General features: G+C 41.7%; 58 protein-coding genes (2 of these 58 only partly in view). 30 read left to right on the forward strand and 28 right to left on the reverse strand.

Features of this window, described 5'->3' with window-relative positions; all coding sequences use genetic code 11:
* Positions 1-370: the 3' end of a LarC family nickel insertion protein gene (locus SOI83_RS09260; RefSeq protein ID WP_320676406.1), read on the forward strand. 863 nt of this gene lie to the left of the window's left edge; the window shows 370 of its 1,233 coding nt (coding positions 864-1,233); the start codon falls outside the window, past its left edge; it ends in the stop codon at positions 368-370.
* Positions 358-1,326 (forward strand): lysylphosphatidylglycerol synthase domain-containing protein, encoded by a 969-nt coding sequence (locus tag SOI83_RS09265; RefSeq protein WP_320676407.1) that lies wholly within the window; start codon positions 358-360, stop codon positions 1,324-1,326. The genes SOI83_RS09260 and SOI83_RS09265 overlap by 13 nt, the downstream gene beginning before the upstream one ends.
* A 526-nt stretch (positions 1,327-1,852) precedes the next feature.
* On the opposite strand, the gene SOI83_RS09270 is transcribed toward SOI83_RS09265, so the two are convergent.
* From SOI83_RS09270 to SOI83_RS09285, 4 genes are all read right to left on the reverse strand, one after another.
* Positions 1,853-3,394: an iron ABC transporter permease gene (locus tag SOI83_RS09270; protein WP_320676409.1), complete on the reverse strand. Its 1,542-nt coding sequence runs from the start codon at positions 3,392-3,394 to the stop codon at positions 1,853-1,855.
* 456 nt (positions 3,395-3,850) lie between these two features.
* Positions 3,851-4,903 carry a GTP-binding protein gene (locus tag SOI83_RS09275; protein ID WP_320676411.1) on the reverse strand — a complete coding sequence of 351 codons (1,053 nt, stop codon included), beginning with the start codon at positions 4,901-4,903 and terminating at the stop codon, positions 3,851-3,853.
* 44 nt (positions 4,904-4,947) lie between these two features.
* Entirely contained in the window at positions 4,948-5,229 is a 282-nt protein-coding gene (locus tag SOI83_RS09280) for a 4a-hydroxytetrahydrobiopterin dehydratase (protein ID WP_320676413.1), read from the reverse strand.
* A gap of 48 nt (positions 5,230-5,277) precedes the next feature.
* Entirely contained in the window at positions 5,278-5,742 is a 465-nt protein-coding gene (locus SOI83_RS09285) for a secondary thiamine-phosphate synthase enzyme YjbQ (RefSeq protein ID WP_320676415.1), read from the reverse strand.
* A gap of 599 nt (positions 5,743-6,341) precedes the next feature.
* Between SOI83_RS09285 and SOI83_RS09290 the strand changes: the two genes are divergently transcribed.
* Together SOI83_RS09290 and SOI83_RS09295 are read left to right on the forward strand one after the other, a co-directional pair.
* Complete coding sequence (locus tag SOI83_RS09290) at positions 6,342-7,889, forward strand: carboxypeptidase M32 (RefSeq protein ID WP_320676417.1); 1,548 nt, start codon at positions 6,342-6,344, stop codon at positions 7,887-7,889.
* Between the two features lie 36 nt (positions 7,890-7,925).
* Positions 7,926-8,513 (forward strand): inorganic diphosphatase, encoded by a 588-nt coding sequence (locus SOI83_RS09295; protein WP_320676418.1) that lies wholly within the window; start codon positions 7,926-7,928, stop codon positions 8,511-8,513.
* Positions 8,514-8,520: 7 nt separating this feature from the next.
* On the opposite strand, the gene hemC is transcribed toward SOI83_RS09295, so the two are convergent.
* Both hemC and rpoD read right to left on the reverse strand, forming a co-directional pair.
* Positions 8,521-9,474, reverse strand: coding sequence for a hydroxymethylbilane synthase (gene hemC, locus SOI83_RS09300; RefSeq protein ID WP_320676420.1), 954 nt, complete (start codon positions 9,472-9,474; stop codon positions 8,521-8,523).
* A gap of 284 nt (positions 9,475-9,758) precedes the next feature.
* Entirely contained in the window at positions 9,759-10,970 is a 1,212-nt protein-coding gene (rpoD, locus tag SOI83_RS09305) for an RNA polymerase sigma factor RpoD (RefSeq protein WP_414153412.1), read from the reverse strand.
* Positions 10,971-11,472: 502 nt separating this feature from the next.
* Between rpoD and priA the strand changes: the two genes are divergently transcribed.
* Positions 11,473-13,752: a primosomal protein N' gene (gene priA, locus SOI83_RS09310; RefSeq protein WP_320676424.1), complete on the forward strand. Its 2,280-nt coding sequence runs from the start codon at positions 11,473-11,475 to the stop codon at positions 13,750-13,752.
* Between the two features lie 12 nt (positions 13,753-13,764).
* Here priA and SOI83_RS09315 read toward each other — a convergent pair whose 3' ends face one another.
* The 3 genes from SOI83_RS09315 to SOI83_RS09325 are packed head-to-tail and all read right to left on the reverse strand — an operon-like array spanning position 13,765 to position 16,349.
* Complete coding sequence (locus SOI83_RS09315) at positions 13,765-14,862, reverse strand: DUF3153 domain-containing protein (protein WP_320676426.1); 1,098 nt, start codon at positions 14,860-14,862, stop codon at positions 13,765-13,767.
* A gap of 3 nt (positions 14,863-14,865) precedes the next feature.
* Positions 14,866-15,762: an acetylglutamate kinase gene (gene argB, locus SOI83_RS09320; RefSeq protein ID WP_320676428.1), complete on the reverse strand. Its 897-nt coding sequence runs from the start codon at positions 15,760-15,762 to the stop codon at positions 14,866-14,868.
* On the reverse strand, positions 15,759-16,349 hold the full coding sequence (locus SOI83_RS09325) for a DUF2854 domain-containing protein (protein ID WP_320676429.1): 591 nt from the start codon (positions 16,347-16,349) through the stop codon (positions 15,759-15,761). The genes argB and SOI83_RS09325 overlap by 4 nt, the downstream gene beginning before the upstream one ends.
* A 52-nt stretch (positions 16,350-16,401) precedes the next feature.
* Here SOI83_RS09325 and SOI83_RS09330 point away from each other — a divergent pair, with 52 nt between their 5' ends.
* Positions 16,402-16,593, forward strand: coding sequence for a hypothetical protein (locus tag SOI83_RS09330; protein ID WP_320677745.1), 192 nt, complete (start codon positions 16,402-16,404; stop codon positions 16,591-16,593).
* Positions 16,594-16,608: 15 nt separating this feature from the next.
* Here SOI83_RS09330 and SOI83_RS09335 read toward each other — a convergent pair whose 3' ends face one another.
* A complete protein-coding gene (locus SOI83_RS09335; protein ID WP_320676430.1) occupies positions 16,609-17,064 on the reverse strand; it encodes a single-stranded DNA-binding protein in 456 nt (151 codons plus the stop codon).
* Between the two features lie 29 nt (positions 17,065-17,093).
* Between SOI83_RS09335 and SOI83_RS09340 the strand changes: the two genes are divergently transcribed.
* Positions 17,094-17,897, forward strand: coding sequence for a precorrin-6A/cobalt-precorrin-6A reductase (locus tag SOI83_RS09340; RefSeq protein ID WP_320676431.1), 804 nt, complete (start codon positions 17,094-17,096; stop codon positions 17,895-17,897).
* Between the two features lie 36 nt (positions 17,898-17,933).
* Complete coding sequence (cutA, locus tag SOI83_RS09345; protein ID WP_320676432.1) at positions 17,934-18,278, forward strand: divalent-cation tolerance protein CutA; 345 nt, start codon at positions 17,934-17,936, stop codon at positions 18,276-18,278.
* Positions 18,279-18,290: 12 nt separating this feature from the next.
* On the opposite strand, the gene SOI83_RS09350 is transcribed toward cutA, so the two are convergent.
* From SOI83_RS09350 to SOI83_RS09365, 4 genes are all read right to left on the reverse strand, one after another.
* On the reverse strand, positions 18,291-19,304 hold the full coding sequence (locus SOI83_RS09350) for an adenosine kinase (protein WP_414153451.1): 1,014 nt from the start codon (positions 19,302-19,304) through the stop codon (positions 18,291-18,293).
* Positions 19,305-19,344: 40 nt separating this feature from the next.
* Positions 19,345-20,664 carry an adenylosuccinate synthase gene (locus SOI83_RS09355; protein ID WP_320676434.1) on the reverse strand — a complete coding sequence of 440 codons (1,320 nt, stop codon included), beginning with the start codon at positions 20,662-20,664 and terminating at the stop codon, positions 19,345-19,347.
* An 88-nt stretch (positions 20,665-20,752) separates the two neighbouring features.
* Positions 20,753-21,187 (reverse strand): photosystem II protein Psb27, encoded by a 435-nt coding sequence (gene psb27 / locus SOI83_RS09360; protein ID WP_320676435.1) that lies wholly within the window; start codon positions 21,185-21,187, stop codon positions 20,753-20,755.
* A gap of 47 nt (positions 21,188-21,234) precedes the next feature.
* Positions 21,235-23,028 carry a proline--tRNA ligase gene (locus SOI83_RS09365; RefSeq protein ID WP_320676436.1) on the reverse strand — a complete coding sequence of 598 codons (1,794 nt, stop codon included), beginning with the start codon at positions 23,026-23,028 and terminating at the stop codon, positions 21,235-21,237.
* 151 nt (positions 23,029-23,179) lie between these two features.
* Between SOI83_RS09365 and SOI83_RS09370 the strand changes: the two genes are divergently transcribed.
* The 4 genes from SOI83_RS09370 (at position 23,180) to SOI83_RS09385 (ending at position 24,942) form a co-directional block, all read left to right on the forward strand.
* Positions 23,180-23,644: a resolvase gene (locus tag SOI83_RS09370; RefSeq protein ID WP_414153413.1), complete on the forward strand. Its 465-nt coding sequence runs from the start codon at positions 23,180-23,182 to the stop codon at positions 23,642-23,644.
* Between the two features lie 128 nt (positions 23,645-23,772).
* Positions 23,773-24,084, forward strand: coding sequence for a hypothetical protein (locus SOI83_RS09375; protein WP_320676437.1), 312 nt, complete (start codon positions 23,773-23,775; stop codon positions 24,082-24,084).
* Entirely contained in the window at positions 24,002-24,526 is a 525-nt protein-coding gene (locus tag SOI83_RS09380) for an inorganic diphosphatase (RefSeq protein WP_320676438.1), read from the forward strand. Before SOI83_RS09375 ends, SOI83_RS09380 begins: the two co-directional genes overlap by 83 nt.
* A 50-nt stretch (positions 24,527-24,576) precedes the next feature.
* Positions 24,577-24,942: an arsenate reductase family protein gene (locus SOI83_RS09385; RefSeq protein WP_414153452.1), complete on the forward strand. Its 366-nt coding sequence runs from the start codon at positions 24,577-24,579 to the stop codon at positions 24,940-24,942.
* On the opposite strand, the gene SOI83_RS09390 is transcribed toward SOI83_RS09385, so the two are convergent.
* Positions 24,905-26,410, reverse strand: a complete 1,506-nt coding sequence (locus tag SOI83_RS09390) for a hypothetical protein (RefSeq protein WP_320676440.1) — start codon at positions 26,408-26,410, stop codon at positions 24,905-24,907. The genes SOI83_RS09385 and SOI83_RS09390 overlap by 38 nt on opposite strands.
* A 76-nt stretch (positions 26,411-26,486) precedes the next feature.
* Between SOI83_RS09390 and lepB the strand changes: the two genes are divergently transcribed.
* On the forward strand, positions 26,487-27,206 hold the full coding sequence (lepB, locus tag SOI83_RS09395) for a signal peptidase I (protein ID WP_414153414.1): 720 nt from the start codon (positions 26,487-26,489) through the stop codon (positions 27,204-27,206).
* Here the strand turns inward: lepB and SOI83_RS09400 are convergent.
* Together SOI83_RS09400 and SOI83_RS09405 are read right to left on the reverse strand one after the other, a co-directional pair.
* Positions 27,193-28,461, reverse strand: a complete 1,269-nt coding sequence (locus tag SOI83_RS09400; protein ID WP_320676441.1) for a dihydroorotase — start codon at positions 28,459-28,461, stop codon at positions 27,193-27,195. The two genes, lepB and SOI83_RS09400, sit on opposite strands and share 14 nt — an antisense overlap.
* Position 28,462: 1 nt before the next feature.
* Complete coding sequence (locus tag SOI83_RS09405) at positions 28,463-29,794, reverse strand: histidine phosphatase family protein (RefSeq protein ID WP_320676442.1); 1,332 nt, start codon at positions 29,792-29,794, stop codon at positions 28,463-28,465.
* A gap of 94 nt (positions 29,795-29,888) precedes the next feature.
* Here SOI83_RS09405 and SOI83_RS09410 point away from each other — a divergent pair, with 94 nt between their 5' ends.
* The 4 genes from SOI83_RS09410 (at position 29,889) to SOI83_RS09425 (ending at position 34,886) form a co-directional block, all read left to right on the forward strand.
* Complete coding sequence (locus SOI83_RS09410) at positions 29,889-31,268, forward strand: CPBP family intramembrane glutamic endopeptidase (protein ID WP_320676443.1); 1,380 nt, start codon at positions 29,889-29,891, stop codon at positions 31,266-31,268.
* Positions 31,269-31,287: 19 nt separating this feature from the next.
* Positions 31,288-31,815, forward strand: coding sequence for a hypothetical protein (locus SOI83_RS09415; protein WP_320676444.1), 528 nt, complete (start codon positions 31,288-31,290; stop codon positions 31,813-31,815).
* On the forward strand, positions 31,815-33,623 hold the full coding sequence (locus SOI83_RS09420; protein WP_320676446.1) for a penicillin-binding protein 2: 1,809 nt from the start codon (positions 31,815-31,817) through the stop codon (positions 33,621-33,623). Before SOI83_RS09415 ends, SOI83_RS09420 begins: the two co-directional genes overlap by 1 nt.
* A gap of 96 nt (positions 33,624-33,719) precedes the next feature.
* Positions 33,720-34,886, forward strand: a complete 1,167-nt coding sequence (locus tag SOI83_RS09425; RefSeq protein WP_320676447.1) for a transaldolase — start codon at positions 33,720-33,722, stop codon at positions 34,884-34,886.
* Between the two features lie 66 nt (positions 34,887-34,952).
* On the opposite strand, the gene SOI83_RS09430 is transcribed toward SOI83_RS09425, so the two are convergent.
* The 6 genes from SOI83_RS09430 to SOI83_RS09455 form a co-directional block, all read right to left on the reverse strand.
* Positions 34,953-35,180 (reverse strand): hypothetical protein, encoded by a 228-nt coding sequence (locus tag SOI83_RS09430; RefSeq protein ID WP_320676448.1) that lies wholly within the window; start codon positions 35,178-35,180, stop codon positions 34,953-34,955.
* Positions 35,181-35,293: 113 nt separating this feature from the next.
* On the reverse strand, positions 35,294-36,421 hold the full coding sequence (locus SOI83_RS09435; RefSeq protein WP_320676449.1) for a geranylgeranyl reductase family protein: 1,128 nt from the start codon (positions 36,419-36,421) through the stop codon (positions 35,294-35,296).
* Positions 36,418-36,966, reverse strand: a complete 549-nt coding sequence (gene frr / locus SOI83_RS09440) for a ribosome recycling factor (RefSeq protein WP_320676450.1) — start codon at positions 36,964-36,966, stop codon at positions 36,418-36,420. The genes SOI83_RS09435 and frr overlap by 4 nt, the downstream gene beginning before the upstream one ends.
* Positions 36,967-37,024: 58 nt before the next feature.
* Positions 37,025-37,732 (reverse strand): UMP kinase, encoded by a 708-nt coding sequence (gene pyrH / locus SOI83_RS09445; protein ID WP_320676451.1) that lies wholly within the window; start codon positions 37,730-37,732, stop codon positions 37,025-37,027.
* A 305-nt stretch (positions 37,733-38,037) separates the two neighbouring features.
* On the reverse strand, positions 38,038-38,727 hold the full coding sequence (gene cobO, locus SOI83_RS09450; protein ID WP_320676452.1) for a cob(I)yrinic acid a,c-diamide adenosyltransferase: 690 nt from the start codon (positions 38,725-38,727) through the stop codon (positions 38,038-38,040).
* A 49-nt stretch (positions 38,728-38,776) separates the two neighbouring features.
* Entirely contained in the window at positions 38,777-39,940 is a 1,164-nt protein-coding gene (locus SOI83_RS09455) for a site-specific integrase (RefSeq protein ID WP_320676454.1), read from the reverse strand.
* A 74-nt stretch (positions 39,941-40,014) separates the two neighbouring features.
* On the opposite strand from SOI83_RS09455, the gene hemH reads away from it, so the two are divergent.
* From hemH to SOI83_RS09475, 4 genes are all read left to right on the forward strand, one after another.
* Complete coding sequence (gene hemH / locus SOI83_RS09460; protein ID WP_320676456.1) at positions 40,015-41,190, forward strand: ferrochelatase; 1,176 nt, start codon at positions 40,015-40,017, stop codon at positions 41,188-41,190.
* Positions 41,191-41,317: 127 nt separating this feature from the next.
* Positions 41,318-43,105 (forward strand): biosynthetic-type acetolactate synthase large subunit, encoded by a 1,788-nt coding sequence (gene ilvB / locus SOI83_RS09465; protein ID WP_320676458.1) that lies wholly within the window; start codon positions 41,318-41,320, stop codon positions 43,103-43,105.
* Positions 43,102-43,452, forward strand: a complete 351-nt coding sequence (locus tag SOI83_RS09470; RefSeq protein ID WP_320676460.1) for a nuclease — start codon at positions 43,102-43,104, stop codon at positions 43,450-43,452. The genes ilvB and SOI83_RS09470 overlap by 4 nt, the downstream gene beginning before the upstream one ends.
* A gap of 36 nt (positions 43,453-43,488) precedes the next feature.
* The gene (locus SOI83_RS09475) at positions 43,489-45,168 is read left to right on the forward strand and encodes an NAD(P)/FAD-dependent oxidoreductase (protein WP_320676462.1); all 1,680 of its coding nucleotides are present in this window, start codon (positions 43,489-43,491) and stop codon (positions 45,166-45,168) included.
* On the opposite strand, the gene pgeF is transcribed toward SOI83_RS09475, so the two are convergent.
* From pgeF to SOI83_RS09490, 3 genes are read right to left on the reverse strand one after another with little or no spacing between them, the layout of a single operon-like run.
* Positions 45,152-45,982 (reverse strand): peptidoglycan editing factor PgeF, encoded by an 831-nt coding sequence (gene pgeF / locus SOI83_RS09480; protein WP_320676464.1) that lies wholly within the window; start codon positions 45,980-45,982, stop codon positions 45,152-45,154. The two genes, SOI83_RS09475 and pgeF, sit on opposite strands and share 17 nt — an antisense overlap.
* Positions 45,983-45,987: 5 nt before the next feature.
* Positions 45,988-46,884 (reverse strand): Tab2/Atab2 family RNA-binding protein, encoded by an 897-nt coding sequence (locus SOI83_RS09485; protein ID WP_320676466.1) that lies wholly within the window; start codon positions 46,882-46,884, stop codon positions 45,988-45,990.
* The gene (locus tag SOI83_RS09490; protein ID WP_320676468.1) at positions 46,884-48,167 is read right to left on the reverse strand and encodes a S1 RNA-binding domain-containing protein; all 1,284 of its coding nucleotides are present in this window, start codon (positions 48,165-48,167) and stop codon (positions 46,884-46,886) included. The genes SOI83_RS09485 and SOI83_RS09490 overlap by 1 nt, the downstream gene beginning before the upstream one ends.
* A gap of 70 nt (positions 48,168-48,237) precedes the next feature.
* On the opposite strand from SOI83_RS09490, the gene SOI83_RS09495 reads away from it, so the two are divergent.
* From SOI83_RS09495 to SOI83_RS09515, 5 genes are all read left to right on the forward strand, one after another.
* Entirely contained in the window at positions 48,238-49,059 is an 822-nt protein-coding gene (locus SOI83_RS09495) for a creatininase family protein (protein ID WP_320676470.1), read from the forward strand.
* An 83-nt stretch (positions 49,060-49,142) separates the two neighbouring features.
* Positions 49,143-49,871 (forward strand): aldehyde oxygenase (deformylating), encoded by a 729-nt coding sequence (locus tag SOI83_RS09500; protein ID WP_320676472.1) that lies wholly within the window; start codon positions 49,143-49,145, stop codon positions 49,869-49,871.
* A 144-nt stretch (positions 49,872-50,015) separates the two neighbouring features.
* Complete coding sequence (locus SOI83_RS09505; RefSeq protein WP_320676474.1) at positions 50,016-51,056, forward strand: long-chain acyl-[acyl-carrier-protein] reductase; 1,041 nt, start codon at positions 50,016-50,018, stop codon at positions 51,054-51,056.
* Positions 51,057-51,084: 28 nt separating this feature from the next.
* The gene (locus tag SOI83_RS09510) at positions 51,085-52,065 is read left to right on the forward strand and encodes an acetyl-CoA carboxylase carboxyltransferase subunit alpha (RefSeq protein WP_320676476.1); all 981 of its coding nucleotides are present in this window, start codon (positions 51,085-51,087) and stop codon (positions 52,063-52,065) included.
* A gap of 33 nt (positions 52,066-52,098) precedes the next feature.
* Positions 52,099-52,806, forward strand: coding sequence for an SDR family oxidoreductase (locus SOI83_RS09515; RefSeq protein WP_320676477.1), 708 nt, complete (start codon positions 52,099-52,101; stop codon positions 52,804-52,806).
* Positions 52,807-53,154: 348 nt separating this feature from the next.
* Here SOI83_RS09515 and SOI83_RS09520 read toward each other — a convergent pair whose 3' ends face one another.
* Positions 53,155-53,841, reverse strand: a complete 687-nt coding sequence (locus SOI83_RS09520; protein ID WP_320676479.1) for a phosphoribosylanthranilate isomerase — start codon at positions 53,839-53,841, stop codon at positions 53,155-53,157.
* A 98-nt stretch (positions 53,842-53,939) separates the two neighbouring features.
* Between SOI83_RS09520 and SOI83_RS09525 the strand changes: the two genes are divergently transcribed.
* Positions 53,940-55,163 (forward strand): site-2 protease family protein, encoded by a 1,224-nt coding sequence (locus SOI83_RS09525; RefSeq protein ID WP_320677749.1) that lies wholly within the window; start codon positions 53,940-53,942, stop codon positions 55,161-55,163.
* Here SOI83_RS09525 and SOI83_RS09530 read toward each other — a convergent pair.
* Complete coding sequence (locus SOI83_RS09530) at positions 55,160-55,891, reverse strand: lipoyl protein ligase domain-containing protein (protein ID WP_320676480.1); 732 nt, start codon at positions 55,889-55,891, stop codon at positions 55,160-55,162. The genes SOI83_RS09525 and SOI83_RS09530 overlap by 4 nt on opposite strands.
* Before the next feature lie 121 nt (positions 55,892-56,012).
* Here SOI83_RS09530 and psaM point away from each other — a divergent pair, with 121 nt between their 5' ends.
* The 3 genes from psaM to SOI83_RS09545 all read left to right on the forward strand — a co-directional run.
* Positions 56,013-56,219, forward strand: coding sequence for a photosystem I reaction center subunit XII (psaM, locus tag SOI83_RS09535; protein ID WP_320676481.1), 207 nt, complete (start codon positions 56,013-56,015; stop codon positions 56,217-56,219).
* Between the two features lie 66 nt (positions 56,220-56,285).
* Entirely contained in the window at positions 56,286-56,699 is a 414-nt protein-coding gene (locus SOI83_RS09540) for a hypothetical protein (RefSeq protein ID WP_320676482.1), read from the forward strand.
* Positions 56,700-56,783: 84 nt separating this feature from the next.
* Positions 56,784-56,785 carry a 2-nt sliver of a protochlorophyllide reductase gene (locus SOI83_RS09545; RefSeq protein ID WP_320676483.1) on the forward strand. Its footprint extends 1,012 nt past the window's final position, so a 2-nt sliver of its 1,014-nt coding sequence is all that appears in the window; its start codon straddles the right edge of the window (only 2 of its three bases are visible, at positions 56,784-56,785); its stop codon lies off the right edge, out of view.

Genomic DNA, 56,785 nt, shown 5'->3' on the forward strand with positions numbered 1-56,785 from the left:
TATTGATGTGGCATGTCATCCGATTCAAATGAAGAAAAGTCGAATAGGAATAAGTGTCACTGCGTTGGTTAAACCAGAAGATGCCTCTTCTCTGCGACTAATTTGGCTTTCTAGAGGATTAACTATTGGCTTAAGAGAAAGATTTAATGGTCGATGGGCTTTGCCTCGCCGTATAGGATTCTGTCCGACAAGCTTTGGAAATATAAAAGTTAAGCAGACAAGGAGACCAGACGGTCAACTCACTATAAAACCAGAACATTCTGAACTTTTACGTATTAGCAAAGAGTGTAGTTGTTCCATAGATGATATCAAGCTAGAGATTTTTGAGAATGCAAATCACTTTGCAGCTGAGGGCGAATGGGAATTTTGAGATTAGTTAGATCGTTAATTACTTCTTTCGCTAGCCTGTCTATCCCAGGAGGCCTTAGCTTATGGACAACATTATTAAGTATCTTTTTTGTTCTATTCGTCTTATCAAATAATGCCAAGAGTTTTTTTGAATTAAACCTAGATGCCACTGGATTTATTTGGTTATTACTGGCTTTAATTGTTAGTATGCTTAGTCTTCTGGTGAACTCTTTTGCTTGGAGTTTGCTTGTCTTATGGTTGGGGCATAAGCCTAAAAGGCTATCAATTATATCGCTTTTCTTAAGTACTAACTTAATGAAATATTTGCCAGGAGGAATATGGCACTTTCTTGAGAGGGTTAGACTTTTAAAGTTATATATGAGAACTTCAGACGCACTTTCCTCTGTATTATTTGAGCCAATACTTATGGCTGTAGCAGCATTGTTATGGGTGCCTTTTGGTGGTTGGCAAGCTGGTCTCTCTTTAATTTGCTTTCTGCCGGCATTTCTTTTAACGCCAAACTTAAGACAAATGGTTTTAAATAAAGTTCAGAGTTTAAAAGTAAAACAGCTTGAAATTGTCAGTGAGGAAAATCTTGGAGATTTGGTAGTTGGCAGAAGAAATATTGGACCTGCTAATTATCCATTTATTCCTTTAGCTTTTGAGATGATTTTTGTGTTAATCAGGTTTTGTGGCTTTTGGTTTTGTCTTCTTGCCTTTTCCATATCTTCTGAGCTTCCTATTGGTCAATGGTTGGCAGCATTTTCTTTGGCTTGGACTGTTGGATTAATTGTACCTGGAGCTCCTGGAGGGGTAGGGGTATTTGAGGCAACTCTCTTACTTCGTATAGGCTCCTTGGTGTCAGATGCACAACTGATTGGAGTTATGCTTTGCTATAGACTTGTTGTTACTTTTGCTGACTTACTTTCTGCTTCGGCTGTTCTGCTAGGCCGACGACTTTGCAAGAGGCTTGACTAATATATTTATTTAAAACTATCTCAGTAACTTGGATTTACTGTTGCTCTTGCCAGCCTTTTTTCGATCTTTTAAAGAAAGAAATACCTGTTTGTCGCAATGAACATCTAAAATGATTACCATAATGGATAATAGGTTTGTAGTAAAAGCTACCTAAGTTTAACCTTGGGGCTTTCCTTAAGGCGCAGTCCGATCTAGGTAATGGAACGGGGGCATAGGCATTGCTGAGGACTTTGTTATCTCACCTACTCTTGTTTATAGCGGCCAAGGCTACAGCCCTGCTAGTAAGACTGTTTTAAGTATCAATTGAGATTGACCTATAGAAAGCAAACTTATCTCAGAAGAAAGGCTGAAGTGTGTTTGACATCTTTTAGGTACCTTGCGTATATGGAGGTTTGCTATGAAAAGTAAAAGCAAACAAGTTTTTGATTAAAAAGTAAAAGTCCTTTGTCTGATATTTTTCAGATGAATGACTTTTGTATAAGCTTTGGCGAAGGCTACCTATTCAAAATTAACGCTTGTTCTAGTTTTATTTATCTTCGATATTAGAGTTGCTTAGTCCAGGTATTAGGGCCAAGGAGGCTAATAAACCCAGGCTAATTATTAGCAATGCTGGTAAGATAGATTCACCAATTCTTTCTTCTTTTAAATAAACAAATAGTCTGACTGAAAGAGTATCGAAGTCAGGAATTCTCAATACAAAAGTTAGTGGAAGCTCTTTTACAGTGTCCACAAAAACAAGTAGGGCACCAACTAAAAGAGGTCCCTTTAAAAGTGGAAGATGTACCTTTTGCAGAACTTTTGGCCATGAGAAACCTAAAGCTGTGGCTGCCTCATCTAGATTGGGTGATAATCTCTCAAAGGCAGCATCTAAGCCCCCTTTAGTAACTAAAAGGAAACGTACTCCATAACCCCATATTAGGACAATAATGGTAATTAAGTTCCATCTAGAAGCAGTGAATGGCATAAGTGCTATAGCAAGAACAGCGCCTGGTATTGCATAGCCTATACCTGCAATAAATGAAAGTGCATTGATTAATTTGGAGGTGGTCCAGCGCTTGGCTATTGAAAGAATTAGCCCTCCTAAAAGTGTAATTATTGCGGCACTTAAGCCTAGTCCAAAACTTCTAGCAGTTAGTAGGCCTAATTCAGGGTCAATTCCTTGTTTAAGTTGATCAGCATTGAGTACTGCCCAGAGAATTGGAAGGCCAAGAGTAACGATTGGAGGAGTCGCTCCTACTAATTGAGCGCTTAATGCTCTTGCACCATATAGTTGCCAAGCTGGTGATTCTCCTCCTGCAACCCCTTCTGTCCAACGCTTACTTCTATTTCTAAGACTCCTTTCATAGGCCACAAGTGACATAACGATTATTAGTGCAACCATTGATAGCCCAATTGCGCCTGCAGGATTTCCTTCCATTCCCCAGTTTTCACTTATTCCTGCTGAAATGCTTGGGATATTTAGAAGCTCAACTGCTCCTAGTTCATTAACTACTTCCATACCCATCAGTGCTATCCCTGCACCAATTGCAGGAAGCGCAATTGGTAGAGCAATACGTCGAAAACTATTCCAGGGTCCTGTTCCTAAACTTCTACAAGCTTCTAGTTGTCTTCTTCCACAAATAGCAAAGCTTTCTGTGCTGAGAAGAAATACATATGGATAAGTTGTTAATGCCATGATAATTATTCCCCAGACCATCCCATTAATTCGAATGGCATTTCTGCTACCTAGATCTATCAAAATGGCACTTAATAAATATGGTGGAGTTGCTAGTGGTAATAATTGGGCAATGCGAAGGGTTTTCCTACCTGGAAATCTGCAATTAGCGAGTAGCCATCCATTGGCAGTCCCAAGCATCCCTCCTAGTACTGAAGTCCCAATTAAAAGTGTCAGGGTACCTTTAATTTGTTGGGGACCATCTATTCCTAAGTTTGCTGAGCCCTTAATTAGCCCTTGAGCACCTTCTGTAATTAGGCCAACCAGAGGCCAGAGGACTATCCCTGCACAAAAGACCGCTATAAGATTTAGCAAAAACCGACCCGGCTGAAATTGAGGGCCCGTTTGTATCATTGATAACCAAGCCTAGTAAGGATTCCTTGTGTCACTTGAGTATAAAAATCCACTTTCTCTATAAGGAATTGAGGTGTCAAATATAAATTTCTGAATTTATCTGAGGCTAATTGTACAAAATACTCAGATCTGCCTCTCTTTGGTTGGGATAGGGATCAGGGCTGGCTCCATTAAGCCCCCACCATTATTGTCGTCATCTGAATCGGTGAGGAACCAGAAGGCCAGTATCACTAGTGCAAATGTGGCTATTGCAGCAACTGTTTCGACCATATGCTTCTCAAGTTAGAGGTCACCATAGGCACCTTCTACTGAAAAAGTACAAAGACGATGGACTTCGCAAGGTCTTTTCATGTATTGGCTAGACAACAGTATTTTGAATTTTCCTCGGGAGAAAGCTCTTGTCTGTGCTGTTGGAGAATTTGGCTTGTTCTTTATTCGTGATTATTCAGTGTGACGTTAACCAGGGATTTCTGCTACGCAAGCATTTAATTGCTGTTGGATTGCCTTGTGATTCAAGTTACGCCCAATTAGTACAATTTGGTTCTTTCTTTCGCTTTCCCAGTCAGTGTCATCAATAGAAAAACGCTTGCCCGCTAAATGAAAAATATGACGTCTCTCACTTTCATTAAACCAAAGTATTCCTTTGGCTCTAAAAACTTCACTGGGCAATTGATTGTCGAGAAAATTTTGAAACTTTTTCAAGGCAAAGGGACCATCACTTTGATATGAAACTGATGTAAAACCATCAATATCATTGTACTCGGCTTCCTCATGATTATGGGAATGTTTTTCATCTGACTCGTGATCATGCTCACAATTTCCGTGTTCATGATCACAATTGCTGTGGTCATGAACATTTTTAATACCTTTCGAGTTGACTTTATCTGTTTCAAAAAGACCTACACTTAAGAGTAATGATAGTGGTACCTCTCCTTTTGTAGAATGTAGGATTCTCGCTTCTGTTTTTAGCGATCTTAATTGAGATTCAATTTCTAATATTCTCTTTTCGGCTACTAAGTCACATTTATTAAGTAGGAGTATGTCACCATAAATGACCTGAGCTCTGCCTACAGTGGTATCTAGGAATTGTGTTTCAAAGTTTTCGGCATCAACTAAAGTAATAATTGAATCCAGTCTGGTTGTATCACGGAGTTCACTGCCTAGGAAGGACATTGCTACGGGAAGTGGGTCGGCAAGACCAGTTGTTTCTATTACTAGGTAGTCAATTGGCTGAGGTTTATCGATTAGTCTTTCAACTGCTTCAACTAATTCGCCATTAATTGAGCAACATATGCAGCCATTGCTAAGTTCTATCATGTCTTCACTAGTACTAATTATTAAATCATTGTCTATACCTATTTCGCCAAATTCATTTACTAGAACTGCAGTTTTGAGATCTTGCTGGTTGCTTAATATATGGTTTAGAAGAGTTGTTTTCCCAGCTCCAAGAAAACCTGTGATTATTGTTACTGGAATTGATCTTGGTTGACTCTGTAAGTTTTTGTACATAGAACTTGTGATTTGGAATGATTGGCTAGAAATAGAGGATCTTTTTAAAGCTTATTTATTTCTTTGGCAAACATTAAGTCTATATTGCTTAATCCCCCTAGATCATGTGTGGTTAAATCTATTTTAACCAAAGCATAAACATTACTCCATTCTGGGTGATGATTTATTCTCTCCGCAATCATTGCGACTCTAGTCATAAATCCAAAGGCTTCTACAAAATCCTTGAATTTAAATTTTCTTTGTATTTTATTGCCTACAACGGTCCACCCAGGTAGTTCTTGAGAGAGAGTAGAAATCTCTTCTTTTGATAAAAGTGATGCTTTCATTCTTAACCTTATAAAATTTTCATTGATTGGATTTTATTCTATTTCATCTTAGCTTTCGAACTCACCAACTGCATGTAAACTAATTGTTCTCAAATGTTCTGACTCCCTGTGTTCCCAAAGGTATACAGCCTGCCATGTACCAAGTATAAGTTTACCTAAATCTATGCTTAAGCTCATTGAAGTGCAAGTAAGGCTTGTGCGTATATGGGCAGGCATGTCGTCTTTGCCTTCTGAGGAATGTAGAAAGGTGCTTTTGGGACCATGACCACTTAATGGCTTAAAACCCTCTTCGGGCACCAGTGCTTTCATGTAATTAGAAAGATCTTTTAGTACATCTGGGTCTGCATTCTCGTTGATCGTTAAGCTGCAGCTGGTATGAAGTGCAGTCAGGTACAGAACGCCCTTGATTAACTTGGAAGCTGATACCCATTCATTTAAAAAGGGAGTTAAGTCTGTAAAACCTGATCCACTTGTGCGTATTTTGAGTCGGTCTAAGGACTGTTCAAGAGGCATACTTTTTTGTTCTTTATTTTTTGCGCTCTAATCTTATAGCAAGTAACATGTCGTTCAATATAATTTTTAGTAATTGACTGGGCGTCAGTCTAACAGAATCGACTTCTGTTTCTATAGGGTTAATTGATCAATCAGTGTTCGCTAAGATTACTGTTGATTCTAGAGGCTGTAAAACAAAAGAAAGTTTGCTTTGTCTGCTTCTTATAGCAACTCTTGTTTGGTGAATTCATTAAAGTGGAACAGCTTATTTGGAAAGAAATCACATGAAAGTATCGATAGCTTGTATAAAGGTTGGGTTTTACTCTTATTGAATTAGCCAAGCTTTTTCTTTTGCTATGCCGCTACTCTTTGGAGTATAAAGTTTATAGCTATTGGAGAATCACTTTTAATATTATGCACAGTCTTGGGAACTTGTTAAGGCTTTGTAGGTTTTTACAAGCTTTCTTTGTTTAATATATGGATTTGAAGATCTTTTTGAAAGTTGCCTTGGCTTAGCCGTATTAAGAAAACTTTCTATGGTGAGTTGCTAATTTATGATTGCGTTTTGTCCATATAAGCCAACATAATTAGATTGATTAGTTCTTTGCAAGGTCCAGCTTTTGCCTGCGCTCGCTTGGCATCGTCTGGGGGGTTATCTCCGAGAGACTCAGCTTCTGGGTTCAATTCAGAGCACCCTTTATTGGGATCAGAACACTCGCATGCCCTCTGGTGGGGCCGCATGGAGGGGAGAGCAATTGAGTTTGCTTGCAACTCAGATTCATGCTCGTCAAAGTAGCAGTCATTTTGAGTCTCTTTTGGAAGAGGCCGAAAGTGAATTTCAGTTAGAACAAAGAAGTGGGGATATGAGTCTTGAAGAGATTGGAGAGAGAAGTAGGAATTTGGAATTATTGAAGCAGGATTTGATTAGGCAGCAAAGATTAGACCCTTGTCTGGTTGGAAATTTAGCCAAAGCAAAATCTGATGGATACAACCAATGGCAGCAGGCACGTGATGTGGTCGACTTTAATTTTTTTGCGCCTGCATTAAAAAACTTGATTGCTTTGCGTCAAGAACAGGCCAAGCAGTTGTCAGAACCACGTAGTTGCTGGGAAACATTGGCTCAGCCATTTGAGCCCGATCTGTCTTTGACTCGTTTAGAGGAATTGTTTGAACCTTTAAGAGCGAAACTTCCTGTCCTTGTTGAAAAGGTAAGAACTTGGGGAAGCCCATCGCGAGAAAAATGGGACTTAGAGGTTAGTGCTCAAGAGAATCTTTGTAGTGAGCTTCTTAAGGATTGGGGACAGGATCCTGCAATTACTTGTGTAGCGCGTTCCCCTCATCCTTTTTCAATAACTTTGGGGCCTTGTGATTTCCGTTTAACAACGCGAGTTGTCCCTGGTCAGCCTTTTTCATGTTTCTTGGCCACAGCACATGAGTGGGGGCATTCACTTTACGAACAGGGGTTGCCAAATCTTAGTCATCAATGGTTTGCATGGCCTTTGGGACAGGCCACATCTATGGGGGTTCATGAAAGCCAGTCACTTTTTTGGGAGAATAGGGTTGCTAGAAGTCAAGGTTTTTCAGAAAGGTGGTGGACTAAATTCGCTAACTTTCATGCTCCTATAAATTCTGCAGCTGACTTTTGGCGACTAATAAATCCTTTGACTCCAGGTTTAAACAGAGTTGAGGCTGATGAGCTTAGTTATGGGTTGCATATATTGATTCGCACGGATCTAGAAATAGCAATGTTGGAAGGTGGTCTTCCGGTTGAGGATCTCCCTTTGGAATGGAATCGACGTTATACAGAACTTCTGGGAGTTACTCCGAAAAATGATTTAGAGGGATGTTTGCAAGACGTTCATTGGAGTGAGGGACTTTTTGGTTATTTCCCTTCTTATTTGCTAGGCCACTTGATTAGTGCTCAGATTGCAGATGCTATGGCAAAAGACTTAATTGAGGATGGTGCTAATGAGAATGACCCTATTAATTCTTTGATAGCCGAAGGGAGTGAAGCTAAAATTCTTAAGTGGCTGCGTGCAAATGTTCACCCTTTAGGTCGTCAGGTAAACGCTGAGCAACTTGTGAAAAAGGTCAGTTGTGAGGAACTCTCTAGTAGGCCTTTCCTTAGATACCTAGAGGACAAACTAGAACGACTTCATTTTGCTTGACTACTAGGATGCTCAACACAACTCCCTAAGTGCTGTATGGCCAACCTGGATCAAGCTCCTAGTAGAAGCATGCCCAATCTTTTGCATGTTCTGCCTGCATTCGCAGAGGAGTCAGAGCTTCGCCTGAATACGATTGTTGAGCTCAATTCAAATACGATCAACAAATATGAGCTCATTACAGAGACAGGGCACTTAAAACTAGACCGTGTTGGCTATTCATCATTAGCTTATCCATTTGCATATGGATGCATACCTCGTACATGGGATGAAGATGGAGACCCATTAGATATAGAAATAGTAGGAGTGTCGGAACCATTGGTACCAGGCTCAATTGTTGAGGCTCGGATTATTGGAATTATGACTTTTGATGATGGGGGGGAGGTTGATGACAAGGTGATTGCTGTACTTGCTGATGACAAACGTATGGACCATATAAAACATTTTAATGATTTGGGAGAGCAGTGGCAAAAGGAAACTAAGTATTATTGGGAGCACTATAAAGATTTAAAGAAGCCAGGTACATGCAGTGTTAATGGCTTCTTTGGGATTGAAAAAGCTATTGAGATTATTAAATCCTGCGAGGCACGATATCTTAAAGAAATTGACCCTCGCCTGGTTGCCTAAAACTTAATTAAGCTTCAGGCCTAACTGTTTCAAATATTTCTGAAAGGATCTCTCCTGCTCCTTGAGATTTTAGCTTTTCAGCTAGTTCTAGGCCAATGGATTCGCAGTTGGTATTCTTGCCACGACTTTCGTCTCTAATTAATCTTTTTCCATCCAGGCTTGCAACCATTCCTGTGAGCAACAAGTCCTCTCCATCAATTTTTGAGTTGACCCCTATCGGGACTTGGCACCCACCTTCGAGCTCTCTCAGAAAGGCTCGTTCTGCGAGGCATCGCTGACTTGTTGGCGTATGTTCCAAGACACTTATTAGAGATAAGACTTCTGGTCTGGCTTCAACGCATTCAATGCCTAATGCCCCTTGGCCTACGGCGTGGAGGGAAATTTCACTTGGAATTAATTGATGAATTCGGCTCCCAAAACCTAGTCTGGTTAAGCCCGCTGCCGCAAGTATGAGGCAGTCATAGTCGCCCGAGTCGAGTTTTTCTAAGCGTGTAATTACATTCCCTCTAACGTCTTTAAATATGAGATCTGGATAATGATGCCTCAATTGTGCTAATCGGCGGAGTGAGCTCGTACCGACTACAGAACCTTTTGGCAACGTTCCAAGTTGGTATTTCGCATTTTTGGAATTAACGACAAGTGCATCTGCGGGATCTTCTCGTTCAGTAACACACCCAAGTATTAAACCTTCAGGCAAGTTGGTTGGGAGGTCTTTTAGGGAATGAACTGCTATTTCTGCTCGTCCTACGAGCATCTGAGCTTCTAGTTCCTTTGTGAAAAGGCCTTTGTCTCCAATTTTTGCCAAAGCAACGTCAAGGATCTTGTCTCCCTGGGTTGCCATGGCTTCAACTGAGACAGAAAGGTTTGGATGAGCCTTTTCAAGCTCTGCTTTTACCCAGTTGGTCTGGACCATAGCGAGCTGGCTTCTGCGAGAGGCAATGCGCAGTTGGTCGAGGGGCATTAAAAAACAATCCGATCCTTCTAAGCCTAAGCAAGCGTACGCTTCATATTTTCGAAGACTGACAATCTTTTATTTCTTGTTTGTAGGCAGAGGAGCTGGCGTTTTGCTAATGGCCTCCGAGAAAGTTGATGGAGTTTGGTTTGTAATTTGACTAAATAACTCCTATTTGACAGCTAAATTAGTAAAAGATTAATGACACTTTACTGTTAAATTATTACTTTGAACATACTGATAAATTTATGAAGTGATATTAATTAACTATGTAAGCGGTAGAATATTCTAAGTTATTTTATGTATTCTTTTAATACTCCATTCCTGTTTGGATGACGCAACTTCCTTAATGCTTTAGCTTCTATTTGCCTAATTCTCTCACGAGTAACATCAAAGATTTGTCCGATTTCTTCAAGTGTTTTCATTCGTCCATCATCAAGCCCATATCTAAGTCTTAGAACGTCTCTTTCTCGTGGACTAAGAGTTGCAAGAACACCCTCTAAGTCTTCCCTTAAAAGGTTTTTCGCTACATCCTGCTCGGGATTCTCAATGTCAGCCTCTATAAAATCACCGAGTCTTGAATCTTCTTCTTTCCCTATAGGTGTTTCTAGCGAAATAGGTAATTGAGCACTTTTAGCAATAAAGCGAAGTTTCTCAATTGTCATCTCCATGCTTTCCGCAATTTCCTCCTCTGTTGGTTTGCGACCAAACTCCTGGCTAAGGACCTTAGTGGTTTTTTTGATTCGTGAAATGGTTTCATATAGGTGCACTGGAAGTCGAATAGTCCGACTTTGATCGGCGATTGCTCTTGTGATTGCCTGGCGAATCCACCAAGTGGCATAAGTGGAGAATTTATAACCTTTTTCGTGATCGAACTTCTCTGCAGCACGTATTAGGCCCAGGCTTCCTTCTTGGATGAGGTCTTGGAAAGAAAGACCACGGTTCATGTATTTCTTAGCAATTGAGACAACCAAACGTAGATTTGATTGAACCATCTTTTCTTTAGCCCTGCGACCCAACATCAGGCGCCTACGAAATCTGATGTTGGGCATCTCTACAAGAGCTGCCCACTCTTTATTGGTTGGATAATGGCCGTTATCAGTTTCAAATTGATTGGCTAGCTCTTCTAAATGGAGAAGATCTGCAATTTTTCTTGCTAGCTCAATCTCTTCGTCAGGTCGAAGTAGGCGGATACGACCAATTTCTTGAAGGTAGACCCTTATTGAATCCTCTGTATATACGCCTTTAGGCCCTATCTTGATGCTTGCAAGGGCTTTGGCTCTGGCTTCTTTTGCTATCTCAGAGGTTGCATCAACGAGTTTTGTTTCGCTTTGGGCTTGAGTTGTATTTGGTTCGATTGTTGATTTCAGAGAAACTTCAGTTGTTTTTTCTATTGGAGCTAATGTTTTTCCCTCAGACTTCTTGTTAGTATCTTTTGCTGTTGTTTTTTTGCTAGAAGCTTTAGCTGATGGAATAGCCTTCGTTTTTTTTGATGAGGGCTTCACTTTCTTTGCCTTAGATTTGGCAGTTGAAGCCTTTGGTGCATTGCCCGCTTTTTTTGCAGAAGTTGGTTTGGCTTTCGTCTTTGGTGAGGAAACCTTGGTTGCAACAGAAGTCATATTTAGAAGCCTCAAATAAAGTTTACTTGATTAAAAAAGAAGACTCGGTATTTGAAATAACGAACAAAACCTCATCAAATAAAACCTCCTCAAAGTAGGGCTTTGGTAACTTGTTAGATCGTTTGAGCATCTATCAACTTCCTTTTTTGGAAGAGTGATTTTACTCTTTTAATCCCAATTGAAACCCTTTTGCTGGTTTGAGGTAAAACTGATGGGTGGAAATGGGTGGATCATTGCAGGGTTGTCAGGGGCTTTCTCAGACAGGCCAATCTTCGTGGAGAATTCCAACTTGATAGAGCTTCATGTCTTCCCACTGGACGGAACGAACACTGCTTTGTTCCGACAACAGCCTCTTGGCTGTCCAACAAACTTAGTCTAAAAAAAACTTGTGAGCTCTGCAAGTCTTGAAAAACCTTCTCTGCCTATTGAGGTTGATGTTTGGTTAGAAGCAGGAAGGGAAGGGCTTTCTTTTACCTATAAAGACGCAAAGAATCTTGGTGTTGATATTGGAGATCTGGTGCAAGTGCGTTTGCGAGGCCGTTTAATGAACGGCTTGGTTGTTGGGAAACGCCTTTCATCAACCAATAAGTTGAACCCTCAGGTGAGGGGTGGGCGCCCCTTGCAAGCGGTTGAAGCTTTGATTCAGCCTGCAGCGGTTGACACCCTTTGGCGAGAATGGATTGAGGCTTCTGCTTTTAGTTGTCATATCAGTGCTTTCAGAATGTTGAAAGCAGCGTTGCCCCCAGGGTGGTTGGGTCAGAAACCCTCAAGATTGCAAGAGCCGCGTGAAATGTGGTGGTTGCAACTCGAGAAGGATATTGATTCTTCTAAGGGATTTGGGTCAAAGAAACAAGCAGAATTATTTAATGAATTAGTGATTTGCGGCGGAGGCGCATGGCAGAGGGATCTTCTAGCGAGAGGCTTTGGTATATCAACTATGCGAAGCCTGATTAAAAACTGTATTGCTCGCCGAGAAAAAAAAGTATTTTTACAGACTCCCAATAGATTTAATAGTCCAAATTGCGCGATGAATGTTATAGAAAAGCCTAGGGATTTGACTATTGAGCAGCAACAAGCTGTAGAGACTTTCGTTGCTCAACCGGCTGGCTCTGCTTTGTGCCTTTGGGGAGTTACTGGTTCTGGTAAGACAGAGGTTTATTTGAATCTTGTAGCAAAGGAAATCAAGGCTGGTAATAATAGTTTGATTCTTACTCCTGAGATTGGCCTTGTGCCTCAGTTAGTGGATAGGTTTCGGAGAAGATTTGGTGCAGATGTTTTAGAATATCATAGTAATTGCTCTACTAGAGAGCGTATAAATAACTGGAAAAGATGTTTAGAGTCTGATACCCCATTGGTCGTAGTTGGTACGCGATCGGCTGTGTTTTTGCCGATGAAAAAACTTGGCCTAATTGTTTTAGATGAGGAACACGACTCTTCATATAAACAAGATTCTGTCATGCCTTGTTATCACGCTAAAGAACTTGCTTTAGATCGAGCAAGGCGGACAGGTGCAAAAGTTTTGCTGGGGAGTGCAACTCCATCACTTTCCACATGGAAGTCTTTGAAACCACAGGGCTCAATAAACCTTGTGCGCCTAACCCGTCGAATTTCAAGCCAGCCATTACCTTCTGTGACTGTTATAGATATGCGCCAGGAGCTTGAAGAAGGCAATAAGCGATTAGTAAGTCGAGGATTGATGGAATCTCTCTCGGCTCTACCTTCTTCAGGAGAACAAGCTGTTGTTTTAGTGCCAAGGCGTGGATATAGCAGTTTCTTAAGTTGTCGTAGTTGTGGTGAAGTTGTGGAGTGCCCCCATTGTGACGTGGCTCTCACTGTTCACGGCAGTAGGAATGGGAAGCAGTGGTTGCGCTGTCATTGGTGTGACTATCGCGAGACTATTTCGTCTAGATGCAAGGCATGTGGGTCAAATGCTTTTAAGCCATTTGGTGCAGGTACTCAACGAGTGATGGAACATTTATCAGAAGAATTGCCAGAAGTGAGGTTTTTGCAGTTTGACCGGGACACGACTGGAGGCCGAGATGGTCATCGACGGTTGTTGGGACAATTTGCAGCAGGTGAGGCTGATGTTCTTGTTGGTACTCAAATGCTTGCAAAGGGTATGGATCTCCCTAGGGTCACTCTTGCAGCAGTACTCGCTGCCGATGGTTTATTGCATCGCCCGGATTTGCAAGCTGGTGAACAGAGTTTGCAATTGATGATGCAATTGGCGGGTCGTGCAGGCCGTGGAGAGCGCCCTGGAAAAGTAATTGTGCAAACCTATTGCCCAGAACACCCTGTGATTCTCCATTTATTGGACGGTCGCTATGAGGAGTTTCTGAAAAAAGAATCCCAACTCCGTCGCGAAGCGGGCTTGGTTCCATATAGCAGGGCTTGCCTGCTTCGCTTAACTGGGAAATCTTCCTCTATTACTGCAACAGCTGCTGCAGGACTTGCTGAACAATTAAGGTCGATATGCCTGAAAAATGGATGGTGCCTAATCGGGCCTGCTCCCGCCCCAGTCTCAAGGGTGGCTGGCCGCAGTCGCTGGCAAATTTTGCTCCATGGCCCAGAGAAAAGTCCTTTGCCTCTTCCTGCCGGATCCACTATGTGGAATACCTTGCCTAAAGGAGTAGCCTTATGTGTTGACCCCGATCCGCTTGAGCTTTAATAAACAGATTAACTACGCAGGAAGTTCAGGGAAGCCAAAGCCCAACTTGAGACGTATGCTTTGTAGAATTAGAGCTAAGGAAAGTAACCCAAAAATTAAAAAAGTCCCTATCCCTAACCCGCTCCATTGCCATCGTTTAAGTTCAAGTTGGTTTAGAGCTCCTGGTTGTATATCCCATCGAAGAAATTTGTTGTCTTGAGCAGTTAATTTAGGCTTGGCCTTAATATTTTTAGATGAATTTGAGTCTATAACTATTGATAAATTTATACCAGGAATCTTGGGCATATCTTTTAAGTCTATTAGAAGTATCAGCTTTTGTTCAACTCCTATTAACCAGTTCTTTTCATTTAGAACTAACTCTGGAGGAGGTAGTTCAATGCCAGCTTCTTCGGTGGCCACTTTAAAGACTTCTTGAAGGAGTATGTTGGCATCCTTCGATTGAAGAATGGGCGAATAGATCTTTTGTAAACCACGGCTTTGCTCTTGAATTTTAAGTCCACTAACTGAAGAATTTAGGGATTCTTTTAACTTTTTCTGCCAAGGCAGTATTTGTTGGCTTGAGGTTTGGATTTCCCAGTCTAATGAAACGCGATTAGGTCCTGGAATGCTTAGTCTGGTTTGAATTTGAACGCAGCCACTGAGAAGAAATGTTAGACTGATTAGTATAGTTAAGGCTAAGAAAGTAAAGCCAAGGTCCATTCCCTTTGTGGGACCAGTTGGTGGAAGAGGAGGTAGATTTTTGTTGGTTTTATTTGTAAACCGAGCATTGTTTTTCTGATAACTTATGTTTGTTTCTTCTAAATCAAGAGCAGGTAAATCAATAGACCAATTAGAAGGTCTTGGAAGGCTTGGAGCTTCGAGAACCTCAAGTAGTTGTTTAGCTAGTTGGCGCAGTTCTGGGTTCTTGCCATGAGTAAGTTGTCGAACTATTTTGATTGCTTTTTGTTCTTGTCCAAGCCCCATTAAGGCTGTAACAATCATTATGCGAATTTTTGCTCCTTCTTCTTGCTTGGGGGGATATACCTTCGTTAGTGGCTCTAATAAAGAAAGGACCTGGCCATAATCCCCGCAAGCAAGGGCTTTCTCAGCCTTTGCCAGCTCGTTTTTCACCGATCAGCCTCGACCTAAAACCATTGTTCCAATACCAGCATCTGTGAAAACCTCGAGGAGTAGAGCATGGGCAATTCTGCCGTCAATTATGTGAGCAGCTGAAACTCCTTGAGCTAAGGCTCTAATGCAACATTCAATTTTTGGAGTCATGCCACCAGAAATGATTCCTTCAGAGATAAGTTGACGTGCTTCAGAAATAGGAAGCTGATGAATTAATGAGTTTGGATTGTTTTGATCTCTAAGTATCCCAGGTGTATCTGTAAGGAGAATTATTTTTTCTGCTCCAAGGGAGGCAGCTATTTCTCCTGCGACAGTATCTGCATTGATATTGTGGGAAAAGCCTTCAGTTGTTGCCGCAACGCTAGAGATTACAGGTACATAACCCTTAGCAAGAAGTGGTTCCAGAACTTCTGGATTTACTTTTGCCACCTCTCCGACAAGTCCATGACTTCCATTGTCAAAAGGCCTAGCTTCAACCAAAGTGCCATCACTTCCGCTGAGCCCAACAGCTTGGGCTCCTAGTATGTTTAGGCCATTAACTATTTGTTTGTTTACTCTTCCTACTAGGACCATCTCTACAATATCCATAGTGTTCGAATCAGTGACTCTTAATCCATTACGAAATTCAGCTGAAATATTTAACTTCTTAAGCCAAAGGTTGATTTCTGGCCCACCACCATGAATGACAATTGGCTGTACGCCCACACTAGAAAGGAGAGCTATATCCCTAAAGACAGCCCCTTGGAGATTCTTATGTGACATTGCTGCTCCGCCATATTTGATAACAATGCGACGTCCAGCAAATCGTTGAATATAAGGAAGGGCCTCGCTGAGTACAGAAACTCTTAGTTGATCATCATCGCTGCGATGTTTGGGTAGGTCTTGGGGAAATCCACTCACTGGCTTTGCTTGCTTTCATTATCTGTATGTTGACTTGTTGATGTGTTTTCGGCATTGATAGGAAGAAGGGTTAAGTCAATTTCTTCTGAATTCAATATTTTCAGATCTGCTTTCAATCCAGTTGCAAAGAAGCGACTTAGTCGATCTTCACGTTCTTGCCACCGTCCTAGAGGAACCCCACCAAGTTCAAATTTTAACCTTGCTCCATATCCATCAGGACTTTTTAAGAGTTCGATTTCTTTCAGTTGTGGTGGATTGTCCTCGTCCCATAGCTTCAAAACTTCTAGAGAGGACTCAAGGTGAGCTTTTTGACCATATCGCCAACGGGTAACATCCCCTACAAGTTTTATTAATTCGTCTGGGGCTTCTCCTTTTGCTGCTTTTAAAGCATTTTGACTGTTGATTAATTTCGCTGGAGGTAGTTCTGATGTTTTTAGTGCAAGTCCTCCTATGAAGATGGGAAAGCCATAGAAAAGTGTTGGCACACTTAGGTTTGCCGCACCAGTTAAGTATGCAACGGTTCCTATAACTGTTAGAACTGCACCAGTTACGGTAATGAGGTTGCCTGGGGCTAGTAGATAATTCATGTGGTTATTTTGGCGCCCAGATTCACCAGATGTGGTTTCAGGAGCACTTGTTATGGAGATAAAAAATGGAGATCAGGATGAGCTCCTGAAGTTGATTGCCCAGCTGGATGCTGACAGAATTTGGTTGTTGGAACAAATTGACCGAGGGCGATGGCCAGAGCTTCGCTTTGATTTAGCTGCTTTGGAGAGAGAGTTGGGTCAATTACTTGCAAAACTCTCTAAGGATTTAGATGAGGGTCTTTGAAATTCTTAGAGCAGCTCAAAAAGGGATTTCATCTGTATCAGGGATTAATGGAGAACTATTCCAATTGAGTGATTCAGGCTCAACTGGAACTTTTTGATCAGAGGCACTGTCTACTTGTGATATAGACGGGCTTGGTGTACTGGAATTCTCACCCTTGGGATTTGATGCTTGGCCTATAGGGTGGAATTTACCAAGAGTGAATTCGGCACGTTTCTCTTTGGTCCCATCTTTTCGAGGAACTGTATTCATTCGAAGACGACCTTCTAACAAAAGTCTTTGTCCTACGCTGACTATGCTTTTAAGCTCTTGGGCCATATTGCCCCATCCGACAACTTTTAATTGAGTTGGTGGATCGTCTGCACGAAGTCCAGCAAATCGAACCTCCATTTCTGCAATAGGGGTTTGATTATCTTGCGTGTAGCGAACTGTTGGAGGTTGAATTACTTCGACTTCAAGTAGACAGTGGTTCATTTCTATCTCAAGTAGTGAGAGTCATATTGATGCACACCGCCAGGAATTGCCAGCGGCATATATGGCTGCTCTCGGGAACGGGGGAGGGCCCCGCATTTGTGAAGGCTTTTTTAAACCATGATTTCAAAGTAAGTGTGAGTGTCGTTTCGATTGAAGCTTCCTTTGCTTACGAAGGGCTTGCTCTGGAAAATCTTTGGGTTGGACCTCTTGATGGCATTGAGGGGATTAGTAGTGTTCTTTCTGAGGCTGCTAATTCCGAGAACAAAATTGATTGTGTTGTAGATGCAACACATCCCTTTGCGACAGTGATTAGTAGGGATTTGCAGGAAGCATGTAAGGCTTTTGAGAAACGCTTGATTCGATTCGAGCGTCCTTTGACCGATTCAGTGGGATCAACGTTCCTTGGAAGTCTTGAAGAGTTGTCTAATAAAGCTGAACAAGGCCAGAGGATTTTGCTTGCGATAGGGTCACGACACCTATTAAGAGCTGTATCTTCAGCAAAAGAAGCAGGCGCAATCATTTTTGCTCGGGTACTTCCTTCCCCTATAAACATTAGAACCGCTCTTATTGCAGGTCTCCCTGAAAGTCACTTGGCAGTTGCTCGGCCATCTAAAAACTTTTCTTCGGCTGCATTGGAAACAGCCCTTTGCCGAAGATGGGATGTTGATGTTGTTGTTTGTAGACAATCAGGAGGAGTTGTAGAGCATCTATGGCGGGAGGTCTCTCGCCAATTGGGCATTGATCTCTGGCTAGTAGAAAGGCCTGGTCAGCCGCTTGGAATAGAAGTTGTTAACACTTTGAAAGAAGTTTTGGCTAAAATAAAAACTATTTGATTGAAATAAAGTTTGACTTATCCTTAATAAACTTAATTGAGAGGATCGAATCTTTTGAAAAAAGTTGTTTTAATTTTGACTACTGAGGGTAGTCACCTGAAAGCAGTTGAATTGGCTCAGTCACTTTTGAAAAGAAAACTTGCAGCTTGTGTTAATTTGCGAAGCATTGAATCACATTTTTGGTGGGAAGGAAATCTTGAGGCCATTAAAGAAGTGCAGTTATTAATAAAAACAAGTCCAAGCCTTGTGGCTGATCTTTGTGAAGTTATTAATGAACAACATAGTTACACCACTCCTGAAATCATTGAATTGAATTGTAGAGCTAGTAATGAGTACATTGACTGGATAGAGTCATCAGTAAGCTGCAGCAAGTCTAGTTGAAGTGATTAAAATTTATTTTAAATACATCTTGATTAGATCGCTAAGCGAAGTCCTTGATCTAGGGCCAAATTGAGTAACAATTTGGCCTGCACAGATAGAGGCAATTTTTGCACAGTTCAATAAAGTTTCGTTTTGCGTTAATCCATAAAGGAAGCCACTGGCGTAAAGGTCACCCGCCCCTGTGGTGTCAACAACTTCGCCAAGATTAATTGCTGGAACAGGATGGATATCAGTTGGGGTAACAATTGCGGAACCTTTTTTACCAAAAGTTAGTGCTGCTATTTCACAACGGCCTTGAATCTTCTTGATTGCATCCTCCACATTAGAAGTCTCATAAAGGGCGGTAATTTCAGATTCATTAGCAAAAAGAATATCTATATAGCCGTCAACAAGTTCTTGAAAACTTTTCCTATGCCTATTAACACAAAATGAGTCTGATAGTGATAGTGATACTTTCCCCTTTGATGCTAGGCAGGCTTTGGCGGCACTTACGAACGCTTTTTTGGCTGCAGGGCTGTCCCATAGATATCCCTCTAGGTAGAGGATTTTTGCATCTTTAACCATTGTCAGGTCAAGATCGTTGGGTTCTAGTTGCACAGAAGCTCCTAGATAAGTGCACATTGTGCGTTGGGCGTCTGGAGTTACGAGGATGACGCAACGAGCTGTTGAAGGACCTTGTTGAATTGGAGGAGTGTCAAATTGTGCTCCTACAGATCGAATGTCGTGGGCAAAAATTGTTCCAAGCTGATCACTCTTTACTCGTCCAATAAAGCCTGCCTTCCCTCCTAATTGTGCAATCCCAGCAAGTGTGTTTGCAGCTGACCCGCCAGAAGTTTCTATTCCGCTTCCACAAGAGTCATAAACCTCTTGTGCTTGCTCTTCACTCATAAGCACCATTGAGCCTTTAGTTAGGCCATTTTTTGTCAAAAACTTATCATCAGTTTGAACAATAATATCTACAATCGCATTTCCTATACCTACAACATCTAAAGAACTATTTCCTGAATTTTTCTTTTTAGACATGATGAATAATGTCGTTTAGCTTGTTCTTGAAATTGAGAATCTATCAGGCACTAAGAAGAGCTCTCTTTGGCCCATGGATTGGGTCTTCGACCACAATTGTTTGGTCTCGGTTAGCACCTAGAGAGACAATTGCTATCGGGACCTCCATTAAATCAGCTAAAAACCGTAAATAAGCCATGGCAGTTTCGGGGAGATCTTCAAGACGACGGCAGTCAGCAGTTGAGCATTGCCAGCCTGGGAGGCGCTCAAAGATTGGTTTGCAGTTGGCAAAATCTTCAGAACAACTTGGGAAGTATTCAATTCTTTTTTCATTTAGTTCGTAGGCAACACATACTTGAATTTCATCTAGTTCATCTAAGACATCGAGTTTGGTAATTGCTAAGCAGTCCAGACCATTAACTTCTACTGCATATCTACCAATAACACCGTCAAACCATCCACATCGCCTTCGCCTTCCTGTTGTAGTTCCAAATTCTCCTCCTCTATCGCAGAGTTGGTCATTTAAACTTCCTTGGAGTTCTGTTGGGAATGGGCCTTCCCCTACACGAGTTGTATATGCCTTCGCAACTCCTATTACACGATCTATAAGGGTCGGTCCTACGCCTGCACCTATGCAAGCTCCCCCTGAAACTGGATTGGAAGAAGTGACGAATGGATATGTTCCATGATCTAGGTCAAGGAGTGTGCCTTGGGCTCCTTCAAAAAGTATGTTCTTTTTGTTTCTAGCTGCTTGATGAATGGCTCTTGAGCAGTCAACTACATGGGGAGTCAATCGTTTTCCATATTTAAGGTATTCATCTATTACTTTTTCTGGGTCTAGACGATTTACTTCAAATACTTTTTGAAGTAAATCGTTTTTCTCTTGCATAGGCAAGATTAACCTGTCTCGCAGTCTTTGTTCATCAAGTAGGTCAATTACTCGGATTCCATTCCTCTGGGATTTGTCTGCATAGGTTGGTCCAATACCTCTTCCAGTTGTTCCAATCTTTTGTTCTCCCCTTTGTTTTTCCATCGCCTTATCTAAGAGGCGGTGATAAGGCATAGTTACATGAGCTGTTGAGGCAATTTGAAGACCGGTGATATCAATATCATTCTCTAAAAGCATTTCTATTTCAGTAAGCAATACCTTTGGATCTATTACTGTGCCAGGCCCGATTAGACAAGTTGTATCTGGGTAAAGAATGCCTGAGGGAATCAGGTGCAACTTTAAGACCTCGTCGTCTACAACGATTGTGTGTCCGGCATTTACGCCACCCTGATAACGCACAACTACGTCGGCAGAACGACTTAGCAAGTCTGTGATCTTCCCTTTTCCTTCGTCGCCCCACTGAGCACCGACGACTACAACGTTGGCCAATGACATTGCGGCTCGAAACCGCTCTACTGCACAATCAACAACCCTGGCAGATCTACATGCCCTGAGTCAAAAAACTGAATTGAAGATTATTTTTTCAACTTCCTCGAAGGACCGTTTTTTCTGCTTTTGCTAGCTCTTTATTAAGGCGCTCAGTGAGATTTTCAGGGAGAGGGCGGTTGGAGTAGTTTTTGTAATGGCCTGCTAGGGAATTAAGGGCGGTTTGCATAGTTGTAAAGGACTGGAGGCCACCTACGTCTCTGCGGCTGCGATAGGTGGACATGTAGTCCGTTATGAGAACTAGAGCTTCTTTTTCTGCGGTCGAGTGACTTTCAGAGTCTTGAGGTAAAGCTATGGTTTCTTCCAAGCTATGAATAACCGCAACAGTGTCTTTAACGTAATCCCCAGAGATGGAGGACCTACGAGCTTCAGCTGTACTTACGAAGGAGGTAAGCAGTATGCATGAGCCTAGTAAGAGAGTAAACGTTAATCTCATAAGCCTTTTGACTAGACCATCAAAGGCAAGTTTCATTATTGGAAATGCAATTGATTAGAACTCTAGGAGGAGTTGCATAGTATTTATAGCTTTAGAGCATGAATTTCTTTAATTAGCTCACGAAGTGCCTCATTGGTTTCCATTTTCTTTGTCTCGCTGGTAGCTCTTTTGACGACTTCAACTAGTCCATTCGCAGCGTCCCTCCCAACGACTACTCTCCATGGAATCCCAATAAGATCAGCATCTTTGAACTTTACGCCTGCTCTTTCTGCGCGATCGTCAATCAATGCATCTATACCTTCTTCTTTGAGTCTTGAGTAGAAATCTTCCCCTGCATTCCTTTGAACATCGTCCTTTAAATTTGCAATGACAACAATTACCTCGAATGGAGCGATATTGAGTGGCCATTTGATTCCAAAATTGTCATGGTTTTGTTCTACAGCAGCCTGTGCGAGCCTTGAAATTCCTATCCCATAACAACCCATCCAAAACGGTTCTTGGCGGCCTGATTCGTTTGTGAACTCGGCATTCAGAGATTGGGAATATTTTCTACCTAACTGGAATATATGACCAACCTCAATACCACGTTTTTCTTCTAGCTTTTGTTGATTATCATGTATGCAGTTGTCTCCAGCCTTTGCATTGCGTATATCAACTACTTTTGGCGCCTCTCCAAGGTTTCCCCAGCTAGTACCTAATAAGTGGAAGTTCTTTAAATTAGAGCCACATGCAAAACAGGTTAGATTTGCGGCTGTGTGATCTGCTAATCGAAGGAATTTCTTTCTCCATGTAAAAGCACCTTCAAGATTTTTGTCCTCAAGATTAGGACCAATGGCACCAAAAGGAAGGTCATTCAATCCTTGCTTTTTAATTTCATCTTTTGTAATTAGGGAGATTTTGAGAATATTTTCACCGAATATATCTCTTAAAATATTGGATAATTTTACCTCGTTTAGCTCTTGATCTCCACGCAAACTTAACAAGAGAGGTTGTACCTCTCCACTTTCTAGCCTGGCCGTCATTACTAGTACTTTTATTATTTGTGTTTGATTAATACCTAAGGCTAAACAAACTTCTTGAATGCTTCCTGCAGAAGGCGTTTTGATGGTGGATATTTTTTCTTTGGATGCTAATGGAGTCGCCTTAATTGGTTCTGAAACTGCTTTCTCTTGATTGGCCGCATATGCGCCATCAGGGCTAGTAAGTATTAGGTCCTCTCCGGATTGTGCTGTTACCATAAATTCTTGGGAAGATGCACCTCCTATCGCTCCGCTATCTGCTTGAACTGCAACAGTTTCTATGCCGCAATTGTTGAATATAGTTCTATATGTTTTATCCATTATTGAGTAAAATTTCTCTAGGTCTTTTGAGTTCGAATGGAACGAGTAAGCATCTTTCATGATGAACTCTCTGCTTCGCATAAGGCCAAATCTTGGACGTATTTCGTCTCTAAATTTGCTTTGTATTTGATATAGAGTTGCTGGTAGTTGGCGATATGATTTGAGAAGATCTCCAGCCAGACTGGTTATGACTTCTTCATGAGTAGGGCCAAGACCTAACTCTCTTCCTTGACGATCTTTTAAATGAAACATTATTCCTTCTCCTGCTGTATATTCATGCCATCGCCCACTTTTTTGCCACAGTTCGGCAGGATGAAGCTGAGGTAATAAGGTCTCATGTGCCCCAGCAGCATCCATTTCTGCTTGGACGATTTTGATAATTTTGCGCAAAACTTTCCACATCAATGGCATATATGCATATATGCCTGGCGCAACGCGACGGACGAAGCCCCCTCTGAGAAGTAACTGATGTGAGGCTATCTCGGCATCAGAGGGAATATCTCGAAGGGTCACCAGCATCAGCCGGGAGAAGCGCATTAGTAAGGAATTAAGAGGTTGGTGTGAAGATAATACCTACCATCAGGAAAAGGTCGATTGTAGAACTGTCACGATTCCAATAATCGATCTCCCTGTAATGAGTCTCATCTGCTAAGTTCCCGTCAATGCAAAATGGCAATGGTGGACGCAGATGTTTTCTGGAACTGTAACTTCTGGCATTTCAGAAACTTCATCTTCTTTTGAATTAAATAAAGAGATATCTCCTTCAAGTCCCTCTGATGAAATGCTTGTTGGAATTGATGATGTACAGAAGTCTCTTAATCGATCTCGCGCATCTGTTTATCGTTATACAAATACTGACCCGAGAGATTTAAACCCTACTTTTAACCCTAGGAAGCTTAATCCTGAATATAGAAGTGATCAGAAAGACCCACTTTTGTTTCACCCAAATGAAGTAGCTCGCTTTGCCAAAGATATACTTAGAATTAAAGAAGTAACTGTTGAAGTCTTAAATTCACCCTCAACAGCTACCCAGCAGGTATTGGTTTCTATTCTTGAAGAGTTGCGAGCTCTAAGGCTAGAGGTCCAATCTTTAAAAGAATCTCCTACTGATCTTGCTAGTCATAGAGACCTCCACAATAGAACTGCTGCATAGAATTCATTCTAATGAGAGAATATAAGGAGATTTGGTCGGTTTCGATTTATTGAACCTGTCCAAACCTCCCAAATGAAGGTTGCACGATTTGCAATCGGATTTGATGGGTTGCTCTTTATTTCGGCTGAATGAATTTTCAGGCATCGTCCGCTTCTAGTTTTTCCTCACATTTAGAGGCTTCTGAACAGGAAGATGAACAGAGCCCTGAGCCTGAAGAACCTTTCAGTTGGGATGGCCCCTCAATTTCGCTGTTGGGCCTCCTAATTGCGATCGCCAGTATTGGCATACCTTTTGGAGCAGTGCTTGCAGATCGCCCTTTGGGAGGATTAATAACGGTTCCCACGGTATACGAAAGCGATGGATCTAAGTCCTCTTCCGCCATCTCCTTCACCAGGACTAGTAAATCTCTTGGTGGAGATACCAGCGGGAAGCAGGAATAAATACGAATATTTTGCCGATGCCGGAGTAATGGCTCTCGATAGGGTTCTGCATTCTTCAGTGAGATATCCTTTTGATTATGGTTTTATTCCTAATACTCTTGCTGAAGATGGAGCTCCCTTAGATGCAATGGTGATTATGGAGGAGCCTACTTTTGCGGGGTGCCTTATAAAAGCTCGTCCAATTGGTGTTTTAGATATGCATGATTCTGGTGCTTATGACGGAAAAATTTTATGTGTACCTGTTGCAGACCCCCGTCAGGAAGGAATAACTAGTATCAAGCAAATTGCGCCCAATCAACTAGAGGATGTGGCTGAGTTTTTTCGTACTTATAAAAGCCTTGAGGGAAGAGTCATTGTTATTGATGGATGGAGAGATTTTGAGGCAGTTGATTCTTTGCTTCAGAGTTGTATTAAAGCTGCAAAATGTAGACAAGGTTCTTGACCGGAGTCCTTTATCCTGATTTAGTTTTTATAGAACTTGCTTGCTCTAAGATGTTAACACCGCCAGTTGTTGTATACAGCTATTCTCGTTGTTCAACTTGTCGAAGAGCCATTGCTTGGCTGAAAGAGAATGGGGTCGCTCATGAGATTGTTGATATAGTTGATCAACCGCCAGGTAAAGATCAGCTTTTAATTGCAAAGAATCAACTATTGAATAGGAAAAAACTATTCAATACTAGTGGTATTAGCTATAGGGAACTAGGTGCGTCTGTAGTTAATGCGATGAGTGATGATGAAGCTATCGAGGCATTGGCTTCTGATGGTAAATTAGTAAAAAGACCTTTTCTCATAACAAAAGACAATAAGGTTTTAGTAGGTTTTAAGCAGGAGGAGTGGACGAATCTTCTATTGAACTGAAATTAAGTCCATCTAATTCAGTAATTAATTCATCAACAGCACCTTGATCTTTAAGTTTACGAATGCTTGATCTCTTTAGGTCTTCAATTAAAGCCCATATTAGTGATTGGCTTGTCTCAAGAACTGGGTCTTTTTCCATCGCAAGTGCGAGCTCTTCCCAGAATTGATTAAGGGTTTTGATGCTTAGCTCCTCCATCAAAGGATCTTTTTGGGCTATTTGATTGCCTGTCCTTTGAGATATTTCGATTATTTTGTCTATCATTCTCTCTGCTAATTGGCTACTAAATTTAGACTCTGCTTGTTCGATAACTTTGAGTCCATTTAGTGGAGTTGGAATTCGATTATTTTCCATTGTTCGTTGAAGGGCATGGCCAAAGAGATTGATTAATTGAGGGCGCATACTGGGCCCTACTTGTGTAAGAAGTATTGGGAGCCAAAGTCGAAGTAACTCTATTAACTCGCTTGGTTGCTTGGAGTTAAACTTTTGATCACTTCTTAAGTTCCTGATTCTTTCTGGCAGTTGTGGAGATCGAAATGCATTCTGTGCTGAATCCAAGGCTCTTAATATAATAATCTCAAAGAGTTCTCTTGAGAGAAGTGCGACTACAGCTTGGCTAATAGCAGCTCTTAATGGTTCGATTTGAATAAGCCCGCTGCTAGAAAGCCTTTCTGTGATGGGGAATAATCTAAAAACTCTTAAGAAGGGAAGGAAAAGTGGAAGATCAATCCATCTTTTTAGTAGAGCATCTCGCAGGGTGATGCCCGGAAGGCGTGATTTTAACCTTAAAGTTCTTAGAAGAATATCGAAGAGGAATAGTGATTGGAAGAAGATGTCTATTCTCCAGGCGAGGTTAATAGGTTTTCCATTTGAATCAATATTTCTTTTGTAGTTGCTTTGAATTAGAGGAAGAATTTTTCTTTGCCAGAAGAGTCGCTCCTCTGACCAATTGCTCGTTGACAAGTATTCCTCGCTGAGTAGATATTTACTTGCTTCTAAAAAAGAATTCCTTCCAGACTTTACTTGCATTTGTCTTTTTAGCTTCCGTAATGTAGCTGAACGCTCTGGACTATCGAAAGGCTCCTTTTTGAATAATTCTTTTGACAATAAAATTTGTTTGCTTAATATATTATTGGTTGCAGCATCACTTGAAACAGAATCTGAAAGAGCTAGATCTAGCGCCTTGAAATTTTTTATATACTCTTTGGTTGGTCCATGTGGTTTTATTCCTTTGATTTGATCATATGCAATGGCTGGGCTAGGTAACCATTTCATTGATATTGCTAGTCTTCTAGAAGGCATCGGGTATAGGTTTCGCTCTAGCCAAAAAGGTCTCAAAGGAAGATAAGTGATATCAAAAATTATCCATATGAGATTTGTTGCGGCAACAATTGCCACAGTTTGATCCCAACGTGTCCAGAACACCCCCCTTTTAGGATTTTTTAAACCTTGCCAGCGTGGAAGCATCATTCTTAGAGATTACTTCTAGATGCAATCAATTGAGAAGCATGGGTTTATCGTGAAGCTGAAATTCTCCCATAATCAATTGTCTGAATTGAATACGGATAAGAATCAGGTTGACAAGAGCCATTCTTCTGACTTGTCTAGTTCAAGCAAAGAGTCTCATCCATTCTGGGACTTTTGGGGGCCAGTCCTTTTTACATGCTCTCTATATCTAGGGATTCGTTATTACGTCGCAGAAGCGAGATATATCCCTTCTGGATCCATGCTTCCTTCTTTAAAGGTTCAAGATCGATTAATTGTAGAAAAAATGACCTTTAAGGTCCGACCTCCAAGAAGGGGAGAAGTCGTTGTATTTAATTCTCCATATGCGTTCGATCCTTTATTGCGTCCATCCAAGAGGCCTTCCTCTTTAAAATGTGCATTGATAACATTCCCATTTATTTCTTTGGTGCCAGGCCTAGGAAATAATGCTTGTGATGCCTATATAAAAAGAGTTGTTGCTATAGGGGGGGATTCAGTTTCTATCAACTCTAAAGGACACATTATTGTTAATGATCAACTTCAAAAAGAACCTTATGTAAAAAGTTTTTGCAAGTTAGACGGACAAGGTATTAGTCCCTGCCCATTTTTGGATGTAACGGTTCCGGAAAAACATGTTTTAGTGCTTGGAGATAACCGGAGTAATAGTTGGGATAGTCGTTTTTGGCCAGGGAGTCCTTTCCTGCCAGAAAGTGAGATTTTAGGAAGAGCTGTATGGCGGTTTTGGCCTCTAAATCGTATAGGTGCAATTAGTAAGCCTTAAGGCCTGAGGCGATTACTTTCCCTTTCAAGGTTTTGCCTTCCCAGGGTTGATTTGCAGCGTTGGGGTTTTGTATTTCTCTTCGGCGCTGTACCCAATATTCATCTGGATCAAATAGAAGCCAACGTTTAGTACCTAGTTCCAAATGCTCTTCTGGTAGTTGGAGCATCTTGGAGGGGCCAAAACTGAGCTTTTCCCAGAGTTTCTCTATAGGCCATTTAGATTTAACAACGAGTTCATTCCATAAAGAAGGCAATACCAGTTGGTGCCCAGCTATACCTGGCAACTGAATGTTCGGTGGAGTTTGAGAGTCTTCTTCGTCTAAAGGAATTGCATGAACTGAGATGGCGGTAAGTGTGTCTTCTTTTAAACCATGGATTAAGGCTTCCCTGTCTTTTGGGTTGCCTAATGATGGATTGACTTTCCAGCCGAGTTCTTCTGGGTTTAAGAGACTACTATCAGCAACAAGGTGCCACCAGCAAACGCTGGCTGGGCAGGATTGTTTGGAATTAGCAATTAATTCGACCCCATCAGCTGTCCCTATATTCATGATGACTATTGAACGCTCTGGATGGTGTTTTTGTAGCTGGAGAATGCTCCCTAATGGGAGTGTTTCACTGGTAACTGGATCTGGAGCCCAGCCAGCCCTAAGTGCTTCAACTCCTTCTCTAACCATTCCATTGCCCTGGATATTTGGATCTCTTGGAGCTAATAAGATTGGTGCTGAGCCCATTCCTCCGATTAATAGGCCTCGTTCGAGAAATGAGCTTGGAATGTAAAAGTCATCTTCGGTAATTCCGATTGCTCCATGTTGTAAAAGGCTGGCATGTGGAGATAGTTCGATGCTTTTCCCTTCTTTGCTGAAGCTTCCCCAAAGGTGTATTAAGACATCGCTAGTTGAGTTTAAAAAACCCTCAAGCCTTTCTGGTCGGTCTCTCCAAGAAGAAGAACATCTAGGCAGTAGAGCAACTTGTCCATAACCAGCTCTTGCAAGAGCAATACGGAGACTTTTAAGATTTTCACCTTTGTCATTTGTTGGCTCTGATAAAACAGAATGCGGGTCAACTAAACAAGGTGCAAGTAATTTTTCTGATGCTAAAATTGCGTTTAGACCTAATGAATGCCCTTGTTTTCGTGCATCTTCTCCAAAAGCAATTAATTCTCCTTGTCCTGAAATGAGCACTGCATCTCTTTTAACGTTCTCATTAGATCCAAAAAGAATCTGAATGGGGTCAAATAGTATAGATTTGTGATTCACTTTAAAGAGCTCCTGTTGCGGTCTTATCGAGAACACTTCCAAGGTGCGAGGTTAAATTTAGGCAAGTAACAATTGCAGGAAGATCTGAATCTATTGAGATATCGATAATTGTTACGGCACCATTTCCTTGTTTAACCATCCATATATCTGATGGGGAAAGTCCTAGTAGATGGCAGAGTATTGTTTTATTAACAGCATCATGAGCAACAACTAGCACTGTTTCGTTGGGATCTGAGTCTGAGCTTATTTTCTCCCAGCAACAAATAGAACGTCCCCATACATCCTTAATACTTTCTCCTTCAGGCATCTGGACTGATTCTGGTATGTTTTTCCAGTCTTCTAAAAGTTTTGGCCAATTAGTTTTTATCTCAGACTCTAGTTTTCCTTCCCATAAGCCATGACTTATCTCAACCAATTCTTCTTCTATTGACAGTGGAATGTCAGGATGGCAATCGAGAATAATTTCAGCCGTTTTTTTAGGCCTTGACATGGAACTACTATAAGCACGATCTATTTTTGTAGACTTAAGAAAATCCTTTGCTGCCAATGCTTGTGCCTGACCATTCTTGTTGAGTGGTATATCGATTTGCCCTTGAAACCGTCCCTCACGGTTCCAGTCAGTTTCACCATGCCGCACAAGAATTAACCTTGTATTAGGGCCTTTTCGTGGAAGACCTTTTTTAAGGTGAGTGGTATTATTCAAGCATTCAATCTGAGCAGTGAACTTACCATCATCAAAAGAAATTATGTTTAAAGTAGATAGAGAAGCGTTGTCGATTTGTATTCGCCTGAAGCCAAGTCTTGGCTCATCTATAAGACTAAGTATTAATGCTCGGAGGATTGCATTGTGGCCAACAACTAGGAGATTCTCATTGTTGTCTAATGGATGATTTTTTATAAGCCCATTTAGGAATTTCTTTGCTTGAACTATTAGTTCATCGATTGGTTTGTAGGAGCTGCCATCAGCTCTTTTAAAAATCAGTTCATGGGGTTCAGTCTTCCATGTGTGGTACTCCTCAGGGAACTTCTCAATCACCTCTTCAATTGTGAGACCGCTCCATGGCTCAAGGTCTATTTCCAGAAGACCCTCGTCGAAGATAGGTTGGATTAATTGTCCGCTTGATTCAGTTATTTTCTTTGTAGTATGGGCTGCTCTCCGAAGAGGTGAGCTATATACAGCTGAAATTGGGATGTCAGAGAGTGCTCTGCCTGTGAGTGATGCTTGTTCTTCTCCCTCAGTTGTGAGAAGAGAAAGATCATTCCTTCCTTGTATCTTGCGCTCCCGGTTGAAACTGCTCAGACCATGACGCACTAGTAGAAGTCTTAGGGGCACACTTATTAATGGTTGTTCAGGTTCATCGTATGGGGAATCCCCTGAACAAGTCTTTTTCGATCAAAGAGAATTAGTATCTGCTGATCGTTTGTCGATGAGTAAATCCCCCTTGGGACGCATTAATCCTTCTTGGAAAGTGGCCCTAGCTTTCCTTTCCATCTTTTTAACAGTGCTTGTTTGGAAGACAGGTTTGCAGGAAAGTTTTAGTAGACCCTCTGTTAGTCCTACCCTCTCGCTTCATCAAAAGGAGATGGCTGTTTTGGCGGAGGAGGGAATGCCTTCTGCCTTTAGACCATTTTTGTTGGGAGAGCCTCCACGAGCTGCGTTGTTGAAAACATTGAGAGAAGTCTCTTTAGATGACTTAGGAGATAGAGAGCGACTTTTGTTGGGAGCACTTGAACCAACTAGTAAAGCTTCTCAAAGGGTTTTACTGAAGCCTGTGGAAAGTAATGCACTTGCCGCTATGCAAAGTGTTCTTTTGACTAGCATCTCTGAAGAGAAAACTGTTTCTTTTAATGCCTTTAATGAGCTTTTTGCTGGCCAAGAATATGACCATTTACTTAGGCAGGTCCTTTGTGAGTCTATAACTGCTGATAAACAAAAATGTATTAACCTTCCCATCGCAAAAAGCATAGCAGTTAGGTTAATAATAAGTCAGCTATTCCCAGTTTTTGCGGCACTTTCTGGATTGGCATTGTTAATTCGGCAGTTATGGATATTTATTCGCAAAACTTCTTCCCCTTGGCCAAAGTTATTCCCTTTGCCTCTTTCTCTTGCTGATATGGTTTTGTTGATTGCTGGTGGATTTGTTGTCTTAGGTGAGGTTGTTGCTCCGTTATTTATAGCACCTTTTAGTGGAATTTTGACTAAGAACATCGCTAGTCCCGTTGATGCTGCACTGAAAGTGGTTATTGGTTACAGTGCAATGGCTTTGCCGCCTTTATTTATTTTACGAAAACAGTTACAAGGGTTGGAAAGTGCTGATAGACCTTTAGAGGGATGGCTCCAATGGAGATTTAGGCCTTTTCCTTCGGCATTTGTAAAGGCGATTCAAGGATGGTTGATGGTAATGCCTCCAGTTTTACTCACTGGATGGTTGATAACTAAATTGGTTGGAGATCAAGGTGGTAGCAACCCACTATTAGAACTTGTCCTTAATAGCAAGGATCCTTTAGCTCTTTTTTTGTTAGTAGTAACGACAGTATTATTGGCTCCTCTTTTTGAGGAAATAATTTTTAGGGGGGTTTTGCTTCCTGTTTTAGCGAAATCTTTTGGTCAATTTTGGGGTGTTGTCACTAGCGCATTGATTTTTGCTATGGCTCATTTAAGTGTTGGAGAGTTGGCTCCTTTAATGGTTTTAGGTATAGGCCTAGCCATGCTGAGATTAAGTTCTGGTCGACTTTTTCCTTGTGTTCTGATGCATGCTCTTTGGAATGGAGTTACTTTCTCGAGCCTGTTGTTGTTAGGGACTTAGAAAATTAGTTTAAGCCTTTTTGACTTTTGCTCTTGCTGAGAGGCTTTTGGAGTGTTTTACTGAATTATTAAGGTCCTATTCCGTGGTGGCAGTTTTACAACCGCGCACGGCGTCCTCAGATCGAGTTGTTTATAGAACGCGTTCTCTGAGTCCGCTACAACTTATTCAGGGCTCTTTATCTACTAGAAAAGTTGCTCGGCAATTCCCATTGCTTGCTGGAATACATAAGGCTTCTGACGGGGCCTTGGTAGGTGTATTGGTTGCAGTCACGCTTATGTCTACTCTTACGCTTCATTGGCAGCATCTTTGGACTAATGCTTTTAAAAAACTTGAAACTACTAGAACTTTGGCAAGTCGACTAACTGAGTCAACAGCAATGCTTGAGAGTCATTTGCTGCAAAAGACTAATTTCCCTAAGAGTATGGTTCCAACTAAGGTGGCCAATCTTGTTTATCTTCAGCACCCTGTTCCTAAATCAAGTCCTAATGAATTCAGTGAATTGTTGTTGAAAAGTCTTGTAAAGCAACCAATACATCACGGTTACTAATGCGGAGCTCAAAACCTCGTCGAAAAGGGCGTGGTCACCTTAATCGTCAGCAACGGGTGGTCCCATTAGAGCCAATTCCTGCATTTAGGCTGAAGCTAGTTTTTTCAATACTTTGTTTAGGGCTTGTTGGTCTATTGGGAAGGATGGCTTGGTTGCAGGTTTTGCAAGCACCTGCCTTAGAGGCTAAAGCTAGATCTTTTCAAACTAAATATACAAAATCTTTAGGAACACGTAGATCAATTGTTGATCGAATGGGCAGATTAGTGGCCTTGGATGAGGAGCGTTATCGCCTCTGGGCCCACCCGATGTATTTCAGCTTTCCAGGAGATGCCAAAGGATTGCTTCGTAAACCTGTTGAGGTAGCACAAAAACTTACTTTGCCTCTAGCTATACCTATCGAGGACTTGATCAACCGTCTTGATAATCAACAATCTGGAGTAAAGCTTGCTGAAGGCTTAGACCCTGAAAGTGCATCTGAGTTAAGAAGGCTGGGTATTAGTGGTTTAGATCTTGAAGCTTATCCTCAACGCATTTACCCACAGGGGTCACTTTTTGCAAATGTTGTTGGATTTTTGAATCAAGACCGAGTGCCCCAGGCGGGTTTGGAACAAAGCTTGAATAAGCGACTTTTGAGATTTGAAAAGTCCCACGCTATGCGATTAGGAGCAGATGGGACTCCTTTGCCTGATGATTTGCCACCAGGGGCTTTTTATGGAGATGATTTGCAATTGCAATTGACTCTTGATGCTCGCCTTCAAGAGTTATCAGTAAAAGCTTTGTCTAGTCAGATTAAGAAGTGGCGAGCCAAAAAAGGAGTAGCAATTGTTTTGGATGTTTCCAACGGAGAGATATTGGCACTTGCTTCTTCGCCTACTTATGATCCAAATAATTATTGGAATTTTTCACCAGGTCGTTTTCGTGAGTGGTCAGTTCAAGACTTGATAGAGCCTGGTTCTACTTTTAAACCAATAAACTTAGCTTTGGCTTTACAAGAAGGGGTTATTAACCCTGGGGAAACTATTAAAGATACAGGTACATTGAAAGTAGGTGGGTGGAGAATCTACAACCATGACCGAGTCGCTCATGGTGTAATAGATTTCGCAAAACTCTTACAGGTTTCTAGCAACATTGGCATGGTTAAAACCATGAAAAATCTTGCTCCAGAGAAGTATTGGGAGTGGTTAAGTAAATTAGGCTTAGAGGACCATCCCAATACAGATTTGCCAGGAGCAGTTGCAGGTCAAATAAAACTAAAATCAGTTTTTGTCTCGCAACCTATTGAACCCGCAACAGCATCATTTGGTCAGGGCTTTTCTCTGACGCCATTAAAGCTTGCACAACTGCATGCAATGATTGCCAATAATGGGTATTTAGTTAGACCACATATCACAAAGGGTTTATTAGCAGGAGAAGCGCTGGTTCCTTTTGCATCCCATGAAAAGAAACAGTTGCTAGACCCAGAGGTGACAAGAATTGTTAGATCTTGGATGGAATCAGTAGTTGAGTTGGGCAGTGGCATAGGTGTTAAAACACCTGGTTACCGAATTGGAGGGAAGACGGGTACAGCCCAAAAAGTTGTTAATGGCAAATATGAACCAGGGGCAAAGATCTGTAGCTTTGTGGCAAATTTACCTGTAGACGATCCTCGTTTTGTCGTTCTAGTAGTAGTTGATGAACCAAAGGGGAGCAATGCCTTTGGTTCAACAGTGGCTGTTCCTGTTGCAAAGGAGATTATTGATGGTCTACTTGTACTGGAGAAAATCCCTCCAAGTCAGAAAGGAGTCCGTTTTCAACCTGCAAAACGTTAAGGCAAGACGAAAAGTTTTCTTGTGACTCCGCACTAAGGGATGTATTCCAAAGAAAGCCGGCTACCTTACGGATTCATCTGAGAAAGTGCTTTATTTATGGCTAATCTCCTCGATCAGCTTTCCTCGATGACGGTAGTTGTTGCTGATACAGGCGACTTGGATGCTATCCGACGCTTTACGCCTAGAGATGCCACAACAAATCCTTCTTTGATTCTTGCTGCTGCTCAAATACCTAGTTATCAAACTTTGATTGATGAAGCTTTGCGATTATCAAGAGATCGTCTAGGTAATTCTGTTGGGGTAGAGGATGTGGTTCATGAGGCCCTTGATGAGATTTGCGTAATCTTTGGTAAGGAAATTTTGAAAATTGTTCCTGGAAGGGTATCCACTGAGGTCGATGCTCGCTTGAGTTTTGATACTGAAGGAACAATTCGCAAAGCCAGGAAGTTGATTGGTTTGTATGACGAGATGGGTATATCGAAAGATCGAGTTCTTATCAAGATTGCATCAACTTGGGAAGGAATAAAAGCCGCAGAAGTTTTAGAGAAGGAAGGGATTAGTTGTAACTTGACATTGCTTTTTGGTTTTGCTCAGGCAGTGGCTTGTGCAGAAGCAGAGGTGACTTTGATTTCCCCCTTTGTTGGCAGAATCCTTGATTGGTACAAATCCCAAACAGGACGGGATGCATATCCAGGCCCTGAAGATCCAGGAGTGATTTCTGTCACGAAGATTTTTAATTACTACAAGAGGCATGGTTATAAAACGGAAGTAATGGGAGCTAGCTTTCGTAATGTCGAGGAAATTATTGAATTAGCAGGTTGTGACTTGTTGACGATTTCTCCAAAACTTTTAGATCAACTTAGAACTACTGAATCTTCTTTGATTAAGAAGTTAGATGCTAGTAACCCTAACGAAGTTGAGTCTCTTATCCACTTAGATAAAAATAATTTTGATCAGTTGATGTCTAAGGATCAGATGGCTAGTGAAAAGCTTGAAGAAGGAATCCGTGGTTTTAGTAAGGCAATTGAAACACTTGAAGCTCAACTGGCACATCGCTTGGCAGTGATTGAGGGAGGAAAGGTTTTTAGTCACGCTATTCAAGAAATTTTCATGTTGAATGATTTAGATGGTGATGGATGTATTACTAGAGAGGAATGGTTGGGTAGTGATGCAGTCTTTGATGCATTAGATCACGATCATGATGGTCGACTCCTGCAAGATGATGTTCGCTTTGGTCTTGGAGCTGCTCTTGCACTTAGTTAAAACTTGGCTTTTGTTATTGCCTAAAAGCTCACTTTCCTAATGGCAGCTTTAGCTTAAAAAGCAGTTTTATTTTGATGAGTATTTCCATAAGGCATCCTCAGGGATGTTTGGGCTAACCTTTAAATCCTTTGGTTCAGTTAGGCTTATTCTCCAATCTGGAACTCTGCAACTTACAAAATCTTGCTTTTCAATAATGAACCCGCCTTCGAGACTTTTGCTTGCGAGAAAACCACCCATCCAATATCCACCCTCAAGCCCTCCTTTAAACCAAACCCAAACTTTTACACGGTCCATTAACATTTATTCAGAATATAGTTAATTAAATCATGGTTTAATTTCTTTATTTGTAAAGAAATTAATTAAAGAGATTGATTTTATTGAAAACTTTTTAAAGCGAGCTCATTGGTTTATTTTTTTAACAAGAGTCTTTTAATGACTCTCTGAGCTATATCGCCATAGCCCATTTCTCCTGAGAGAATTTGTGCAATACGTTGAGGCGCTGTGGGCCTCTTTATTCCAAGTTGATACCCAACCTTGGGGAATCGGTAGAAAACTTGTGCAATTCTTCTGCCCCAGGCCATTGAGTTGCCCCATCTAGTACGCATTGAGTTGGTGTAGTTGCCTAGTCCAAAAGTTTTATCTTGTAGCCAGAGATGAATGCTTTGGGCTGCCTCACACCCGCTCATGAGCGCAGGCCTTAGTCCTTCGGCGAGAAATGGGTCACATAGAGAAGCTGCGTCTCCTACTGCAAGTATTCCATCGCCATGAAGATTGTGATGGCCATTCCAAACCCTTAATTGGGCATTTTGTCTAGAACCTTCATGAGGATCAAAACCAAGACTTGGTAAGAACTTTTCAAGGATTGCCTCACTATTTGTGGCTTGATCGCCGATGAAGGTCCCAACACCAACATTGACCCCGTTTGCTACTGGGAAAGCCCAAGCAAAACCATGATGAACTAGACCAAACTCGAATCTTGCTGATCCGTCCAAGAGATTTCCTTTCCCTGCGAGCTTTACAGAGGTTGTAGAGGCATGATGTTGGATTCGTGGGCCGAGCTTAAACACTTTTGGCCAAACTGAGTTTGATCCATCTGCAATCACTACTGCTTTACTTTCAAGTTCTCTGCCATCTTTAGATGTTAACTGCCAATAACCTGCTTGTTTCTTTAAGTCAACTACTTGGAAAGGCCTTAGTAACTCGGCACCAGCATCAATGGCTTTGTTGGTAATAAGTTGGTCGAGCTTTTTTCGCTCAACAATCCAAAAAGGAGCAGAGCCTGGTAATTGTGCAATAACATTGTCACTAAGACACCATGAGAACTCAACTCTATTGATAATTTGAACAACAGCAGGACTCAGTTCAAAAGGAAACCAATCTTGAACGGCTGCGGCTATTCCGCCTCCACAAGGCTTGATTGAATCTGAAGAATCTTTCTCTAAAAGTGTTACCTTCCACCCATTATTTGCCAGATGAAATGCTGCTGCTGAACCAGCAGCTCCTGCTCCAATAATAACTACATCTTTTAGGCTCACACTTTAAGTATATCGGCCTCTTTCTCTGCTAGATGCTTTTCTATTTCATTAGAAAATTTGTCAGTAAGCTTCTGTACAGACTCTTGTTCGTCTCGGCTTTGATCTTTAGAGAATTCACCTTCCTTTTCCATTCTTTTAATTTTTTCGATAGCATCCCTTCTTATATTTCTTAGAGCAACTTTCCCTTCTTCTGCATATTTTGAAGCTAATTTGCAAAAGTCTTTTCTTCGTTCCTCTGTAAGAGGTGGAACGTTAATACGAATAATTTTTCCGTCATTATTGGGCGTAAAACCAAGATCACTAGTTGCAATAGCCTTTTCTATAAGGCTTAGTGAGCTTAAGTCAAAAGGTTGGATTGAAATTGTTTGTGAGTCAGGAGTTGAAATTGTGGCTAGTGATTTTAAAGGGGTTTCTGCACCATAATATTCAACTGAAAGGCGATCAAGTAAAGAAGGGTTGGCACGCCCAGTACGGATTGTGTTGAAGGTGCGTTGGGTGGCATCCACCGACTTACGCATATTTGATTCGAGTTCTTGATTTGCCATTTGCTTCCTAGAGGTTTTTCAAAAAAGTTGGTTCAAATTAATAAACCTTTGGTTGGTTTCAGTTGCTTATTCTGGAACCAATTGGTTCTCCAGCAACTGCTTTGCTTATGTTGCCAGGTTCGAAAAGATCAAAAACAACAATAGGGATGTTGTTGTCTTTGCAAAGAGCAATTGCAGTGCTATCCATCACTGCTAGTTCTCCGCTAAGAACCTGTTGGAAGGTGAGGTTGTCGAATCGCTTTGCATCAGGGAACCTCTTCGGGTCCTGGTCATAGACACCATCGACTTTAGTGGCTTTGAAAACAACATCTGCATTGATCTCTGCTGCTCGAAGAGCAGCAGTCGTATCAGTTGTGAAAAATGGATTTCCACAGCCTGCACCAAATACAACTACTCTTCCCTTCTCAAGGTGACGAATTGCTCTTCGGCGTATATAGGGCTCAGCTACTTCTTGCATTTCAATGGCTGTTTGTACACGAGTCGGTATTCCTTTCCTTTCCAGTCCATCTTGAAGCGTGATCGCGTTCATTACGGTGGCCAGCATGCCGACATAATCAGCAGTGGCACGGTCCATACCAGCGGCGGACCCTTTAAGTCCTCGGAAAATATTTCCCCCTCCAACAACGATTGCAAGTTGGGTGCCTCCATCCACGACACTTGCTACATCCTCAGAGATGGATTGAACTATTGCGGGGTCTATCCCATATGGCTTGTCACCCATAAGAGCTTCTCCGCTGAGTTTTAGCAGTACACGGTTGTAAGTCATTCATTCTTCTTATCTTGATGACAGTAGCAAGTCTCCCTTAGCCCTCTAAGTATCCGTAGAGGTTTGATGGGAATGATTTTGCTGACTCGCTTTGATAAGACAGCTGTTTAAGGTTCATGAACAAGGATGCTCTTAGCCAAAGTAGTTTGATGGTGCGTTTAACTCTTTCATAAATTGAATGCATGCGGAAAGATTTATCTTGTTAGACAGAACTCACCCTTCACAAGTCATTGTTGATTAGTGGCTTGTCCGTACTTTTTGCGTGCGAATAAGCTTATAAAGGAAGATCTGGAATCTTGATATGGCTAAAATTCAATACCGGCTTGGGCTTTTATTCCTTTTTCTTTAAAAGGGTGATGCACTAAGTTCATTTCAGTTACCAAATCTGCCTTTTCAATTAATTCTTTTGGTGCACCTCGGCCAGTTAAAACTACATGAGTTAGATCTGGTCTAAATGAAAGGCCCTTAATTACTTCTGTTAAATCTAGGTAGCCTAGTTTGATTGCAACATTTATTTCATCAAGGACTACTAGTTTGTGGTCTTTACTTTTTAAGTAAAATAGAGATTGCTCCCAGGCCTTTTTGACAAAGAGTTTGTCCCTATCTCTATTTTGGGTTTCCCATGTAAACCCTTCGCCTAGAGCATGCCAATCTATTTGTTCACCAAAAGCCTTTAGAGCTCTTGCTTCACCGGGTTCCCAGCCACCTTTAATGAATTGAACTATTGCAACTCGTTCATTGTGTCCAAGCATTCGTAGAGTTAATCCTAGTGCGGCTGTAGTTTTGCCTTTCCCATTTCCTGTAAATACAAGAATTAAACCTTTTTCGAGGGTCCTTTGATCTAAGCGCTTTTGCTGAACCTCTTTTCTACGTTGCATTCTTAGTTGGTATCCTGCTTGATCTTTCTCTGGAGAAAGATTGCCTCCTAGGCCAAGTTGCTCGGCCACTTGATCTATGTCAAATTGATCTTTTGCTTTTGAGTGATCTAATTTCATTGGAATTTCAGAATTGCATACCTAAATAATACTTTCGGGGGCTTGTTTTTTATTGTCGGGCTCTTGCTAGAGCCGCATCTACTGCTTGTTGTTGGTCACGTTTAGTGATCCAGTGGTGGTATGTACGCGTATGAATGGCTACTGAATGTCCCATCATTCTTGCCGCAACAGTGTCAGGTAGGCCTATATGTATGGTGCGTATTGCCCATGCATGACGAAGGTCGTATGGCGTTAGAGGCATACTGTAGCGACGAAATTGCTCAGCTACTCGCCTTCCAACTTGCTGAAGTGTAGTTTTCTTAAGATCAGTTTCTATTAAGGGCAGAAGATTTGGCTTGATTCCTAATTGGTATAAACCGAACTCTTCTATCCATTCAGGGTGAAATGGCCAAACTTGATGTTCTCCTGTTTTTGTATTAGGAAGGACTCGTAGAACTTGATCGCAATTTTTGCTCAGGGTGGATAGATCGCTATAGAAAATTTCATGGTTTCTTAACCCATAAGTGGCCATTAATCCAAAGGCTAATTTCCATCTTGGATTGGGAATTCTAGAAAAAGCTTGAACAATCTGCTCATCATTTGGCAGTTTCCGGAAGTTCGCCTTATGTAAGCCGTATCCTCCAGCATGAGCTTTCCAGTCTTTAGGCAGGCTTATTTCTAGGTGTCTAGCAAGTGCTCCTAATGCAATGCCAGATTGTTGTCTGCTTCTACTATTTTCTTCATATGAAGCAATAGTTTCCTTAAGTAGTTCAATGCTTAGCTGACCTTTTCCCTGTAGAGATAGTTTCTGAAGCCTGCGTAGGTATGGAAGATATGCGGCAGTCCAAGTTGTGCGGCTTCCAGAAGGGGATTGCTTCCGTTGAGGATTCGTAAAGAAGGCAGATTCGAAACTCTTTATTGCTTGCACAACGTCAGAGTTAGAAGTTGTATTTCCCTCTCTATTTAGAGATACTGTTGACCAGTGATTCCATTTGAATTGCTTGCGCTCTAGTTCTAAATGAACTAACTCTAGAATTTTTTGTGCTTCTTTAAGCCCTTCTTGAGTGGCTTGAATTTTTAAACTGATTCTCTGAATTTTTGATTTTCCTGTTTCCTTCTTGCAAGGTAGATGGCCTCTAAGATTTAGGAGATCTCCACGATGTTCAATCCTTAATCTGACTCCTCTTCTAGAGAGTTCGGTGTTGATCTTGTTCAGCTGGTTGCTGAGAGCCATAATTCTTCAAAGTTATTGCTACCTTGACGTTGAAAAGGGCTTCCCTCAAGCCCTTGTACGGAGTTCTTTTCGAAATGACCCGTATAGGCGTTGTCTTAATGAACTTGGGAGGCCCTGAACGCATTCAGGATGTAGGCCCATTTCTCTACAATCTTTTTTCAGACCCTGAGATTATTCGGCTGCCTATACGCTCGCTGCAGAAGCCTATGGCTTGGTTAATAAGTAGTCTTAGGAGTAGTAAATCTCAACAGGCATACCTCTCAATTGGAGGAGGCTCTCCTCTCCGCCGAATTACTGAGCAACAGGCAAGGGAATTACAAAGCGAACTTCGGCAACGCGGCATTAATGCCACAAGTTATGTCGCTATGCGTTATTGGCATCCATTTACTGAATCTGCAGTGGCTGATCTCAAGGCCGATGGAATCGAGGAGGTTGTTGTCTTGCCTTTATACCCTCATTTTTCCATTAGTACTAGTGGCTCAAGTTTTCGCGAATTAGAAAGGTTGCGTCAATCAGACACTACTTTCCAAAAGTTATCTATTAGATGTATCCGTAGTTGGTATAACCATCCTGGTTACTTGAATGCGATGGCAGATTTGATTTCAAATCAGATTTTTCTGTCAGAGATACCATCTAAAGTAAATATATTTTTTACAGCTCATGGTGTGCCCAAGAGTTATGTTGAAGATGCTGGTGACCCTTATCAAAAGGAAATTGAAAGTTGTGCAGCATTAATAATGAATGTACTTAAAAACCGCCTTGGATATGAGAACCCATATACCCTTGCATATCAGAGTAGAGTGGGTCCAGAAGAATGGTTAAGGCCATATACTAATGAAGTCTTGGAAGACCTTGGCAAGGCTGGGATAAGAGATCTTGTTGTTGTTCCTATAAGCTTCGTAAGTGAACATATTGAAACTCTTGAAGAAATAGACATTGAGTATAGAGAGTTGGCGAAGAAGAATGGTATTGAGAATTTTTATAGAGTCCCTGCTTTGGATACTTATCCTGCTTTCATTAGTTCTCTTGCAGATCTTGTTATTAGTAGCTTGAATGGCCCTCAAGTTGAGTTAGAAACAGTCTCGGAACTTCCTACAAAGGTTAAGCTTTATCCTCAAGAGAAATGGCAATGGGGTTGGAATAATAGCTCTGAGGTCTGGAATGGGAGAGTAGCCATGATTGTGTTTCTATCATTCGTCTTTGAGTTGATAATAGGTAAAGGTCCTCTTCATCTTTTAGGTTTGCTGTGAGAAGAATTAGCTTTTTGAGAGTATGCCTTTCCTCTTGTAAGTGGGTTTTGCGTTTCAGCTTTGATATTGATTGAGCCAGCTATCCAATGGGCATTTAATGTAAAGGTCTAGATCTCCATCATTTGCCGTGACTTTGACTTCTGCTTCCACGGCCTTGTCAAATTCTGCCGATAAACAGAGTCTTCATATCACCGGAGCAGACGCCTTAATGGATGCTCTTCGAAGACATGGCGTTGAAGTCATATTTGGTTATCCAGGTGGTGCAATCCTTCCTATATATGACGCAGTTCATAAGGCAGAAAGTCAAGGTTGGTTAAAGCACATTCTTGTAAGACATGAACAAGGTGGTAGCCATGCTGCTGATGGTTATGCAAGGGCAACTGGTCGAGTGGGGGTTTGTTTTGGGACTTCAGGGCCAGGTGCAACAAACTTAGTTACTGGAATAGCAACGGCACAGATGGATTCTGTGCCGTTGGTTGTAGTTACTGGACAAGTTCCACGTTCTGCTATTGGTACAGATGCCTTTCAGGAAACAGATATTTTTGGAATTACTCTTCCTATTGTGAAGCACTCATGGGTAGTTAGAGATCCTGCAGACATTGCCTCAGTTGTTGCACAAGCTTTTTTAATAGCTTCTTCGGGTAGGCCTGGACCAGTCCTGATTGATATCCCAAAAGATGTTGGCCAGGAATATTTTGATTATCAACCTATCGATCCAGGCGATTCGGTGCCGGCAGGGTTTAGTGCCCCATCTTCACCAGATGAATGCTCCGTCAAGGCGGCTCTTGAACTTATTGAAAAGGCTCAACGTCCTTTGTTTTATGTCGGAGGTGGTGTCATTTCTTCAGGTGCCCATGAAAGCCTTGCTGAGTTAGCCAGTCGTCATCAGATACCAGTCACTACAACTCTTATGGGTAAAGGGGCTTTTGATGAGCAGAACTCCTTGTCGGTAGGAATGCTTGGTATGCATGGGACCGCCTATGCAAATTTTGCCGTTACAGAGTGCGACCTATTAATTGCTGTAGGTGCTCGTTTTGATGACAGAGTTACTGGGAAACTAGATACATTTGCTCCTAATGCAAAGGTAATTCATTTTGAAATTGATCCAGCTGAGATTTGTAAAAACCGGCCAGCAGATGTGGCTATTTTAGGTGATGTTAGTCACAGTCTTATAAAGCTACTTGAAGTAAGTAAGGCAAGAAAAGTTGAACCTAAGACATCAGATTGGTTGACGATGATTGATATGTGGAAAGACAAATACCCTTTATTTACTCCACCTCCACAAGGAGAAATTTACCCGCAAGAGGTAATTCTTGCAATCAGAGATCTTGCTCCTGGAGCGTTTATAACAACTGATGTTGGCCAGCACCAAATGTGGGCAGCTCAATATCTACGTAGTGGCCCTCGAAAGTGGATAAGTAGTGCAGGTTTAGGAACTATGGGTTATGGGATGCCTGCTGCTATGGGTGTACAGTGTGCTTTTCCAAAAGACCAAGTAATTTGTGTCGCTGGTGATGCAAGTATTCTGATGAATATTCAGGAGCTAGGGACTATCGCTGAATATCAACTTCCTTTAAAGGTTGTGATCGTTAATAATCAGTGGCAGGGAATGGTTAGGCAATGGCAAGAAAGTTTCTATGAGGAGAGATATTCTGCTTCAAATATGCTTCCAGGAATGCCTAGCTTTAAATCACTTGCAGCTGCATTTGGCATTAAAGGAATAGAGATTAAAAATCGCGATGATCTAGAGCCTCAGTTGAAGAATGCTTTTATGAATCCAGGGCCAATGTTTATAGATGTTCATGTAAGGCGAGGGGAAAATTGTTATCCAATGGTTCCACCTGGCAAGAGTAATGCTCAGATGGTTGGGTTGCCTTCTCTCCCTGAGCCAGTAATGGAGATCCATAGAAAATGATTTATACATTTTGGTTGTTTTTATTGGTCTTTCTTCTCGGAGTCCCAAGTCCCACTAATGCTGCTGAGATTTTGCAAATTCAAAGCTCTACGTTGTTGCAAATAGGTGACCATAATCGGACTTATACTGTTCAACTTGCATGCATCTCTGTTGATTCCTCTGATGATCAATCTGCTAGGAATTTGTTGAGAGCTGAGTTGCCTAGGAGGAAAAAGGTGAATCTTAGGCCAGAGGGTTCTGAGGAAGGTGTTTTGCTTGCTCGGGTTATGCCCCTTGGTAGTGAGAAAGATTTATCCAAGCGTTTAGTAGAAGCTGGCTTGGCTAAATGGTCATGTGATTATGCGTAAACCTCATACTGATTTCTTTATCTTTATGGTGAGCATGTGTTGCGTTTAAGTGAGTTAAGGCTCCCACTTGATCATCAAGATGATGATTTAACCTCGCAAATAATTAGAAGACTTAGGATTAAGTCTTCAGATTTAAAAAGCACAAGGATTTATAAAAGAAGCATTGATGCAAGAAACCATGAACAAATTCAGGTAGTTTATAGCGTAGATGTTGAAGTTTATCAAGAAAGTCAGTTGCTTAAGCGACACTTGGGCTCTAAAGGCATTCGTAAGACACCGGAATTTAAATATGAGCAGGTTGCTAAATTCTCTAGAGGTTTCTATAAGACAATTCAGCGACCCATTATTGTAGGGGCAGGCCCTTGTGGCTATTTTGCCGCTCTGACACTTGCTCAAATGGGTTTGAGGCCTTTACTCATTGAGAGGGGGAAAGCGGTTAAGGAAAGAACATTAGATACTTTTGCTTTTTGGAAAGGTCATTCGCCTTTTAATCCTGATTCAAATGCTCAGTTTGGTGAGGGTGGCGCTGGAACATTTTCAGATGGGAAGCTTTATAGCCAGGTAAGTGACCCTAAGCAATATGGACGAAAGGTACTTGAAGAATTGGTTTTGAGTGGGGCTAATCCAGAGATTCTTACACTGCATCATCCTCATATAGGCACCTATAAATTGGCTACAGTGGTTAGAGGTCTTAGGAAAAGAATTGAGGCCTTGGGGGGAGAATTCCTATTTGAAGCTTGTCTAGAAGAGTTGCTTTTAGAGCCTTTAAATGATATTAACTGCTTGGTAAAATCTTCTAGAATTATTGGCATAAGACTTTCATCTGGGGAGATTTTACATACACGTAATATTGTTTTAGCTATTGGCCATTCTGCTCGTGATAGCTTTGAAATGCTGGAAAGAGTGGGGGTATCCCTAGAAGCAAAACCTTTCTCGGTTGGCTTAAGAGTAGAACATCCTCAGGACTTGGTTGACCGTGCACGTTGGGGGCTAAAAGCAGGTCATCCTCGATTAGGACATGCCGAATATAAGTTGGTGCATCATTCACATAGTGGACATTGTGTATATAGCTTTTGCATGTGCCCCGGTGGTCTTGTGGTTGGGTCAACTTCTGAAAAAGGATGTGTGGTAACTAATGGTATGAGTCAACATTCGAGAAATGAACGTAATGCAAATGGGGCCCTGGTTGTTAACTTGAAAAAAAATGAACTTTTAAAGTATGAGAGATGGTCAGGTGATCCTTTTGCTGGTGTCGCTTTGCAGAGAGATTTAGAGCAAAGAGCTTTTAGGATGGGAGGTAGTAATTACTGTGCTCCTGTCCAACGATTAGAGGATTTTTTATTAGGGAATACTACGAAGTCGCTTGGGCAGGTTAAACCCTCATATTTGCCTGGAATAAAACTTGCGGAATTAAGTCAATCTTTGCCTGATGAGATTATTGATGCGATCAAAGAAGCAATTCCAAAATTCTCTAAATACTTACATGGATACAATCATCCTGATGCATTACTTACAGCAGTAGAGACTCGAACATCGTCCCCAATTCGTATATCTAGAGACAAGAATATGGAGTCCGTTAATGTGCAAGGCTTAATACCTGCAGGTGAGGGGGCTGGATATGCAGGAGGGATTTTGTCTGCTGGTATTGATGGCATAAAAGCCGGCGAAGCTCTTGCTAGAAAGTTGTTGGATAGTAAATCTATGGACGAGAGATAATACCACTCCATTGGATTGCTTTTTTTTTGTCTCTTCGCCACGAATTAAAGAGACTTGGGTGAGATGCTGTACAAACATTACTCAGCGTGACTTGACAGGTCTCTAACCCCGCTAGTTCAAGTTGATATTTTGCTATTAGTTTAATGTCTAGGAAAATTTTTTTCTTATCATTTGTTTTAATTATTGCTCCTAGTTCTCTGAGCTCTTCAACAATTTTTTGACTATTATTTGAATAAAGAGTTTTATCGCATTTTAAATTCTTTATTATTTCCTCCACAACACCTAGTTCTACTGGATATTTGTTGCTGCAAATAGCAGGACCTATTGCTATCAGCAATGAATTTTTATTAACTCCCTTCTCCTCCATTTTCCTGATTAGTCTTGGCAAAATTCCCAAGGCGAGACCTCTCCATCCAACATGGCAGGAGGCAACTTTGCCTTGGGCATTGTCTGCTAATAGAATGGGCATGCAGTCCGCTGAATATACCCACAAACTTTGTTTTTTGTTATCACTTATTAGGCAATCTGCTTGAAAAGGGGTTTCCTGATTAGTCTCTGATGCATTGATAATCTTATTGCTATGTATTTGCTTTAAATAGTAAGCCTTAACGTCTTCGGCCAGGCCTTTAGACAAATGAATGGGATCTAAAGAATCTTTCCGTTTGGTAAAGAAACCGTGTTTAAATCCATTGCCTGAGAGTAGATCTGATTGAAGATAGTATGAGCCTGACTGATTTACCCAAGTCCAGTTTTTATTTTCTGGTAACAATTTGATTGGACTTAAATCTCTATTTTCAGGTCTATCTAATGACAATTTGCTTATATTCTAGGAAGGTCACGCAACATCCAGAATCCAGTAAAGCTTTGGACCTCTGGAGTCGACTGTATTGCTATGAATTGCAATCCCCCAGCATTCTCTCTTGAGTGCAAAAGTTTCTCTTCGGTATTTTTTGCAGTCGCTTTGTCGAGATCAGTGACTAGCCATCGATCTTCTTGCCCTGCCTCTAGAAGCAGTTGATTCCCCTCTATTAGAAGTCTTACTGGCTCAAGTCCTCCAAGCCAACCTGCTAAGGCAAGTGATCTCGATTTGCTAAAAATTCTGAGGCCTGGAATTTGTAGATTCTCGTCCTGTACATTGCCTATAGGGGTTAATCCACTGAACTCCATAGGCCACTCTTCTGCTTCTCGTAATAGTCCTATGGAAAGTGATGCCAAAGTCAATGCATCACCACGAACTGCCTCAGGCAAAGGAACTGCTTGATTGAGGATTGGCGTAGGTGGAGGAGCAAGGGGGCCTGCCATATATCCCTTTTGTGTTGGATATAGATCTCTTTCTCTCTCAGTTAACCATTGGCAAAGTGAATATGTTCGGCGGCTAGGAATCACCTCAATGTTTAAGGCAGTAGCAGCTTTCTTTACCATGGTTTTCATTGAAGTTCGCCAGCATCGAATCCTCAATGGAATCTCCCAACCTTGTTTTTGAGCCTCTGCAAGAGCTTCTTTAATTGCCTCTGTAAGCCAAAGAGAATTAACCTCTGATGCAGGACAACATTTTTCCCATTTAAAGGGAGCAGAGCCAGAGGCATCTTCAGTACTAATAATTAATAGCTCCCATCTTTTTTTTCCATCTGGCTCAATAATTGGCCTTGAGTAAAAATCAAGTTCCCAATCTGCTCTTTTTGGGGTTGTTAGTTGTTCTTCAGGAGTATTAGACATTATTCGTTAATTTCTTCTTTTACTGGCTCTTGTTTAAGTAAGTTGCGAACTTTGTTTGCTCTTTCGGAGGCTTCTTGCATCAGCTTATCTTTTTCTATAAGTATTTCTCCAGGAGGACCTTCCAGAAGAGCTGTATTAAGGCCGATACGTCCCCGGCCTGGATCTAGTTCAGTGATGAGGGCTTTTACTTGATCGCCATGTGTAAAAACTTCTCTAAGTGATCTTAGTGAACCATTAGTGATTACCGACTGATGAAGCAAACCACTTACTCCGCCTAAATCAACAAAAAAACCATAAGGCTTTATTGCAACTACTTTGCCTTCAACTAGTTGACCAATTTCTAATTGTGCAAATCGAGCCGCAATTGTTGCTCTTTTTTCTGAAAGAACGAGCTTCCTCGTGTCTGGGTTTACTTCTAGGAATGCAACTCCAAGAGATTTGCCAACAAGACTTTCATGCTCTTCTCCGTGTTCAAGTTGCGAACGTGGAATGAAACCACGCAACCCTTCTAAGTCACAAGTAACACCTCCTCGATTGAAACCATTGATCTTTACTTGAACAACTTGGCCTTTTGCTTCCATCTCACGAACTTTGTCCCAACTTTTACGAAGGGCAAGTGCCCGGCAACTGATGGTTACCATACCGTCGGCATTTTGATCTCTAGTAACAAGGACTTCAACCTCCAAGCCTTTAGGGAATTTTTCTTTGAGGTTTGTGATAACCCCTAGACCACATTCGTTTTTAGGCATGAAGCCAGGGGCTTTCCCACCAATGTCAACGTAAACCCCATCACTTTCCACCCCAATAACAGAACCTTTAGCGACCTCTCCAGTGCTGCCAATGGGCTCGTTTTCATCTAGAGCTGCGAGGAACGCGTCTTCATCAAAGTCAAAGTCATCAACACTTCTTGAGAATTGGGTTTGTTGGTCTTCGGCTGAATTTGTATTTTGATACTTGCCGGGTGTTTGGCTGTTTCCAAGAAGATCTCCCATCGTTACCCCCTGGATATCTTCTAGATCAAACCGATTGTCATTTTTTATAGGCTTGCTCAAACCAGTTCTTGAAGGAACATTGGATAGTTGTTCTATTCCTTTTCCAGTATTCGTTTGGGATTTATTGGTTTCATTGGCTGTTTCTTGCTCTGCGTTGCTTTCTGAAGGCGCAGCGGCTTTTTCGTCCCGCCGACTGATGTGCATTACTTGCAGTGGCTTCCTGGCAGCCTCTGCAGGAGGCTTTGGTGGAATTGGTTGGTTCGATTTCGGACTGCTGCCGGATCCGGCCATAGGGACCTGGGGGGTCGTCGATGGGCCATTCTTACAGGCAATGTGAGGTTCTTTTCGCTGTTAAGAATTGATGACTTTGAATTTTCGCCGCTTTGATTATCTCTCTTGGCCAGAAGCTGCAGTTGCTGCAAGGGCTAAAGGGTCTACTTTGATTTGGCCATTTGGGGCTTGTGAGCAGCATGGACCACATTTGCCGTTAGTTACAGATAACTTTTTTGCTGAACAAATTCTTCTAAAGGTTCTTGATCGAATGCCGAAGGAATGTCCCTTATGGATGCTCCCTTCTCAAAGTTTTGGCTTTTCTCCTGAGCATTCGTCTTTCCCTGGCACTATTTCAATTTCTGCATCATTGTTATTGCAGATTGTTATGGAAGTTGGTGAGCAATTGGCCTCTTTAGGCGTTAGAAGACTTTTGTTTTTTAACGCCCATGGTGGCCAAATTGGGCTCTTACAGGCTGCAGGTCGCGAGCTTCGTATGAAATGCCCCGAAATGGCTGTTTTGCCTTGCTTTATTTGGAGTGGTGTTCAAACTATCAACGACGTAATTCCGCCGAAGGAAAGAATCGGAGGACTTCATGCCGGTTTAGCAGAAACAAGTTTGATGCTTTCTCTAGCACCTGAATTAGTTGGTGGAGATAGACCATCGGATGGTGTTTTGAGTAATCAGACAAATCCCTCTGAACCACCATATGGCTGGTCTCTAGAAGGACCAGCCCCATGCTCATGGCTTACAGAAGATCTAAGTCAAAGCGGGGTTATTGGGGATAGCAGCAAGTCGAGCAGGGCTCTTGGACAAAAGATTGAAGAGGCTTTGATCTCCCACTGGGTTGAGCTTTTCAGCAGTCTTATGGCAAGTAATTGGCCTCCTGTGAAGCCTTTCTCATCGAGTTGATTTAACTACTTAATAACACTGAACATGATATTTGCGAGAGAGATGGTTAAAGTCACTCCCACTGCTTAGCTTAGTTAAGATTCATGCCCACCCTTGAATCACCGGTTCTTTCAGTTGTGGACGGCCAGGAGGACCTATCTGTAGCCCTTCCCGACTTCACCACTGAGACCTACAAAGACGCATACAGCCGAATCAATGCAATTGTGATTGAAGGAGAGCAGGAGGCTCATGACAATTACATGTCTATTGGGACACTCCTTCCTGATCAAGCCGACGAGTTGAAAAAGTTGGCTCGCATGGAACTCAAGCATATGAGGGGATTCACTGCTTGTGGGAAGAATCTGGACGTTGTAGCGGATATGGAATTCGCTAAAAAGTTTTTTTCACCTCTGCATGGAAACTTCCAGAAAGCTTTGCAAGAGGAGAAGCTGACAACCTGCTTTCTTATCCAGGGAATCCTTATAGAAGCTTTTGCTATTTCGGCTTATCACGTTTATATCCGTGTAGCTGACCCGTTCGCGAAGAAAATTACTGAAGGTGTTGTTCAAGACGAGTACCTTCACCTGAATTATGGCCAGGAGTGGCTAAAAGCCAATTTAAAAACTTGTAAGGACGAGCTTATGGAAGCAAACAAAGTAAACCTTCCGCTCATCCGCTCAATGTTGGATGAGGTGGCGAAGGATGCTTCCGTGCTCCATATGGATAAGGAGGAACTAATGGAAGAATTCATGATTGCTTACCAAGATTCTTTAACTGAAATCGGTTTAGACAACCGAGAAATTGCTCGAATGGCTCTTGCAGCAGTTGTTTGACTTGAATTAGACCTAGGTTAATAACTTAAATAAGACGGTTTTCTTATAGTCCCCTGGTACTAATTCTTGGTTCCGTGGGACGATAGTGGATTAATGTCCTCCTACAAGGCTATCTAATTAGCTCGGATACGCATACTCCATTAAATGTTTGGATTAATCGGACACTCCACAAGTTTTGATGACGCAAGGCGAAAAGCCTTTGATCTTGGCTATGACCACATAGCTGAGGGTGATTTGGATGTTTGGTGTAGCGCTCCCCCTCAGCTTGTAGAGCATGTTGAGATTGTTAGCCCTTCTGGGAAGAGTATTGAAGGTGCGTATATCGACTCTTGTTTTGTGCCTGAGATGTTGGGCCGTTTTAAAACAGCTCGTCGCAAGGTCCTAAATGCTATGGAACTTGCTCAAAAGAAGGGAATAAGTATTACAGCTTTGGGAGGCTTTACTTCCATAATTTTTGAGAACTTCAATTTGCTTCAACATCAGCATGTTCGAAATACAATTCTTGAGTGGGAGAGATTTACAACAGGGAATACTCATACCGCATGGGTAATTTGTAGACAACTTGAAATTAATGCTCCGTCTATAGGGATTGATTTAAAGAAGGCTAGGGTCGCAGTAGTTGGAGCTACTGGGGATATCGGAAGTGCCGTTTGTAGGTGGCTCTCACAAAGGACTGGAGTTGCTGAACTCCTTTTGGTCGCTAGGCAACAAAATCCTCTTAAAGAACTTCAAGCAGAATTAGGCGGAGGGAGAATAATGTCTCTAGAAGATGCTTTGCCTGATGCTGACGCTGTGGTTTGGGTGGCAAGTATGCCGAGAACTTTAGAAATTGATGCAACTAAATTGAGGAAGCCTTGTTTAATGATTGATGGTGGCTATCCAAAGAATTTAAGCTCAAAACTTTCTGGGTCGGGTGTACATGTCTTAAAGGGTGGCATAGTTGAGTTTTTTGCTGATATTGGTTGGAACATGATGGAGTTAGCGGAGATGGAAAAACCTCATAGACAAATGTTTGCTTGTTTTGCTGAGGCGATGCTTCTGGAATTCGAGAATTGCCACACTAATTTTAGTTGGGGGCGTAACAACATCACTCTTGAGAAAATGGACTTTATTGGAGAGGCCTCTGTTCGCAATGGGTTCTCCACACTCAACTTGAAGACCCCTCTTCAGGTAGCTGCTGCCTGAACTAATTCTTTTACTCTCTCCTCCTGAAATGGCTAGACGTTATCTGCTCGAGTTTGAGAAACCCTTAGTTGAGCTTGAAAAGCAGATTGAACAGATTCGTGAACTGGCCAGAGATTCAGAGGTAGATGTTAGTCAGCAATTGCTTCAGCTTGAAACGCTTGCTGCGAGGAGAAGGGAAGAAATCTTCCAAGCACTAACACCGGCGCAGAAAATTCAGGTTGCTAGACACCCACATAGACCAAGCACATTAGATTTTATTCAGATGTTTTGTGAAGACTGGGTTGAATTGCACGGCGATAGAACAGGAAGTGATGACCAGGCTTTGGTTGGTGGTATTGGGCGAATAGGCCATAGATCGGTGATGTTAATTGGACAACAAAAGGGAAGAGACACTAAGGAAAATGTTGCAAGAAATTTTGGGATGGCCACGCCTGGGGGCTATAGAAAAGCACTTCGCTTAATGAATCATGCAGATCGTTTCAAGTTGCCGATCATAAATTTCATTGATACACCAGGGGCCTATGCGGGTTTGCAAGCTGAGGAGCAAGGACAAGGAGAAGCAATAGCAGTGAATTTACGTGAAATGTTTCGTCTTAGAGTTCCAATTATTGCAACTGTGATTGGCGAGGGCGGATCTGGTGGAGCCTTAGGTATAGGAGTCGCTGATCGGCTTTTGATGTTTGAACATAGTGTTTATACAGTTGCTAGCCCTGAGGCGTGTGCATCAATTTTGTGGAGAGATGCCGCGAAGGCACCAGAAGCAGCAGCAGCTTTGAAAATAACTGCTCCAGATCTTCTTAATTTGGGAGTCCTAGACGAGATTATTAAAGAACCAGCCGGAGGAAATAATTGGGCCCCTCTCAAGGCCGGAGAATCACTTAGAAAGGCCTTAGAAAGTCATTTAGACGAGCTGTTGTCATTATCCACTGAACAATTACGTGAATCGCGATATAGGAAATACAGGGCGATTGGAAGGGTTCTCGAACAAACTACTTCTGAGACGGCTTAAGTGCTTAAATTCTGAAGGGTTGTCTTTTCTATTTTGCCTACAGTACTGATAACAGGGGCCTCTAGAGGAATAGGAGAGGCTGCTGCAAAGAAATTTGCCAATGCTGGTTGGGACTTGTTATTAGCCTCTCGAAATTCCGATTCTCTTAAATCACTATCTCAGGAGCTTCGTTCCACAGGCAGGTCAATTGCTACTAAATCGATTGATTTTTCAAATCCAGAATCTATTTCACCTTCTTTAGCAGTACTTCTTCAGAAGGGAGATGCCCCTTCAGTTCTAATCAATAATGCAGGTGTTGCATGGACTGGTGATCTCTTGCAAATGTCATTAAACCATTGGCAATGGATGCTTCAAGTAAATCTAACTAGTGTTTTTCAGATTTGCGCTGAAGTTGTACCAGTTATGCGTGATAAGGGAGGATTGGTTATTAATGTAAGTAGTCATGCTGCTCGCAATTCTTTCCCTCAATGGGGTGGATATTGCGTTTCTAAAGCTGCTTTGGAAAGCTTTACTCGTTGCTTGGCTGAAGAAGAGCGATCAAATGGTATTAGGGCATCAACCCTTACTTTGGGTTCAGTTAATACCACATTATGGGATCAAGAAACCGTCAATAGTGATTTTGATCGTCATGCCATGCTTTCTTCTGATCAGGCTGCTTCAACCCTTCTTTACATGGCAGAACAACCTTCATCGCAACTTATAGAAGACCTTACTTTGATGCCAGCGAAAGGTGCTTTTTGAATAGCCTATATTGTTTCAAGTAGATCAACAATATAGAAAAGTTTAGGTAAATATAAGAATAATAATCATGAAATCAAACCCCACTTCGGATTTACATTAAGCAGCATTTTGAGGATTGGTAATTTTTTACGAATGACGATGCCGCTGGATATACAAGCTTCGTTAAGCTTTGGCTAAAACCTTTTGTAAGACAGTTGATTCTTTAAGTTTTTTTATTGTTCATGAGAATCACAAATATTCAATAGACTGCTGGCGAGGATAGGCGCAGTTGAGACCACCTAAGAGTATTTAGATGGATAATCTATTCGCAGTTATTTCTATATTTTTGAGTAGGCTGTTCCTGTTGTGCTATTGATCAGAAGAGGAGATCTGCTCGTTAGCAGCTCTTAGGGAGGTCAATAAGGTTTTTACCCGCGGGATATTTTTTATTCCTGGTGCTTCTTCAAGGCTGCTTGAGGCGTCAATGCCGTAAGGAGTTGTTTCTTTAAGTACTTCTTGAAGATTTTCTGGCGATATGCCTCCTGCAAGCCACCAAGGGGACTTGAAAACTATTTCTTTTAACCAATCAAGGGGAATTCTCTTACCAGTGCCGCCAAGTTGCCCTTGACTCCAGGCATCTAGAAGTAAGGCGTCAACATGATTTGTATAACCATTGACTTTAAAAATATCCTTCTCTTGCTGGATTCTCAGGGCTTTCCACCACTTTATATTTGGAAACCTATTTCTTAGCGTAAAACATCTTTCTGGTGATTCTTCGCCATGCAACTGAATGATTGAAGGAGTGCCTTCCCCCCCTAATGCTGATTCATATGCCTGGTCGTCAAGATCTGCAACAACCCATACTCTCTCTATGTTGTGATTTGTCTTGCTTAGTGCATCAAAAAGTGCACGGCGTTTTCTCTCCTCTAGGTATCTTGGCGAGGTACTAACTCCGACAACCCCGATAGCGTCTACTCCCAGACTTGAAATTTCCAAAGCTTGACTTTTTTGGGTGATTCCACAGATTTTTATGGCTGTTGGTTTTGTCGAGCTCATTTTTAAGGCTTTTTGCTTTTGCTTTTCTAGGATTAAATGGATATTTCCTTTTTCATAGTTTAGTTAGAGAGGAAAAAGTATTGGAAGGTTGGGAACTTATGCGGATCCGGGGTATTCCCTTAAGGGTTCATCCAAGTTGGTTTTTGATTTTGGTTCTCTTTACGTGGTCTGCGGAGGGCCAGATAAGTCGGCTTGCAGAGGTTGCTATTCCTGTCTGGGTTAGCTGGGGCTTGGGACTAATCACAGCTTTGCTTCTGTTCTTTTCGGTTCTACTTCATGAGTTGGGACATTCGTTTGTTGCTATTCATGAGGGCGTCAAGGTACAAAGCATTACTCTGTTTTTGTTGGGTGGCGTGGCCAGAGTTGAAAAAGAATGTTCGACACCAATGGCTGCACTTCGAGTTGCAGCAGCAGGCCCCCTTGTCAGTCTTATACTTGCTTTTTGCCTTCTTAATTCTGTTGATTCAGCTTTAGATTTAAATCCGTTTCTTGCAAATATGGTGAGACAACTTGGCTCATTAAATCTTGTTTTGGCATTATTCAATTTGTTGCCTGGTTTGCCTTTGGATGGAGGTTTAATACTTAAAGCAATAGTTTGGCAGCTAACTGGTAATAAAAGAAAAGGCATTCAAATCGCAACCGCCACTGGACGATTGCTGTCAATATTTGCCATTGTATTGGGGATATGGCTATTTATTAGAGGAGGAGGTTTAGGAGCACTTTGGTGGGCAATCCTTGGTTGGTTTGGGTTGTCAGCTTCTAGGTCTCAAAGTCAGATGATGGCCTTACAGCAGTCTCTATGTGACTTAAGTGTAGGGAAGGCTTTAGGACGACGATTTAGGGTTCTCGAAGACGATGAGTCATTAAAAAGATTAAGTCAATTGCGACTTTCAATAAAGGATGATTCGCAAATCTCCGATTGGGTTCTTGTCTGTCGCTCTGGACGATGGGTAGGTTATGTATCTGATCAGCCTCTTAAAGAAATTCCTATTCAACAGTGGGATCAGCAAAAAATAGGAGATCATATGCGCTCTTTAAATGAATTGCCTTGCATAGGAGAAAAGGACCCACTTTGGAAGGCGGTTTTGTCATTAGAAAGAAGCGATCAGGGAAGACTCCTTGTTTTTAATCTTGCAGGATTACCTTCTGGAACACTTGATAGAACTGATCTCGGTGAAGCTGTCTTAAAGAGTCTTGGATTGCGGTTGCCTGTTTCAATCCTTAATAGTGCAAGGGAGCAAAATATCTATCCATTGGGGATTTCTTTCCCTCAGGTTGTTGAGGCAATGATTGCTTCAGGAGTAGTAGATGCACCTAACTAATTCAAGGGCACAATATATTTTGACGAGTTAAAAGAAAGCTTTTCTTTCTCATCCCTTGTAAGCTCACTTTTGTGCCAATTAATTTCTGGCCAAGATGTATTTAGCCCCATTAAGAGAAACTCTTGGAGTCCTTTTCTAGGGATTGACGATGGCGCTGGCTCAGGTGCGCAACTATTGAAAATTTCTCTCCAAAGCTTGGTTGGGGGGTCTAAGAGTATTTCTCCGTGTTGAAGCAAATATCCTTTCCGCCAGAATTGGGCACTTCCAACTCTTTTTTGACCATTGGGATCTATAAGATCGGCAATTGTTGAGGTTTGGAAGCAATCTCTATTGATTGGGCTTAAGGATTCAGTCCCAAATCTCAGTGGAAAACCAAGTTCTGCAAAGGATTTTATAAGCCAGGAAGTCGTTTGGTAATAAGCTTCTTTTCGTTTTTTGGGTGCCCCAGGCCAAACTAGTGAGTATGTCAGTCCTCCTATATGGAGGACTCCCCCACCCCCGCTCGGTCTTCTAACAATGTTGAAGGCTTCAGACTTGGCAAGTTTTGCCCAAGATTTTGGCCATTGGAGTTGATTACGTCCTATAGATAGCCAATTCCCTTCCCACTGGTAGAAGCGCAAGGTTGGTGAATTGCTGGAATTTTCAAGGCTGCTTTCTAGTAGTAACTCATCTAGGGCCATTTGTTTGGGTCCAGATGTTTTCAATAAAGGCAGCAAACGCCCATTCATAGGTTTAAGAACATAAAAGGTGTTTTGATGCTGTTGAGTTTCCTGAGATTGATTTTTTGGAATCTATTGCTTGAGTTTCCAAAAGAGCTGCTGTGTTTAAGGGTTCGTTTATAGGCTGAAAATGTCTGAATTGGGCTTTTTATCATTTATAGGTGTGACAGGGCTTTGCAAAGAATGGCTAGTTGTAGGGATTTATTGGGAGAATAGAGTTGTTTTTAAAGTTTTCCTCATGGACCCAGTAATCGACCTTGCCGGAATGCTCCTTGTTGTGGTTTTCCATGCGGGTATCTTGGCTCTTCGCTTAGGAACAGCTCTTCATAGGGCTTGATTTGTTGCTTTAGGGGCTTGGCAGGAAAGGTTCTCTGCGATACAAGCGGTTAACCGGTAAAAAACTTTGATCTCATCTCTGGAAAAATCCAGCAAGAGAAAACGGAGTCGTTCTCGCCTTCCTCAACAGAAATCATCATCTAGTTGCTCGGCTTCTTCCAAAGTAGATGCTGCAACTTTGGCGTCTACTTTGCAGCTTCAGGAGCAACGTAGAGATGTTGTATACAGTCTCATCGCTTTAGGTATGAAGTTTGGCTTACTAGTTCTTGGTGGAGTAAGCCTTCTAAAGCTGGGTTTTGCCTATTATCAACGTGTTAATAGACACGCTGAACTTACTGAAGTCCTTGATCAAGAGACTGCAAAATGGCTCGTGAAGCAAAAGAGATTTGATCGACTATTTACCCTTGGAGGAGACCGTCGCTTTATGTATGAGCAAGATCAGTGGATAGCTCCAAATAGGGTAAGAATTATTTGGCGTTAAGCTCTAAATATAAATAGACAGAATTTTGATTAAACAAATTAAGTTTAACTCGCTCAAAGATCAAAAGCTTCAAAGTCTTCTTCAAT

The organism is Prochlorococcus sp. MIT 1300 (assembly GCF_034092375.1).
Lineage (GTDB): Bacteria > Cyanobacteriota > Cyanobacteriia > PCC-6307 > Cyanobiaceae > MIT-1300.

Excerpts from the sequence above, each read along its gene's own strand:
- SOI83_RS09495 (WP_320676470.1), top strand. The coding sequence starts at position 48,238 with ATGACTTTGAATTTTCGCCGCTTTGATTATCTCTCTTGGCCAGAAGCT.
- frr (WP_320676450.1), bottom strand. The coding sequence starts at position 36,966 with ATGGCAAATCAAGAACTCGAATCAAATATGCGTAAGTCGGTGGATGCC.
- SOI83_RS09335 (WP_320676430.1), bottom strand. The coding sequence starts at position 17,064 with ATGAACCACTGTCTACTTGAAGTCGAAGTAATTCAACCTCCAACAGTT.
- SOI83_RS09275 (WP_320676411.1), bottom strand. The coding sequence starts at position 4,903 with ATGTACAAAAACTTACAGAGTCAACCAAGATCAATTCCAGTAACAATA.
- SOI83_RS09325 (WP_320676429.1), bottom strand. The coding sequence starts at position 16,349 with ATGAATTATCTACTAGCCCCAGGCAACCTCATTACCGTAACTGGTGCA.
- SOI83_RS09455 (WP_320676454.1), bottom strand. The coding sequence starts at position 39,940 with ATGGCTCTCAGCAACCAGCTGAACAAGATCAACACCGAACTCTCTAGA.
- SOI83_RS09365 (WP_320676436.1), bottom strand. The coding sequence starts at position 23,028 with ATGCGCTTCTCCCGGCTGATGCTGGTGACCCTTCGAGATATTCCCTCT.
- cobO (WP_320676452.1), bottom strand. The coding sequence starts at position 38,727 with ATGAAATTAGATCACTCAAAAGCAAAAGATCAATTTGACATAGATCAA.
- SOI83_RS09295 (WP_320676418.1), top strand. The coding sequence starts at position 7,926 with ATGGCCAACCTGGATCAAGCTCCTAGTAGAAGCATGCCCAATCTTTTG.
- SOI83_RS09510 (WP_320676476.1), top strand. The coding sequence starts at position 51,085 with ATGGCTAGACGTTATCTGCTCGAGTTTGAGAAACCCTTAGTTGAGCTT.
- SOI83_RS09520 (WP_320676479.1), bottom strand. The coding sequence starts at position 53,841 with ATGAGCTCGACAAAACCAACAGCCATAAAAATCTGTGGAATCACCCAA.
- hemH (WP_320676456.1), top strand. The coding sequence starts at position 40,015 with ATGACCCGTATAGGCGTTGTCTTAATGAACTTGGGAGGCCCTGAACGC.
- SOI83_RS09355 (WP_320676434.1), bottom strand. The coding sequence starts at position 20,664 with ATGTCATTGGCCAACGTTGTAGTCGTCGGTGCTCAGTGGGGCGACGAA.
- SOI83_RS09470 (WP_320676460.1), top strand. The coding sequence starts at position 43,102 with ATGATTTATACATTTTGGTTGTTTTTATTGGTCTTTCTTCTCGGAGTC.
- SOI83_RS09500 (WP_320676472.1), top strand. The coding sequence starts at position 49,143 with ATGCCCACCCTTGAATCACCGGTTCTTTCAGTTGTGGACGGCCAGGAG.
- SOI83_RS09340 (WP_320676431.1), top strand. The coding sequence starts at position 17,094 with ATGCACACCGCCAGGAATTGCCAGCGGCATATATGGCTGCTCTCGGGA.
- hemC (WP_320676420.1), bottom strand. The coding sequence starts at position 9,474 with ATGCCCCTCGACCAACTGCGCATTGCCTCTCGCAGAAGCCAGCTCGCT.
- SOI83_RS09265 (WP_320676407.1), top strand. The coding sequence starts at position 358 with ATGGGAATTTTGAGATTAGTTAGATCGTTAATTACTTCTTTCGCTAGC.
- SOI83_RS09375 (WP_320676437.1), top strand. The coding sequence starts at position 23,773 with ATGAATTTTCAGGCATCGTCCGCTTCTAGTTTTTCCTCACATTTAGAG.
- psb27 (WP_320676435.1), bottom strand. The coding sequence starts at position 21,187 with ATGAAACTTGCCTTTGATGGTCTAGTCAAAAGGCTTATGAGATTAACG.
- SOI83_RS09525 (WP_320677749.1), top strand. The coding sequence starts at position 53,940 with ATGCGGATCCGGGGTATTCCCTTAAGGGTTCATCCAAGTTGGTTTTTG.
- SOI83_RS09490 (WP_320676468.1), bottom strand. The coding sequence starts at position 48,167 with ATGGCCGGATCCGGCAGCAGTCCGAAATCGAACCAACCAATTCCACCA.
- SOI83_RS09280 (WP_320676413.1), bottom strand. The coding sequence starts at position 5,229 with ATGAAAGCATCACTTTTATCAAAAGAAGAGATTTCTACTCTCTCTCAA.
- SOI83_RS09270 (WP_320676409.1), bottom strand. The coding sequence starts at position 3,394 with ATGATACAAACGGGCCCTCAATTTCAGCCGGGTCGGTTTTTGCTAAAT.
- SOI83_RS09485 (WP_320676466.1), bottom strand. The coding sequence starts at position 46,884 with ATGTCTAATACTCCTGAAGAACAACTAACAACCCCAAAAAGAGCAGAT.
- SOI83_RS09505 (WP_320676474.1), top strand. The coding sequence starts at position 50,016 with ATGTTTGGATTAATCGGACACTCCACAAGTTTTGATGACGCAAGGCGA.
- SOI83_RS09330 (WP_320677745.1), top strand. The coding sequence starts at position 16,402 with ATGGAGATAAAAAATGGAGATCAGGATGAGCTCCTGAAGTTGATTGCC.
- SOI83_RS09420 (WP_320676446.1), top strand. The coding sequence starts at position 31,815 with ATGCGGAGCTCAAAACCTCGTCGAAAAGGGCGTGGTCACCTTAATCGT.
- pyrH (WP_320676451.1), bottom strand. The coding sequence starts at position 37,732 with ATGACTTACAACCGTGTACTGCTAAAACTCAGCGGAGAAGCTCTTATG.
- SOI83_RS09390 (WP_320676440.1), bottom strand. The coding sequence starts at position 26,410 with ATGATGCTTCCACGCTGGCAAGGTTTAAAAAATCCTAAAAGGGGGGTG.
- SOI83_RS09410 (WP_320676443.1), top strand. The coding sequence starts at position 29,889 with ATGAGTAAATCCCCCTTGGGACGCATTAATCCTTCTTGGAAAGTGGCC.
- SOI83_RS09530 (WP_320676480.1), bottom strand. The coding sequence starts at position 55,891 with ATGAATGGGCGTTTGCTGCCTTTATTGAAAACATCTGGACCCAAACAA.
- SOI83_RS09385 (WP_414153452.1), top strand. The coding sequence starts at position 24,577 with ATGTTAACACCGCCAGTTGTTGTATACAGCTATTCTCGTTGTTCAACT.
- SOI83_RS09430 (WP_320676448.1), bottom strand. The coding sequence starts at position 35,180 with ATGGACCGTGTAAAAGTTTGGGTTTGGTTTAAAGGAGGGCTTGAGGGT.
- SOI83_RS09285 (WP_320676415.1), bottom strand. The coding sequence starts at position 5,742 with ATGCCTCTTGAACAGTCCTTAGACCGACTCAAAATACGCACAAGTGGA.
- SOI83_RS09380 (WP_320676438.1), top strand. The coding sequence starts at position 24,002 with ATGGATCTAAGTCCTCTTCCGCCATCTCCTTCACCAGGACTAGTAAAT.
- psaM (WP_320676481.1), top strand. The coding sequence starts at position 56,013 with ATGTCTGAATTGGGCTTTTTATCATTTATAGGTGTGACAGGGCTTTGC.
- SOI83_RS09370 (WP_414153413.1), top strand. The coding sequence starts at position 23,180 with ATGTTTTCTGGAACTGTAACTTCTGGCATTTCAGAAACTTCATCTTCT.
- SOI83_RS09425 (WP_320676447.1), top strand. The coding sequence starts at position 33,720 with ATGGCTAATCTCCTCGATCAGCTTTCCTCGATGACGGTAGTTGTTGCT.